Source organism: Zavarzinia compransoris, assembly GCF_003173055.1.
GTDB lineage: Bacteria > Pseudomonadota > Alphaproteobacteria > Zavarziniales > Zavarziniaceae > Zavarzinia > Zavarzinia compransoris.
In genome coordinates this window covers 388,261-442,504 of record NZ_QGLF01000003.1, presented here as the reverse complement: position 1 = coordinate 442,504, position 54,244 = coordinate 388,261, and the positions used below count along the sequence as shown (strand labels likewise).

Genomic DNA, 54,244 nt, shown 5'->3' with positions numbered 1-54,244 from the left:
GGCCGCGTCAGCCCGGCGCGGGCAGATGCCGGTCGCCCAGCCGGGACAGGAGGTCGTCGAAGGCGAAGGGCTTGGCCAGCACCGCGACCCCGGGCCCGAGCAGGTCGGAGGCGGCCCGGCAGAGATAGGGATGCCCGCTCATCATGACGAGGTCGGCCTCCGGCGCCAGGGCCTGGACCACCTGGGCGAGGCGCAGGCCGTCCAGCACCGGCATCTCGATATCGAGCAGGACGACGTCGGGGCTGCCCTCGGTCGCCTGGCGGGCGCCGTCCTCGCCGTCGCCGGCCCCGATCACGTCGAAGCCGTGGGCGGCCAGGCCGGCCGACAATTCGTCGCGCAGCAGGCCGTCGTCCTCGACCACCAGCACCCGGCAATTGGATCGCGCCATCACCCCACCCTTCGCGATCCCGCGACGAAGCCCGTTTCCTTCTTCTGTCGTAGCATACTATCCTATGCAGCCAGAAGCGGTTTGCGAGGCGGAACATGAAGTCATTGGCGGGCATCGGGGCGCCCTTGTTCGCGCTTTGCTGGTTTGGTGTCGCCTGGGCGATCGCCTGGGCCCGGCGCCGCCATCACGCCCGGCGCGAGGCCCCGGGCCGGGCCTGACCCGGTGCCGGCTGACAGCCCCGCCCTGCCCGACCGCGGCCACCTGCTGGCCGGGGCGGCCGGCGATCATCTGGTTGCATGCGGCCTGATCGGGCCCGACCAGCGCGAGGCGGCGATCGCGCTCGCCCGGCACCACGGCCTGGACCCGATGGAAACCCTGGCGGCGCAGGGGCCGCCCGCCGCCGACCGCGAGGCCCTGGCGGCCGCGCTGGCGGCCTGTCTCGGCCTCGTCCACGCCGACCCGGAAGCCGAGCCGCCGGACCCCGCCCTGCCGCAGGCGGCCCGGCTCGGCGACTACAGCCGGCATCTGCTGCTGCCCTGGCGCCGGCAGGGCGCGGTCACCCGGTTTCTCTGCGTCAGCCCGGACCTTGCCAATCTCGTCCGGGCCGAGGCCTGGGCCGGCGGCCCGGTCGAACTGGCGGTGACCAGCCGCCCGGCCCTGATGGCGGCGCTGGCGCGCCATTTCGCCGCCGAACTCGGCGATCTGGCCATCAACCGCCTGCGCCGGCGGGCGCCGGAACATTCGGCGGGCACGCCGGCGCCGCGCTGGCAGAAACGGGGCCTCGGCCTCCTGCTGCTCGGCACCGGGGCGGGGCTGGCGCTGGCGCCGGTCGCGACGCTGGCGGCGGCCAGCGCCGTCACTGCCCTGTTCTATTTCGCCCATCTGCTGTTCCGCCTCGCGGTGGTTGTCGCCGGCCAGCGCCGGGGTGCCGCGGCGGCCGCCCCGCCCCTGCCCGATCCGGCGCTGCCGCCCTATACGATCCTGGCGCCCCTGCTGCGCGAGCCCGAGGTTCTGCCCCTGCTGGCGGATGCCCTGGACCGGCTGGACTATCCCCGCGCCCTTCTCGACATCAAGCTGGTGCTCGAGGCCGACGATGCACCGACCATCGCCGAGGCCCGCCGCCTCGGCCTCGACCGGCGCTACGATCTGGTGCTGGTGCCGCCGTCCGAGCCGCGGACCAAGCCCAAGGCGTGCAATTTCGCCCTGCCGCTCGCCCGCGGCGACTGCCTCGTCATCTTCGATGCCGAGGACCGGCCGGAATCCGACCAGTTGCGCAAGGCCGCCGGCGCCCTCGTCCAGGGGCCGGCCGGGCTCGGCTGCGTGCAGGCCCGGCTCAATTTCGACAATGCCCGGGAAAACTGGCTGACCCGCATGTTCGCCCTCGATTACGCCCTGTGGTTCGACTACCTGCTGCCCGGCCTCGACCGCCTGGGCATTCCCATTCCGCTCGGCGGCACCTCGAACCATTTCCGCCTGGCGGCGCTGCAGGCGGTCGAGGGCTGGGATCCCTTCAACGTCACCGAGGATGCGGACCTGGGCCTGCGCTTGCACGCCCGGGGCTTTCGGGTCGGCGTCATCGATTCGACCACCTTCGAGGAGGCGACCAGCACCCTCGGCAACTGGCTGCGCCAGCGCAGCCGCTGGATGAAGGGCTATATGCAGACCATGGCGGTGCAGGCCCGCCACCCCCTCGCCCTGTGGCGCCGGGCCGGGCCTGTCGGCGCCCTCGGCGTCTTCGCCTTCGTCGGCGGGACGGTGGCGGCGAGCCTGGCCAATCCCCTCGTCTGGGGCCTGTGCCTCGCCTGGCTGGCGACCCACGGCAGCGGCTGGCTCGATCCCCTGTTCCCGCCGCCGGTGACGGCGATCGGCCTGATGTCCTGGGGCCTCGGCAATTTCACCCTGCTCTATCTCGCCATGATCGCGCCCTTCCGGCGCGGCTGGTTCGGGCTGACGCCCTGGGCGCTGACCACCAGCTTCTATTGGATCCTGGTCTCGGTCGCCGCGTGGCGGGCGCTGTGGCAATGGCTGCACCGGCCCTTCCATTGGGAAAAGACCCAGCATGGCGCCAGCCGCCATATCCGCGCCATCCTCGCCCAGCGCGAGCGGGGCGGGCCCAGGGGCGAACCATGAGCGGCCCGGGCCGGGCAGCGCTCCTCGCCGCCGGCGGCCTCGTCCTGCTCGTCGCCGCGCGGGCGCTGCCGGACGGCGCCGAAGCCGCCGCCCCTTTCCTTTCCGGGGCCGGCCCCGCCGCCTTTCCGCCCGTCACCCAGCAGCTCTCGGCCGTGCTGGACCGCTTGGGGGCACCGCCGTCGGCGCTGGCGCTGGCGGCGGGCCTCGTTCTCTTCCGGCTTGTGCATCCCGTCGCCGGGGCCGCCGCCCTGCCGGGCGTTGCCCTGGCGGTGGCCGCCGGGCCGGCGCTAGCCCTGCTCTGCCTTCTCTATATCCTGGCGGTCCGGGGCCTCGTGCGGGAGACGGCGGCAACGCCGGCCGTCCTGCTGATGAGCATCGGCGGCGCCTTGGGCCTGATGCCCATGGTCCATGCCGGCGGCGCGGCCCTCGCCCTGGCCTTGCTGCCGGCCCTGGCGCTGGGCCTGCCCGCGCCCCTGATCGCCGGCCACAGCGCGCTCGGCACCGCCATGGTGCTGGGCTTTCCGGGGCTGGCGGCCGGGCTTGCCTATGGTCTTCTCGCCTTCGTCTTCGGGCTGTCGCCGCTCATCCCCTATGCGACCGTGCTCGGCTTCGGGCCGGGGGCGGGCGCACCGGGGCCGGCGCTGGTCGCCGGGCTCCTGCTGGCCGGGCCCGCCCTTCTGTGGCTGGCCGCCGCCTGGGGCCGGCGGCGCGGAAGCAGCAGCGACGGCGCGCGGCGGACGGCCCGGGTCGCGGGCCTTGCCGGTCTCGCCCCCCTGGTCGCGACGCTGATCCATGGGCTTGGCGGCGGCGGGTGGCACCCGGCGCTGCTCGCCGCCCCGACCCTGCTGGCGGCGGCGCTGCGCCCCGATCCCGGGGCCGGCGAGGCGGAACGGCTGTGGCTGGCGCTGGCCCTGGCCGGGCCCCTGGTCCTGGCCGGCCTTGCCGCCGGCCTGCTGCCCGCCTGCCTGAGCGTAGACGGTCCGTCATGCTGGTCGCCGTGATCGACCGCGATGCCGGGCGTCACGGCGCCTGGCGCGAACGGCTGGCCGCCCTCGGCTGGGCGGCAGAGGCCGGCACCGATGCCGACGCCCTGTCCGGCCGCGCGGCGGAGATCGTGCTATTGGTCGAACCGCCGGCAGCCGGCATCGCCCGGGCCCTGGCCGGCCTTGCCGTCCACGGCGATTTCGCCGCGGCCACGGTCCTCGTCGTTGCCGGCGCCGACGCCGCGCTGCTCCGCCATGCCTGCCGGATCGCCGGCGCGGTCCTGCTCGAGGCGGCGGGCCTCGACCTGTCGCTGGACGGCCATCTCCGGCTGGCCGCCCGCCTTGCCGGGGAAACGGCACGGCGCCGCGCCCTGGAAGACCAGCGCCGCCGCCTTGAGGACGAGCGCCTCGCCCTGCGCAGCCTGTCACCCTTCGCCGGCGGCGGCCGCCTGCTGTCGGAAAGTGCGGGCCGCTATCGCGCCCAGCGCCTGCTGGCCGCGGGGCCGGCCATCGTCATCCACCTCGCCCTCGACGACTTGGGCCATTGGCGCGCCGGCTATGGCCGGGATGCGCTGCGCGCGACCCTGGACCGGGTGGAGGCGCGGCTGGCCGCGGTACCCGGCTCGCTTGGCGACATGATCCATGTCCGGGGCGAGGACGGCGGCTGGGGCCTGTGGCTGGCGGGAAACGACCGGGCGATGGCAAGCGCGAGCGCCCGCCAGATGCTGGACGCGGTGGTCCGGGCCGGCCTGCACCATGCGCCCGCGCGGCCGGAGTCCCTGGTCACCCTGTCGGCCGGGGTCGCCACCGCGCCGCGGGAAGGCTCTGCCCGCCAGGCGGAGGCGGCGGCGGATTCATCGCTCCGCCTCGCCGCCAGCCTGGGCGGCAACCGCATCCGCTGGGCCGATTGAAGCAGCTTCGGGCGCGGTGGAAACCGGTTCGCCCGAAGCTACCCGCGTTTCAGACTTCGTAGACCGCCTTGTATTTCTCGACCGTGGCGCGGTTGTCGTGCTGCCAGGGGTGGAAGCCCGGCTTGAAATAGGCGAGATAATGGCCGAGCGTCCGGCGCAACGTGCCCGGTTTCACGAACATGAAGTGCAGCGCCGACGCCAGGCTGCGCCAGCCGCGCGCCTCGCCCCGGGCCTTCAGCAGGGCGCCCGCATTGTAGTTGGTCTGGCCGAGGAAGACCCGCGTCGCCAGGGCCATGGCCCGGACCCGCATGCGGTACCCCTTGAAGCCCTCGGGCTTCACCTTGTTCCAGACGTCGAAGGCGACGGACTTGTGTTCCGCCTCCTCGATCGCATGCCAGTGCCAGATGCGCGAGAATTCGGGATCGGCGCCGGCCATGAAATCCGGGTGCGAGAGCAGGTCGTCGGCCAGGATCGCGGTGAAATGCTCGAAGGCGCAGGTCACCGCGAGCTTGAACAGCGGGTTGTCGTCCCAGGTCGCGATCTCGTCGCGGAGCCGCTGCTCGAGCGCGTCGACATCGCCGCCGAAGGCCTTGATGGCATTGTTGTAACGCCGGTGTTCCCGGGAATGGATGCCTTCCTGCTGCTGGAAGGCGGTGACTTCGGCCAGCAGCTGCGGGTCCTCGATCCGGTCGCGGAAATGGACCACGGCATTGATGAAGTAGGTCTCGCCGACCGGGAACAGGATCGAGGAGCCGTCCATGATCGCGGTCGCCACGGGGTTGCCGGCGAACCAGTTGCGCTTGTCCTCCCCCGAAAGGGAGAATTTCAGGTTCCGCGCCTTGATATCCAGCTTGCCCATGGCGATGCTCTCCTCGTTTCGCTGTTGTCGATCAGGCTTCGTAGGCCGACTTGTACTTTTCGATCAGGTGGCTCGAGTCCTTGTTCCAGGGATGGAAGCCCGGCACGAAGTACGCGAGATATTCGAACAGGGTCTTGCGCAGCACGCCCGGGCGGATCATCGAGAAGCGCAGGACGCCCCACACGGTGTAACGCGCCCGATCATAGCCGCGGGCCCGCAGGAAGGCCTTGGCGTTGTAGCGGCTCTGGCCGACGAAGACGCTGGTCGCCTTGAACATGGCGCGGACGCGCATGACGTAGCCCTTCAGGCCCTTGGGCTTCACCAGGTTCCAGACGTCATAGGCGACGGACTTGTGCTCCGCCTCCTCGATCGCATGCCACCGCCAGACGCGGGCGAATTCCGGCTCGGCGCCCTCGAGGAAATCGGGGTGTTCCAGCACGTGCTCGGCCAGCATGGCGGTGAAATGCTCGAAGGCGCAGGTCAGGGCCAGGCGGTATTCCGGCGAGGCGTTCTTCGCGTCGAGGAGGTCGATCTCGCGCTGCAGCCGGGCTTCGAGTTCGGCGATATTGCCGCCGAAGGCTTCGATCGCCTTGTTGTAACGGCGGTGTTCACGCGAATGGACGCCTTCCTGCTGCTGGAAGCCGCGGATGTCGGACAGCAGCTTCGGATCGGTCACGCGGTCGCGGAAATGGACCACGGATTCGATGAAGAAGGTCTCGCCGATCGGAAACAGCACCGAGGCGCCGTCCATCATGGCGGTCGCCACCGGATCGCCGTTGAACCAGTTGCGCTTGTCCTCGCCGGCGAGGTTGAACTTGATGTTGCGCGGCTTGATTTCGGCCATGCTCATGATCTTGCTCCTCAAGGGCCTGCCGCCGGTTACGACCGGGCGGCGGCGGTGTTGGCGTTGTTCTTGTTCTTCGCGCCCCGGGCAAGACCCCCGAAGGCCTTGCGCACGAGGGTCGCATAAGCGACAGGCAACAGGCGGGCGAGACCCGAAATCACATGGGCATCGGCGCCGATCAGAATGCGGGGGGCCCGTTTCTCGATGCCCCGGATGATGGTCGCCGCCGCCTGTTCGGGCGTGGTGCGGACGACCTCCTCGAAGCGGCGGGCGACGGCCTCGGCCGAGTCCGCACCTGCCGGCAGTTCGATGACGCGGGCGGCATTGGCGATATTGGTCTTGATGCCGCCCGGGTGGACGCAGGCGATATGAACGCCCGTGCCGTGCATTTCCTGGCGCAGCGTCTCGGTGAAGCCGCGCACGGCGAATTTCGCCGCGCAATAGGCCCCCTGGCCGGGCACCCCGATCAGGCCGAAGACGCTGGAGACATTGACGATGGACCCGGCCCGCTTCGCCGCCAGCTGCGGCAGGAAAGCCTTGGTGCCATGGACCACGCCCCAGAAATTGATGCCCATCAGCCATTCGATCTGTTCGACCGGCAGGCTGGCGATGGAGCCGACGAGGGCGACGCCCGCGTTGTTGATCACGATATCGGCACCGCCCCATTCGGCGGCCACCTTGTCGGCATAGGCAAAGAGGGCATCGCGGTCGGCAACGTCCAGGCGATCGGCCATGACGGTGGCGCCGGCCTGGCGCAATTCGGCGGCCAGGGCATTCAGGCGGTCGAGGTTGACGTCGGAAATCGCCAGCTTCGCGCCGCGCCGGGCGAAATCGCGGGCAAGCGCCTGGCCGATGCCGGATGCAGCACCGGTGACGACCGCGACCTTACCCGTGAAAGCGTCCTGAGCCATGGTTTTCTCCCTTGCAGTGCTGTTTTCTCACTCGACCTAACTTTTGTCAATCGACAAATAAAACCAGATCGGGCTGGCCGGCCTTGCGTGTCCGGCCCGGCTTGGCGCATTGTGCGCCTTGGAACTATGATCTCGTGGGGTGGTGGTGTCGCGTCCCGTTTTCGATGACCTTCAGGCGCGATTGCGCTCGCTGGCACGGGGCGACCTGCCGGCCGCCGTCGCCCTGCCCAGCAGCCGGGCGGAACGATCCGCCGCGCTGCGGGCGCGGATCATCGATGCCGCCAAGCCGGAATTCGCCGCCAAGGGCTATGACGGGGCCTCGGTCCGCGCCATCGCCGCGGCCGCGGGGATCGAGCAGGGCCATCTCGGCTATCACTTCAAGACCAAGCGCGCCCTGTGGGAGGCGACGGTGGACGTCGTCTTCGCCGATTTTCCGGAAACCATCGGCAAGGTCCTGCCCCGCACCTACGAGGATGCGCGGACGGTGATCCGGGCCATGCTGCAATCCTATGCCGGCTATTGCATCGCCTGCCCGGAACACGCCCGCATCGTCTTCAACGAAGCCTCGGCCGGCGGCGAGCGGCTGGAATGGCTGGTCGACCGCCATATCCGCAAGCGGATCGCGGTGCTGGAACCGATCTTCAAGGCGGCGCGCGACCGGGGCGCCGTCGCCGCCACCTCGTTCGAGGCGTTCTTCGTCTCGTTCCTCGCCACCTTCGGCCTGACCTACGGCGTGCGCAGCTTCCACGCCGCCATCTTCGGCCCGCCCGGCGCCGACCCTGAACAGGTGGCCCCGATCGCGATCGAGGACCTGATCGCCCTGTTCGTGAAATAGGCGGGCTTATCGTTCATTGATAGCCAGCCTCCTTCTGGTGGCGAACAGCCAGCAACACCACCGTCTCGCCGTCGAGGCGATAGAGGACGACATAGCCGCTATTGCCAAAGTCGATCAATTTTTCCCGATATTCGGGGGCCATATCTTTCGCAGGCCGCCCGGCCTGCGGCGCCTGCGCCAGAAGTTTAACCCCGTCTCGGATCGCCGCGACCGCGCGGCGCGCCGCGTCGGCATCCTTTGGCTTCAGCCAGCGATGAAGCCGGCCGACATCGTCCAGGGCGTTCGCCGTCCAGATCAGAGGACAAGCCATCGTCCAGGGCGTTAACTAGCGGTCTGAGGGCCGGGGGCCAACCGCAATCTCGGGCCGCTCCGCGTCGTCACCCGCTTCCAGCTTCGCCAGCCAGGCGTCCGCTTCCTCGATCGTCAGATGCAAGCCTGTGCGCTGATAGTCTTCCCACGCCTGTATCGCGTCCTGCTTGAACGCCTCGCGCTTTTCCTCGCGTTCGACATACTGCGCGATGGCTTCGCGCATGATCCAATGCGAACTGCGCTGCCGCACGGCGGCCAAATGCTGCACACGGTCTTTCAGGGCGTCATCCAGCTTGATAGATGTTGCCGATGCCATCTTGCAACCTCGGTAGCGAAAGCTATTACCCTCCGCCAAAGCTACACCATCGGCGCCCGGCCATCCATCCCTCAGGGCAACCTGTCCCTTGCCCGGCGGCCGGGCGGACCATGCCTTCCACGTCCTCGATGGACGGGGCGCCGGCTTCCTTTGCCGTCAGGCGGCGAGCGCAATCCGACTATCGAAAACTACGCCTCGCCCTGGCGGGCCTTCATCAGGCGTTCCTCGATCTCGATGACCGCGCGGGGGTCCTGGGCGGCGGTGCCCTTTTCCCGCTCCAGTTCCTGCGCCACCTCGCCGGCCAGGCCGTCGATCAGGTCGCGGGTGCGGAGGGTCAGGCCGGCATCGGCGCGCAGCGCCGCCAGCGCCCGTTCGGCGCTGTCCTGGGCGCGGCGTGCGGCGGCCAGCGTCGCCGGCCGGTCCGACTGGCCGGCCAGGGCCAGAGCCGCGCTCAGTTTCTCGACCGAAGGGGAGACCAGCCGGGGCAGGCGGCCGTTGTCGCCCGACAGCAGGCCCGGGGTGGTTCCCGGCGGCAGGCTGCCCGAAATCGTCCGGCCCAGGGCGCGCCGGCGCAGGTCCGCCAGTTCGCGCACCAGGGCCGGCACGCCGGCGGCCAGTTGCCGCGCATGGTCGCGGTCGCCGGCGCCCGCCATGTGGCGAAGTGCTGCGTAAAGGCCGGCCAATTGGTCGAGCTTCGCTTCCAGCAGGCGCCGCTCGTCCTTGTCGAAGGCGAGGCGGTCGGCATCGGCGACCACGCCGGCGATGGTCGGCAGATGGGGTTCGAAGGCATCGCGCGCCGGCGCATGGCGGGGGCCGAGCACGGCCAGCCCCGCCCGCCGCGACAGCAGGTTGCGCGCAAGGTAAAGCCCGCCCGAGACCGCCGCCGCCGGCAGCAGGCCGGCGATCAACCCCGCCGCCCCGAACAGGGCGCCGAACAGGCTGTGCGAGGTCACGGTCATGCCGAAGCCCAGCGCATAGAGCCCCCACACCCCCCAGACGGAGGCGGTGGTCAGCCAGCGGCTGCGCTTTTCGCGGCGGTCACGGGCATTGATCAGGCCGCGCCAGCGGTCTAGTCCCTCGGCCAGGGCGAGGTCGGTGGTGGTCATGGGGGCGGGGCAGCCTCAGGCGATGAAACGCCTCTTAGCTTGCCCCGCCGGCCCCGGATTTCAAGACCCGCTTATTCCGCCGCCACCGGTGCCGCCGCCCGGTCGCGATTGGCCGTGACCGAGGCGGCCGAGGTGGCGACATAATCCGCCGGGTTCAGGCGGGCGGTGGCATGGCGGAAGCGGAAGGTGAAGTCCGGCCACAGGGTGACGTTCCGGCCCTGCTCGTCCCGGTACCAGGACAGGCAGCCGCCATTGTTCCACACCGTGCCGTCCAGCTTGCCGGTCAGCTTGCGGTTGAACGCCGCCTGCACCTCGGGCTTCACGTCGAGATGGTTGTAGCCCTTGGCCTGCATCAGCTTCAGGGCTTCCATCACATAATGGATCTGGCTTTCGATCATATAGACCATGCTCGAATGGCCGAGGCCGGTGTTCGGGCCCATCAGGAAATAGAGGTTGGGGAAGCCGGTGGTGGTCGTGCCGAGATAAGCCTGGGCGCCGTCGCGCTTCCAGCGGGCGTTCAAGTCCTCGCCGCCGATGCCGGTGATCGAGAAGCCGGACAGCATGTCCGTCGCCTTGAAGCCGGTGCCGTAGATGATGGCGTCGACCTCATGCTCGACACCGTCGTCGGTAACCACGCCCCTGGCCGTGATCTCGCGGATGCCGGTGATGACGACCTCGACATTGTCCTGGGTCAGGGAGCGGTAATAATCGTTCGACAGCAGCACGCGCTTGCAGCCGATCGTATAATCCGGCGTCACCTTGGCGCGCAGCGCCGGGTCCTTGACCTGCTTGCGGATATAGCGCCGGGCCAGGCCTTCCATCTTCTTCATCAGGTCGGGCCGGACGGCGAAGCCGAAGACCCGGGCTTCGAGGTACCAGTAGATCAATTCCCGGAATGTCCGCTGGAAGCCGGGGACATAACGGTTGGCGGCGCGCTCCAGGGTGCCGATCTCGCGGTCGGGCTTCGGCATCACCCAGGGGGCGGTGCGCTGGAACAGTTTCAATTCACCGACCGCCGGCTGGATCGCGGGCACGAACTGGATGGCGCTGGCGCCGGTGCCGATCACGGCCACCCGCTTGCCCTTCAGGTCATAGCCATGGTCCCAGTTCTGCGAATGGAAGCTGGCGCCCTTGAAACTGTCGCGGCCCTTGATGGTCGGATAGCTGGGGATCGACAGCGCGCCCATGCCGGACACCACCGCGCGGGCGGTGATGGTCTCGCCCGTCGCCGTGGTCAGGCGCCAGAGGCCGAGGTCTTCCTCGAAATGGGCGCCGGTCAGGGTCACGCCGTAGCGGATATGGGGCGTCACTCCGTATTTTTCCGCCGTGCGCTCGATATAGGCGCGGATCTCGGGCTGGGGCGAATACATCCGCGACCAATCGGGGTTGCGCTCGAAGGAATAGGAATAGAGGTGGCTCTGCACGTCGCAGGCGCAGCCCGGATAATGGTTGTCGCGCCAGGTGCCGCCGACCTTGTCCGCCTTCTCCAGCACGACGAAGTCGTTCATCCCCGCCTTTTTCAGCTGGATCGCCATGCCGATGCCGGAAAAGCCGGTACCGATGACGATCACGTCGTGGTCGGGCCGGGTCACCAGGGGATGGCGCAGGGCGCTGGTCATTGTGGTCTCCTCCGCTTGCCGCATTATCTGACAACGCGTGTTGTCAATATCGACATTGCATCTGACAACGTTTGATGTCAACATCTGAATCATGACGACGCAGACGAAAATCTCCCCCGGCCGCACCTACAAGGGCGCCAGCAACGAGGCGCGCCGGGCCGAGCGGCGGCAGAAGCTGATCGAGGCGGCGGTGAAGGTCTACGGCGCGGTCGGCTATCACGGCGCCACGGTGCGGGCGATCTGCGCCGAGGCCGGCCTGACCGAGCGCTATTTCTACGAGAGTTTCGAGAAGGGCGAGGCCCTGCTCGCCGCTGCCTATCTCGCGGTGATGGAGCGCCTGTCGGGCGAGGTGATGACGGCGATCGCCGCCCTGCCCGCCCCGATCGAGATGGGCACCCTGGTGCGCACGGCGCTGCATACCTATTACACGCTGCTACGCGAGAACCCGAACGAGGCCCGGGTCTTCCTGGTCGAGATCCTGGGCGTCAGCCCGGCGGTCGACACGATCTATTGGGATACGATCCGCAATGTCTCCCTGGCCATCCTGCGCTTCGCCCCCGGGGCGGTGACGCGGCTGTCGGACCAGGGCCTGGATCTCGACCTTTTCGCCGACGGGCTGATCGGCGCCGTGGTGCAGATCGCGCTGGGCTGGGTCCGCTCCGGCTATGCCCAGCCGGTCGAAACCGTGGTCGAGACCGCCATGGCCATCCTCGGCGCGGTCAGCGGGCGGTTCCTGAACTGCTGACGGTCAGCAAACCGCAAGCGCGGCATTCACCTGCCGGAGGTCGTCGCAGAAGGTGCGCACCACCATGTTCGGCTTGCCGACGCCCGGTGTCGCCAGCGCCACTTCCGAGGTCAGCTCGAAGCGCTCCGGGGCGATCGCCTGCATGCGCCCGGCTTCGGCGAAGCCGCGGGCATAATGTTCGGGCAGGAAGCCGATGAAGCTGCCGGACAGGATCAGATGGGCCTGGGCTTCCATATTCTCGACGCTGGCCTTGTGCAGCACCCGGCCGATGGCATTGAAATCCCGTTCGAGATTATAGGCCCGGCCGACGAAGCGGGCCCGGCTGATGGCCAGCGCATCGATGCCCGCGCCCGGCTTGCCGAAGAACTCGTGCCCCGCCCCGCAATAGAGCAGGCTGCGCTCAGTATAAAGGGTTTCATATTCGACGCCGGCGACATGGCGGGGAAAGATCCCGACCGCGAGATTGAGCCGCCCGTCCAGCAGCGCATGGTTCAGCCCCGCCGGCCGATCGACGATCAGGCGCAGGTGCACGTCGTTGTCCCGCCCCTCGAAGCGGCGGATCGCGGCGGCGATGGGCGAACGCTGGTCGGTGACGGTCGAATCGACCAGGCCGATGGTGAGTTCGCCCACCAGCTTGCCGCGCAGCGACGCGGTTTCGGCGCGAAAGCCTTCCAGCGCCGTGAACAGGCGCTTGGTGGCGAGATGCACCCGCTCGCCCTTGTCGGTCAGGCGGAAGCCGCCGCGCCCGCGCTCGCACAGAACCATGCCGAGCCGCTGTTCGAGGTTCGACAAGTGAATGGACAGGGTCGAGGGCGTGAGGCCGAGTTCGGCCTGGGCGCCGGCGAAACCGCCATGTTCCGCCAGCGCGTGAAACACGCGCAGCAGGCGGAGATCGATATTGTCGACATTCATGGCGAAAGGTTAACGGATCAGCGGCGGCGGTGATAGAGCATGCGGCCGATGACATTCATCAGCAATTGCGCGGCCAGGATCGCCGTCGTCCCCGTGTGGTCGTAGTCGGGCGCCACTTCCACCAGGTCCATGCCGATCACCATGCCCCGCCGGGTCAGCCCTTCGAGCAGTTCCAGCACTTCGTAATAGGTGAAGCCGCCATGCGAGGGCGTGCCCGTGCCCGGCGCGATCGAGGGGTCGAAACCATCGATGTCGATGGTGAAATAATAGCGCTTGCCGGCCGGGATGCGGGCGATCACCTGATCGACGCCGAGCTTGCGGAACTGCCGCACGGAAACAATGTCCGAGCCCATGCGCCGCGCATCCTCATAGCCTTCGCGATTGGTCGAGGAGACGTTGCGGATGCCGATCTGGGTCAGCCCGCTGACATAGGATTTCTCCGCCGCCCGGCGCAAGGGATTGCCGTGGCCGTTGCGCACGCCCTTCCGCTCGTCGACGAAATCGAGATGGGCGTCGATATGGACGACATGGAAGGGTTCCTGGTCGTCGAAGGCGTTGATGCAGCCGATATTCACCGAATGATCGCCACCGAGGACGACCGGAATGGCCCCCGCCTTCAGGATCTTGCGGACGCCGAATTCGATATTGGCGAGGCTGCGCTCCTGGTCGGTATGGATGATGTCGGCATCGCCGATATCGACGATGCGGCCCTGGTCCGGGGTCAGATAGGTGACGTCGTCCTCATGGTCGTAGGCGCCGTCATGGCCGAAGGAAAACAGGGTGGAGGCATCGCGGATCGAGCGCGGCCCGAAGCGCGCCCCCGCCCGCCACTGGGTGCCCATGTCGAGGGGCGCGCCAAGCACGGCGACATCGGCCTCGATCCGGTCCCAATCCATGCAGATGGCGGATTTGGCGAAGGTGCAGAAACCGGTGAAGGGCAGGTCCAGCCGTCCCTGGTCATAGCCATGGGCCATGCTCAATCTCCGAAGCCGGCCGCGATGACGCAGAGCAATTCGAACATCAGGGTGGCACCGAGCAGCGAGGTCATGTTCGAGACGTCGAAGGGCGGCGACACCTCGACCACATCGGCGCCGATGATGTTCAGCCCCGCCAGGCCGCGCACCATGCGCATGGCCTCGAAGCTGGAAAAGCCGCCGATCTCGGGCGTACCCGTGCCCGGCGCCTGGGCGGGGTCGATGGCATCGACGTCGAAGGAGACATAGGTGCGCCCGGTGCCGACGATGGCCCGTGCCTCGGCGATGATGTCCTCGGCCGTGCGCGTGATGAACTCCTCGATGAAGATGACGCGGAAACCGTTGGCCCTGGCGAAATCGAGGTCGGACGGATCATAGATCGAGCCCCGGATGCCGATCTGCACCACCCGCTTCGGGTCCAGCAGGCCCTCCTCCACCGCGCGGCGGAAGGGCGTGCCGTGGGTATAGAGATTGTCGCCGAAATAGCGGTCGTTGGTGTCGGAATGGGCATCGAAATGCACCATGCCCACCGGCCCGTCCGCCGCCAGGGCGCGCAGGATGGGCAGGGAAATCAGATGGTCGCCGCCGGCCGAAACCGGGATGCAGCCATGCGCCTTCAGGTCCGCGAAAAAGCCGGTGATCAGGCGCAGCGACTCCATCAGGTCGATCGGGTTGACCGGGGCATCGCCGAGATCGGCCACCACCGCCCGGTCGTAGGGGGCGACACCGGTCACATGGTGGATCTTGCGCATGAAGGCGGAAGCATTGCGGATCTCGCGCGGGCCGTGGCGCGCACCCGCCCGGTTGGTGGTGCCGCCGTCGAAGGGCACGCCGACCAGCGCGATATCCACCCCCTCGGGCGAGGCCTGCATGGGCAGGCGCATGAAGGTGGGCAGCCCGGCGAAGCGCGGGATCAGCGCGGCGTCCTGGGGCTGGGGATGGGGTTTCTTGGTCATGCGGCGGCAACCTTGATCGGGCGGCGGGCCTCGACCTTGGCTGGCGAGACCCGGACCCTCATGGTTGCTGCTGCGCTGCGGCAGGAAAATGCCGTTTCTTCAAAGCATGTTTCGATGCTTTGCGATGTGGCTCAACGCTCGCCGTCGATCAGCGTGCCGGTCGATTCGGGGCCGAACATGATCGAGCGGATGGCGCGGGCGAAATTATCGACCAGGACATCGTCCGGCAGGCCCGGCAGGGGCTGGACGGTGACGCCGTTGACATTGTCGCGCAGCACCTCGAGATCGCCGCGCGCCGCGATCAGCCCGGTCTTCGGCCCTTGCAGCAGGGCGCGGCCGTCCAGCCGCCCGCCCAGTTCAAGCGCCGAACTGCCGCTGCCCTTGCCCTTGGTATAGGCGGTAAGGGTGACGTCCAGGTTCAGGCCATAGCTGCCGCTGGGGTCGCTGGCGAATTCCTGTTCGAGGCGGGTCTTCAGCGCCCGGGCCAGCGCCGGCGGCACATTGCCCTCGGTCGAGACCGTGACCGCGGCCACCCGGACCGCCGGCGCCAGCAGGGCCTGATAGGGGGTGGGTTCCGGCTGGCAGGCGGCGAGGCCAAGACCGGCAAAGCCAAGGCAAAGGGCGAAGAACGGGCGCAGCATATCGGTGATTCCCCCAGGCGGTCAGCCCGCCGATATTGCCTGCGGCCACCGGGGGCCGGCAAGTCAGTCGCCACCCCCGTCACCGCCACCACCGTCACCGGCGCCATCACCGCAACTGCCGCCGTCGTCCTGGCCCGAATCGCCGCAATCCGCCGCATCGGGTCCGTCCCCGTCGGCCAGCAGGCTGGCGACCACCGCGCCCGCCGCGGCGCCGGCGATGAAGCCGCCGGCAGGATCGCGCCGCGACCGGCCGCGGCCGGCGGCCTGGCGGCGGGTGGGATCGGCCAGGACACGGCCGCCCCGGCGTACCAGGTAGCGGAGAAACAGGAGAACCCCGGCCAGAACGAGAAGGGTGATCAGCAGGCCGTCGCTCATCGCTCCCCTCTCCCCGGGCGGTGCGTCAGGCGGCGACGCGTTCGAGGCGCTTGGTGCGCTTGGTCCACAGCCACCAGGCGCCGCGCTGGGTGACCGCGGCGATGACGCCGTGCGGGGCGAGCCCGATCGCCTTCAGGATCATGGAAATCGCCCGCGCCAGATGGCCGTAGCGATAGTTGCGGAAAGCCCGGCGGCTATAGGCGTTCAGGCATTTGGCGCGATCATAGGCGACCCCGGGGCCATAGTTCGCGCAGTGGAAGGCGAAGGACAATTCGTCGTCGTCGGCCTCGTTCACGCGGCCGATGGCGATGCGCAGCTTGGCGATCAGGCCGAGCGAATCCTGCGGGTCGAATTTCTTCAGCGTGTCGTAGAACAGTTTGAAATGGCGGAACTCGTCGCCGGCGATGAAGTGGCAGAGTTGCTTCAGCACCGGCTCGTCCGTCGCGTCGCGGATCGCGGAATAATAGGACGAGGTCCCGCATTCGACGACGCAGCGCGCCAGCAATTCCCCCGCCCGCGAGCCGCGGACGGATTCGGTCGCCTCCAGCGGCAGGCGATAGCCGGCCCGGAACCGGGCGAGCGCATCCGCAAAGTCGAAGCGCTCGTCCGCCTGCTCGGCCCAGGCGGCCAGGGCCTGGCCGTGCAGCCGCTCCTCCGCCCCCCAGTTGCGGATGGCATCGTGGAGCCAGTCTTCCTCGTGGAAGACGTTGAGGAGATAGGTGACGTAATCCTCGGAGTTGGCCTCCACCAGGCTGGCGGTCTTCACCGCCATCAGCAGGTCCGGATCGACCTTGGTCGCGTCGAATTTGTCCCACGCGATGTCGTCAAGTCCCCAGTGACGGCCCATGCCTGCCTTCTCCTACCGTGGCCCGCGTTGCGCATTGCGGCGCAAACGTGATCCTAACACAGGTTCGCGGTCAAGCTCCGGTATAGGCAAGGATTTTGTGACACGCAAGCGACAGCGCACCGTCCTGTGACCCCGATCAACAAATGAAAACAACGGCCCCTCGGGCCCCGCGGGGTTGGCATCGGCCCTTGCCCACCCCGCTCAACAAATGAAAACGGCGGCCTTTGGGGCCGCCGTGATCGGAAGTGGCGATGCGGTGCCGTCGCTCAGGCGGCTTCGAGGACCTGCCGGATCGCGGCGACCTGGGCTTCGGCGCGGATGCGCTGATTGTCGTCGGCGGAGGCGGCGAGATCCGCCTCGGCGCCCTTCAGCTTGTCCTGGAGGTCGGCCTTGGAAACGGTGGCGAGATCCACCGCTTCTTCGGCGAGAACGGTCAGGCCCTCCGGCGTCACCTGGGCGAAGCCGCCCCGGACGAAGAGGCGGGCCGTGACCTTGCCGCCGGCCTGGACTTCCACCACGCCGGGGCGCAGCAGCGCCACCAGCGGGGCATGGTCGACCAGGATGCCGAGGTCACCCTCGGCGCCCGGCACGGTCACCGTCTCGACATCGGCCGAGAACAGCAGCCGCTCGGGGCTTACCAGCTCGAAATGCAGCTTGTCGGCCATTGTCTCTATCCTCAGGCGGCCGCGGCGGCCAGCTTCTTGGCCTTCTCGACCGCGTCCTCGATAGTGCCGACCATGTAGAAGGCGGCTTCGGGGAGATGGTCGTAGTCGCCGGCGGCAATGGCCTTGAAGCCCTTGATGGTGTCTTCGATCGAGACCAGCACGCCGGGCGAGCCGGTGAAGATTTCCGCGACGTGGAACGGCTGCGACAGGAAGCGCTGGATCTTCCGGGCGCGGGCCACCGTCAGCTTGTCCTCTTCCGACAGTTCGTCCATGCCCAGGATGGCGATGATGTCCTGGAGCGACTTGTACTGCTGCAGGATCGACTGGACCTTGCGCGCGGTCTGATAGTGCTCCTCGCCGACCACGCGCGGATCGAGAATGCGCGAGGTCGAGTCGAGCGGATCCACCGCCGGGTAGATGCCCAGTTCGGCGATCTGGCGCGACAGCACGGTGGTGGCGTCCAGGTGGGCGAAGGAAGTCGCGGGCGCCGGGTCGGTCAAGTCGTCGGCCGGCACGTAGATCGCCTGCACCGAGGTGATCGAGCCCTTCGAGGTCGTGGTGATGCGTTCCTGCAGGTTACCCATCTCGGTCGCCAGCGTCGGCTGATAGCCCACCGCCGACGGGATACGGCCGAGCAGCGCCGACACTTCCGACCCCGCCTGGGTGAAGCGGAAGATGTTGTCGACGAAGAACAGCACGTCCTGGCCCTGTTCGTCGCGGAAATATTCCGCCATGGTCAGGCCGGTCAGGGCGACGCGGGCGCGGGCGCCCGGCGGCTCGTTCATCTGGCCGTAGACCAGCGCCACCTTGGAATTCGGGCCTTCCAGGTCGATGACCTTGGCATCCACGAATTCATGATAGAGGTCGTTGCCTTCGCGGGTGCGTTCGCCGACGCCGGCGAAGACCGAGAAGCCGCCGTGCGCCTTCGCGATATTGTTGATCAGTTCCTGGATCAGCACGGTCTTGCCGACGCCGGCGCCGCCGAACAGGCCGATCTTGCCGCCGCGGGCATAGGGGGCGAGCAGGTCGACGACCTTGATGCCGGTGACGAGCACCTGGGCTTCGGTCGACTGTTCGGTGAAGGCCGGCGACGGCGCATGGATCGGGGCCGACTTGGTGGCGCCCACCGGGCCGCGCTCGTCGATCGGCTCGCCGATCACGTTCATGATGCGGCCGAGCACTTCGTTGCCCACCGGCACGGTGATCGGCGCACCGATATCGGTCACGCCCTGGCCGCGGACGAGGCCGTCGGTGGTGTCCATGGCGATCGCGCGGACCGAGGACTGGCCGAGATGCTGGGCGACTTCCAGCACCAGGCGGTTGCCCTGGTTGGTGGTTTCCAGCGCGTTCAGAATGGCGGGCAGGTGACCGTCGAATTCAACGTCCACCACCGCGCCGATGACCTGGGTAATGCGACCCGTCTGCGTTGCCATTGCCGTGTCTTCCTATCCTGGTCCTCAGAGCGCCTCGGCGCCCGAGATAATTTCGATCAGTTCCTTGGTGATCGCAGCCTGACGGGTCCGGTTGTAGGTCAGCGTCAGACGGTTGATCATGTCGCCCGCGTTGCGGGTCGCATTGTCCATGGCGCTCATGCGGGAGCCTTCTTCGGAGGCCGCATTCTCGAGCAGGGCCCGGTAGATCTGCACCGCCACATTGCGCGGCAGCAGGGCTTCGAGGATTTCCTCCTCGCCCGGCTCGAAGGTGAAGATCGCGCCCTTCAGGTCCGGACCATTGCCCTCGCCTTCCGGCAGGGCCGCCGGAATGATCTGCTGGGCGGTCGGGATCTGGGCGATCACGCTCTTGAACTGGGCGTAGAAGACGGTGGCGACGTCGAATTCGCCGGCGTCATAGAGCGCGAACAGCTTGTCCGCGATCGCGGCGGCGATCGGGAAGCCCTGCTTGCGGATCCCGCCCGCGACTTCCACCGTCTCGATGATCAGCTTGGCATAGTCGCGGCGCAGGGCGTCGCGGCCCTTGCGGCCGACGCACAGCACCTTCACCGTCTTGCCCTCGGCCTGCAGCGCCTGGATGCGCTGGCGGGCGAGACGCACGATCGACGAATTGAAGCCGCCGCAAAGGCCCCGTTCCGCCGTGGCGACGACCAGGAGGTGAACCTGGTCCTTGCCCGTGCCGGTGAGGAGCTTCGGCATGTCCTCGGTGATGGTCACGCCGGCAGCCAGGGAGGCCAGCACCTGTTCCATGCGCGCGGCATAGGGACGGGCAGCCTCCGCGGCCTCCTGGGCGCGGCGCAGTTTGGACGCCGCGACCATCTTCATGGCCTTGGTGATCTTCTGGGTCGACTTGACGCTGTTAATGCGCAGCTTCAAGTCTTTCAAGCTCGGCATCGCCGCTGTCCCTTATGCTGCCGGGCTCAGGCGAAGCGCTTGACGATGGCTTCGGCCACGGCGTGCAGCTTGGCCTCAGTGTCCTTCGACAGCGCCTTTTCGGTGCGGATCGTGGCCAGGATGTCGGCGTTCTTGGTCCGCAGCTCGTCGAGCAGGGCCTTCTCGAAGGCGCCGACCTTGGCCACCGGCAGCTTGTCCAGGTAACCCTTCACGCCCGAGAAGATCGAGGCGACCTGCTCTTCGACCGGGAGGGGGTTGAACTGCGGCTGCTTCAGCAGTTCGGTCAGGCGGGCGCCGCGGTTCAGCAGGCGCTGGGTCGAGGCGTCGAGGTCGGAACCGAACTGGGCGAAGGCCGCCATCTCGCGGTACTGCGCCAGTTCCAGCTTGATCGAGCCCGCGACCTGCTTCATCGCCTTGATCTGCGCGGCGGAGCCGACGCGCGACACCGACAGGCCGACGTTGATGGCCGGACGGATGCCCTGGTAGAACAGGTTGGTCTCGAGGAAGATCTGGCCGTCGGTGATCGAGATCACGTTGGTCGGAATATAGGCCGAGACGTCGCCCGCCTGGGTCTCGATCACCGGCAGCGCGGTCAGCGAGCCGGCGCCCTTGACGTCCGACATCTTGGCGGCGCGTTCCAGCAGGCGGCTGTGGAGATAGAACACGTCGCCGGGATAGGCTTCGCGGCCCGGCGGGCGGCGCAGCAGCAGCGACATCTGGCGATAGGCGACGGCCTGCTTGGAGAGATCGTCATAGACGATCAGGGCATGCATGCCGTTGTCGCGGAAGAATTCGCCCATGGCGCAGCCGGTATAGGGCGCCAGGAACTGCAGCGGCGCCGGCTCGGAAGCGGTGGCGGCGACGACGATCGAATATTCCAGCGCGCCGTTGTCTTCCAGCATCTTCACGATCTGGGCGACGGTCGAACGCTTCTGGCCGACGGCGACGTAGATGCAATAGAGCTTCTTCGACTCGTCAGTGCCGGCGTTGACCGGCTTCTGGTTGATGAACGTGTCGATGGCGACGGCGGTCTTGCCGGTCTGGCGGTCGCCGATGATCAGCTCGCGCTGGCCGCGGCCGACGGGCACCAGGCTGTCGATCGCCTTCAGGCCGGTCTGCATCGGCTCATGCACGCCCTGGCGCGGGATGATGCCCGGGGCCTTCACCTCGACGCGGGCGCGGGTGACGTCCACGAGGGGACCCTTGCCGTCGATCGGGTTGCCGAGACCGTCGACCACGCGGCCGAGCAGGCCGCGGCCCACGGGCACGTCCACGATGGTGCCGGTCCGCTTGACGACGTCGCCTTCCTTGATGGCGCGGTCGTTGCCGAAGATCACGATGCCGACATTGTCGGTCTCGAGGTTCAGGGCCATGCCCTTCACGCCGCCGGGGAATTCGACCATTTCGCCGGCCTGGACGCCGTCGAGGCCGTAGACGCGGGCGACGCCGTCACCGACGGACAGGACCTGGCCGACCTCGGTGGTTTCGGCTTCGGCGCCGAAATTGGCGATTTCGTCCTTGAGGACTGCGGAAATCTCAGCGGCCCGGAGTGCCATTATGCATTCCCCTTCAATGCGACCGACAGGCGGTCCAGCTTGGTCTTGAGGCTGCCGTCAATCTGGCGCGAACCAACGCGCACGATGAGGCCGCCGAGGAGGCTTTGATCGACCTTGGCATCGATCAGGACAGTCTTGCCGACGAGGCGAGACAATTCGGATTTGAGCTGTTCTTCCTGGGCGAAGCTCAGCGGCTCGGCCGAGGTGACGGCCGCCGTCACCTCGCCGCGGGCCTTGGCCAGCAGCTCCTTGAAGGCGCTGAGCGCGGCGGGCAGGGCGAACAGGCGCCCGTTCTTCGCCAGCAGCAGGACGAAATGAGTGGCGAAGGGACCGACGCCGGCCTGGCCCAGCAGGGTCCTGAAGACCTTGCCCTGCTCTTCGCGCTTGCGCAGCGGGCTGCGGATGAAGGCGACCAGTTCGGGCGATTCCGCGAGCAGCGCGCCGATCGTTTCCAGATCGGCCGCGACCGCGTCGAGCACGCCGCGCCCGGACGACAGGTCGAACAGGGCGCCGGCATAGCGGCCGCCGATTTGCGCGAGCGTCGAAGATGAGGTTGCCAAGACCCTTGCCCCCGGGCAGCCGCCCCTAAGGGGCCACCTCTAAGCCGTTGAAATCTCAAAGCGAAGTTGGGCGCAAAGAATGCGCGCACAGACCCCGCCCGCTGAAGCAGGCGTCTCGTACCACAGGCCTTGATGCGCCGCAACCGTATGGGCCGCGTCAAAATGGTCTAAGGCGCAATTTGCGGCATAAAAATGACCGCAGATTCGACCATGGTCTTAGCGACGCAAGACCCCCACCCGACACGCGCGGAACTCAAGGCGCCATCCCCGGACGCCGAGGGCATTGCAGGGGAGGACGCGGCATTTTTCAAGCGGGAATGCCGCTCTCATCCGAATCTCCAATGCCCGGAAGATCGAGCCGGTAGCGGACATAGCCGTCCGCCGGCCGGAATCGGTCGTAGAGCCGGCGCGCGGCCCGATTGTCGCCTTCCGTGTGCCAGTAGAGCTGGCCGGCGCCCCGGCGCCGGGCCTCCGCCTTCAGGCCCTCGATCAGGGCGAAGCCGACCCCGCCGCCCCGGACCGTTTCATCGACATAGAGATCTTCGAGATAGACGATCGGCTCGATCGACCAGGTGCGGGCATGAACGACGCAGACCGCGAAACCGGCGACCCCGCCCCCGTGTTCCGCCACCAGGCAGAAGACCGGCGCCAGGGGATCGAGAATCCGGCCCCAGGTGGTCGCGGTCACCGCGTCCGGCACCGCACTGCGGTAGAAGGCGCAATAAGCGGCCCAAAGCCGGCGCCAATGCGCCTCGTCCCCGGGCCGGGCTGCGCGAATCAGGGTCATGGTCCTTCCTTCCAGCGCCTACATGAAGTGATAGGGGTCGACGTCCACCTGCATCCTGACCCGGCCGGGCACCGGCGCCGCGTCGAGCCAGGGGCGCAGCACCGCCTGCACGTTCAGGCGCCGGGGGGCGCGGACCAGCAGGCGCACCCGGTGGCGGCCGCGCAGCAGGCTCAAGGGTGCCGGCGCCGGGCCCAGGACGTCGAAACCCTCGATATCGCGGGGCGCGGTGCGGGCGAGGTGCCGGCCGATGGTCATCACCTCGCCCTGGTCGGGCCCCGACAGGATGATCGCCACCAGCCGGCCGTAGGGCGGCAGGCCGTGGCGCTTGCGCGCCGCCTGTTCGGCGGCGACGAAACCGTCGCGGTCGTTGCGGGCGATCGCCCGGATCACGCCGGCCTCGGGATCGAAGCTCTGGATCAGGGCCCGGCCCGGCCGCTCGCCCCGGCCGGCGCGGCCGACCACCTGGGTGGTCAATTGGAAGATACGCTCGCCCGCGCGGAGGTCGCCGCCGTCGAGGCCGAGATCGGCATCGACCACGCCGACCAGGGTGAGAAAGGGAAAATGATGCCCCTTGGCGACGATCTGGGTGCCGATCACCACATCGACCTCGCGGGCCGCGATCGCATCGAAGGCGGCCGCCAGCGCCAAGGGCCCGCCCAGCGTGTCGGAGGCGAGAATCAGGCGCCGGGCCTGGGGCAGAATATTCGCCACTTCCTCGTCGATCCGCTCCACCCCCGGGCCGCAGGCGACGAGACTGTCCTCCTCACCGCATTCGGGGCAGGCGTGGGGCTTCGGCACGATATGGCCGCAGTGATGGCATTCCAATTGCCGGCGGTTGCGGTGCTCGACCAGCCAGGCGGTGCAGTTCGGGCATTCGATGCGATGCCCGCAATGCCGGCACAGTGTCAGGGGGGCATAGCCCCGGCGGTTCAGGAACAGCAGGCTCTGCTCGCCCCGGGCCAGGCATTCCGCCATCGCCCGGGTCAGGACGGGGGAGAGGAAATTGCCCCGCTCCGGCGCATTGGCCCGCATGTCGACGATCTGCACCTCGGGCAGCATGGCGCCGCCGTGCCGTTCCGGCAGCACCAGGCGGCGATAGCGCCCGGCCTCGACATTGGCCAGGGTCTCCAGGCTGGGGGTGGCGCTGGCCAGGACGATCGGGCAATCCTCGATGGTGGCGCGCACCACAGCCATGTCGCGGCCGTGATAGGCGACGCCGTCGTCCTGCTTGAAGCCCTGGTCGTGTTCCTCGTCGACGATGATGACGCCGAGATCGGCGAAGGGCAGGAACAGGGCGGAGCGCGCCCCGATCACCAGCCCGACCGCGCCCGCCGCCACGCCGCGCCAGACCCGGCGCCGCGCGGCCGGCGTCAGGTCCGAATGCCAGACCGCGGGGGCGACGCCGAAACGCGCGGCGAACCGCTCCAACAGGCCCGCCGTCAGCGCGATTTCCGGCAGCAGCACCAGGGCCTGCCGCCCGGAACGGAGTGCCGTGGCGATGGCTTCGAGATAGACCTCGGTCTTGCCCGAGCCGGTGACGCCGTCGAGCAGGAAGGCGCGATAGCCCCCGGCGCCGACCGCCGCCGTCAATTCCCCGGCGACCGCGGCCTGCCCCTCGGACAGGGCCGGCAGGGCGAAATCCGGATCGGGCCGCGGCGCCGGCGGCGCGGCCAGCGCGACGGGCCGCAGCGCGCCGCCGTCGACGAGGCCGCGCAGCACCCCCGAAGTCACCCCGGTCGCGGCCAGGATGGCGGCCGGGGCCAGGGCGCCCTCGGCGGCAAGAAGCTCGAGCACGGCCTTCCGCGCCGGCGTCACCCGGTCGGGCTGGCGCCCGGTCGGGGCATAGCCGGTGACCGGGGCCGCCGCATCATTGTTGGCGGCATTGGCGAAATGGCGCAGCACCATGCCCGGCGGCGCCATCGTATATCCCGCCATCCAGTCGAGAAAGCGGCGCGCCTTCGCCGTCATCGCCGGCCAGTCGTGGACCAGGGCGATGGGGCGCAGCTTCGCGGCGGCGACGATCCCTTCGCCCGCGCCGTCCCAGACCACCCCGGTCACCCGCCGGGGACCGAGCGGCACGTCGACGAAAGTACCCGGCGGCGGCACGGCGCCGCCGGGCGGGGCATAGTCCAGCGGCCCCGGAAACGGCAGGGTGACGAGAACGGGAATGCGCTGCGGCAAGCTCATGGTCTATAGTCGCCGGAAAGGGCCAGGGGGTGCGGACCGCAGCGTGCGATTCGGGCCATGTCCGCCTTTTCCCATACGACCATCCCAGCGGAAACCCGATAAATGAAGTTCTTCATCGACACCGCCGACGTGCGTGAAATCAAGGATCTTGCCTCGACCGGCATGGTCGATGGGGTGACCACCAACCCCAGCCTGATCGCCAAGTCGGGCCGCAACATCCTCGACGTCATCGCCGAGATCTGCGAGGTGGTGCCGGGCCCCGTCTCGGCCGAGGTGACCGCGACCGATTTCGACACCATGCTGACCGAGGGCCGCAAGCTGGCCAAGCTCGCGACCAATGTCGCGGTGAAGGTGCCGCTGACCTGGGCCGGGCTCAAGACCTGCAAGGCCCTGTCGGACGACGGCGTCATGGTCAATGTCACCCTGTGCTTCTCGTCCGCCCAGGCCCTGCTGGCGGCCAAGGCCGGTGCCGCCTTCATCTCGCCCTTCGTCGGCCGGCTCGACGACATCGCCACCGACGGCATGGACCTGATCGCCGAGATCCGCCAGATCTACGACAATTACGAGGCGCTGACGACCGAGATCCTGGTCGCCTCGGTCCGCCACCCGCGCCATGTCATCGATTCGGCCAAGCTCGGGGCCGATGTCGCCACCCTGCCGCCGTCCGTGCTGCGGGCGCTGGCCAATCATCCGCTCACCGACCGCGGCCTCGACGCCTTCCTGGCCGATTGGGCCAAGACCGGCCAGTCGATCCTTTAAGGACCTCCGCCTTGTCGAAGACCACGGAACAGCCGGAAGACGCCACCCCCGAGACCGCCACCCCCGAGGCGGCGACCCCCGAGACGGCGGCGAAGGCGGAACCGGCGCCCGCCCCGGCCAGGCGCCGGCTCACCTCGACCGAGGTGCGCGGCTACCTGATGGCGCATCCGGGCTTTCTCGCCCGCAATGCCGATCTCCTGGAGCATCAGGCCCTGCCGCCGCGCAGCGACGCCGACGGCGACAAGGTGGTCGATTTCCAGCGCGCCCTGGTCGAGCGGCTGCGCACCGACAATGCCCGCCTCCGCCACTTCCAGTCCGAGGTGATCACGGCCGCCCGGGCCAATGTCTCGGCCCAGGGCCTGGTGCAGGAGGCGATCCTCCTCCTCCTCGAAGCCGCCAGCTTCGAGGAGGCGATCCACGCGATCACCCAGGACCTGGCGCCGGTGCTGGGCATCGATGTCGTCACCCTCTGCCTCGAGGGCGAGGGCATGGAGGACGCGCCGGACCTGCCGAACCTGCAGCTGGTCGTGCCCGGCACGGTCGATGCCCTGCTGGGCGAGGGGCAGGCGATCCGCCTCGCCAGCGGCGCCTTCGACGACGGCACCCTGTTCGGCCCCGCCGCCCCCCTGGTCCAGAGCCAGGCCTTCGCCCGCCTCGACCTCGGCGACGGGCCGGTCGGCCTGCTGGCCCTGGGCAGCCGCGACCCCGACAAATACGACGAGGGCCAGGGCGGCGAGTTGCTGCATTTCCTGGCCCTGGTGGTCGAACGGGTGATCCAGCTTTGGCTGCGCCTGGCCCAGGCCTGACCCCGGCCCCGCCGCCGCCTGCCCTGCTGGCGGCGGCGCCGGACCTTGCCCGGGCCGTCGCCGACTGGCTGCGCCACCTGCGGGCGGAGCGCCGCGCCGCCGAGCACACGATCGACGGCTATGCCCGGGACCTGCGCCAATTCCTCGCCTTCATCGCCGAGCATCGGGGCGAGGTGCCCGATATCGCCGCCCTGCTGGCGCTCGGGCCGCGCGACTTCCGCGCCTTCCAGGCCCGCCGCCGGGGCGAGGGTATCGGCCCGGCCTCCGCCGCCCGCGGCCTTTCGGCGCTGCGCCATTTCTTTCGCCATCTCGACCGCCAGGGCCACGGCCAGAATGCCGCCGCCCTGGCCGTCAAGGCGCCCAAGCGGCCCCATGGCGTGCCCCGGCCGCTGACCGCCGCCGCCGCCCTGGCCACGGTGGACGAGGCGGGCAGCCTCGCGGCCGAGCCCTGGATCGCGGCGCGGGACGAGGCGGTGCTCGCCCTCCTCTACGGCTGCGGGCTGCGCATTTCGGAAGCGCTGGGCCTGAAGCGCCGCGACGTGCCGTTCCGCGACATGCTGCGCATCACCGGCAAGGGCAACAAGGAGCGGCTGGTGCCGGTGCTGCCGGCGCTTGGCGCCTCGGTCGAGCGCTACCTCGCCCTCTGCCCCTACCCGCTGCCGGCGGCGGGGCCCCTGTTCGTCGGCGCCAAGGGCGGGCCGCTGTCGCCCCGCATCGTGCAGCGCTGCATGGAAACCTTGCGCGGCGCCCTCGGCCTCTCCGCCGATGCGACGCCCCATGCGCTCCGCCATTCCTTCGCCACCCATCTGCTGGGCGCGGGCGGCGACCTGCGCACGATCCAGGAATTGCTCGGCCACGCCAGCCTGTCCACCACCCAGCGCTATACCGAGGTCGATACCGCCCGCCTGCTCGCCGCCTATGCCGACGCCCACCCGAGGGCCAGGGGATGAGGCTGCGGCTGCCGTCATTGCCGGAAGGATATGGCGGGCGCCTGCTGTTCGTGATCGTCCTCGGGCTGCTGTTCTACGGCGATCCGATCTTCCGGCCGCCCAGCTATTACTATTGCTGGTCGCAGACGGGAGACACCCTGTTCATCACCGACCTGATCACCGTCACTTACGAGAATACCGGGCCCGAGGCCCGGCGCATCCTTGCCGCGCCCCTGGCCGAGGCGGGCTATGCCGAGCCGGTCTGCTCCCACGGCGGCCCCCGCGACTACGAAGTCGACAAGGGCCGGCGGACGCATCTGCGTTCCCCCAACGCCCGGCCACTCGCCTGGAACGGCGTCGGCCCCCCGCCGTCACCCGCCGAGGTCGTGGCGTCGCCACAGCCGGGACAGGCCGGCGAAAGCCAGGGTCAAGAGGATCGCCGGCACGAGGACGAGTAATTCCGTGACGATGAAAGACAGCGGCACCATCAGCAGCATCAGGTGGAGGTCGCCCAGCACCTCCTGAAACCGCGGCTGGCCCCAGGCTTCCGCCAATCTGCCGGCATAGAAGGCGAGGAAGAACAGGACATGCCCCACCAGCGTGGCCAGCAAGCCGATCTTCACCGCCTCGCCCCAGTCGACCGGGCCGGACGGCTTCGCCTGTCCCCGCCACAGGGCGAAGGCGGCGACGAAGGCGCAGGCCGCCCCCCGCAGCAGCCGGCCCGGATCGGCCTCGGCACCCGGCCGCCACGGCCTGTCCGCCCGCTCGAACACGACCCAGAGGAGAGCGGCGACAAGGCCGGCCATCAATCCGGCATAGAGCGCGGCTTCCAGCCCGTGACGCCGCCCCCGCCGCACGGGCATCAGCCGGGGGAACGCCACAACCGGCAGGCGGCGCCATAGGCGACCGCGAACAGCGCCCCGAGGGGCAGGGTCACGATCCCGGTCAGCAGCAGGCCGAACATGGCGAAGCCCGCCACCCCGCCCACCATGGCGGTCAGCGGCACGCCCGCATCCCACGCGACCAGCACGCCCGCGACCAGGGCCCCGAGGCCATAGGCGGCCAATACCGTCAGGACCCCGGCCAGGACGGCCATGCCGAGATGCACCCGGCCCCGCGCCGAATGGACCATCAGCCAGATGGGCAAGCCGGCACTGCCGGTCACCAGCGCCAGCCACCAGTGGAGGCCGCTTTCCAGATCGCCGTTATTGGCGGCGAAACCCGCCGCCACCGCTGCGGCGAGCAGGGCGAAGCCCAGGGCTTCCAGGATGAAGGCGAAGCGAGTCATGGCGCCAGACTGTCACAAGCGAGCACGGGCGGCGATGAGGAACGTCACAGCCGCCGGCGCCAGAGCCGGCTGGCCAGGGCAAAGGCCAGGGCCGCAGCGATCGCCGGCGGCAGGGTCTGATGCGCGGTCAGCACCAGGGCCAGCAGGGCGAAGAGCAGCAGCCCGGTGCCCAGGCCGACGAATTCCGGCCCCCGGTCGATCGCCCCGGCCAGGGTGATGACCACGGTCCCGAGGACATGGGCCGCCACCACGGACAAGACCCCGGCCAGGGCGGCGACGGACAGGCGAACCCGCCCCTCCCGCCGGACCAGCGCCGACCAGACGGCGGCGGCGGCAACCCCGGCATAGACGGACAGCCAGGACGGCATCTCCACCGCCGCCTGGCCGCGGAGCGAATAGACGACCCAGGCGACCAGCGCCGCCACCAGGCCGAAGCCCAACACCTCGAAAAGAAAAGCCATGCGCGTCATGATCCGATCCTGCCAGCCCGCACCCCACCGGGCGATGAAGAAAATCACCGCCCCCGAAGGCCGAAACCGCCATAACCGCCAAGGCCCCGCCGGGGCGGCAACGGGCCGGACGAAGCCTTGCCCCTTGATGGTAAAANACCCCCCCCCCCCCCCCCCCCGGAGGCCGAAACCGTCCCGCGCCGTCCGTCACAACCACCAGGGGGCCTCGTCACCAGAGCCAGCACGGCCGCCAAAAGGCCCCGGCCAGAGCGCCGCGCCCAGGAAACGGCAAGACCCCGCCAGGACGGCGATGGGCGGGCCAAGCCGCCCTTCCCGCTCGCCCGGGCGCATGGCGCCTTGATGGCAAAAGGTCCTGCGCGCCAAGGTCCGGTCTTGCCAGCGGTTACCCTTTTGTCTGGCGATGGAGACAATCACCGGCGCCGGCGGCCGCAGACGGCGAACAGGGGCGCCGGTTGCCGCCAGCGCCGGCAGGAGGAAGACCGCCACTGGCGAAACCATCGCCCCCCAGAGTCCGAAACCGTCCTGTGCTGCCCGCGTAACCACCAGGGGCCTCGTCACCAGGGCCAGTACGGCCGCCGGGGCGGCAATGGACGCGCGAAGCCTCCCTTCCCGTCCGTGCTGGCGCGCGGCGCCTTGATGGCAGAAAGCCAGGAGCGTCAAGACCCGGTCCTGCCAGCGGTTACCCTGTCGTCGGGCGATGGACAGAATCACCGGCACCGGCGGCCGCAGGCGGCGAACAGGGCGCCGGTTGCCGCCAGCACCGGCAGGGCTGCCGGCAGGATGAAGATCGCTGCCAGTGAGACCAGCAGCACCCAGAGGCCGAAACCGTCCTGCGCTGCCGGCGGGTCGGCGGCCAGAACCGCCAGGGGCCCCGTCACCAGGGCGAGCACCGCCGCCAGGGCGCCGGCCAGGGCGCCGCGCCGGAGGCCCGGCCGAGACCCGGCCGCCGCGGCCCAGGCGAAAGCCGCCGTCGGCAGGGTGGCGGCGGCAAGGGGGCGGTGGATTTCGGCCGTCGCGGCGGCGAAATCGGGCAGCAGGCCGCGTGCCAGCAGCAGCCAGCCGAGGGCGGCCGCGCCGAAGCCCAGCGCCGCCGCGAGCCGGCGCATTTCACCCGCGCCCGGCCGGGCGCCATTCATTTCACCCGCGCCCGGCCGGGCGCCATTGCAGGGCGAGGCGGCGGACGACGAACCCCGCCGCGATCCCGACCGGCCAGGCGACGACCATGGCATAGGCGATGCCGCCGACGAACATCTCGAACACGGTCAGGGCGCCGCCGCCCGCGCCGATGCTCTTCACCAGGGCATAGGCCAGCCAGCCGGCCAAGGCCGAGGCCAGCGCCGCGACGAAGACGGTGCCATTGTCGATCGGCCCGCGCCGGGGCGCGATGGTGAACCAGGAAAACGCCGCGATCCCGAAGCCGAGCAGCAGGAAGGGCAGCGCCCGCACCGGTTCCTCGACCAGCAGGGCGACAAGGGCGAACAGAGCGCCGAAGGTCGCCGCCTCGCCCAGGCGGAGCCGGCCGGCGATGCGGCTGCGCGGCCCGATCACCGGGCCGCGGCCGGCGGTGCCCGACCGTGGCGCCGGCGGTTGCGGCCGGGGGCGGAAGGGAATGATGTCCGCCCCCTGGCCATGGTCTTCCGGCCGGTCGGCGCCCGGCTTGTCTTCCGAATCCGGGCGCCCCTCGGCCATGGTCACATCTGCCGCGTGCCGCCGTTGACGCCGAGCGCCGCCTCGCGGATCGCTTCCATCTCGGTCGGATGAGCGTGGCTGGTGCGGGCCAGGTCCTCGGCCGCCGCGCCGAACTCGATGGCGGTGACGATTTCCGCGATCATGTTGCCGGCGTCCGCCCCGATGATATGGGCGCCCAGGATCCGGTCGGTGGCCGCATCGGCGATCACCTTCACGAAGCCTTCGGTCTGGGCATTGGCCTTGGCGCGGGAATTGGCGGTGAAGGGGAATTTGCCGGTCTTGTAGGCGACGCCCAGCTTCTTCAGCTCTTCTTCCGTGCGGCCGACATTGGCGACTTCCGGCATGGTATAGATGACGCCGGGGATCGCGTCGTAATTCACGTGGCCGTGCTGGCCGGCCATGATCTCGACCGCGGCGACGCCCTCTTCCTCGGCCTTATGGGCCAGCATCAGGCCGCCGATGACGTCGCCCACCGCATAGATATGGCCGATATTGGTGGCGTAATGGTCGTTCACCGGGATGAAGCCGCGCTCCGTCACCTCGACCCCGGCGTCGGCCAGGTTCAGGCCGTCGGTATAGGGCCGGCGGCCGACCGCGACCAGGACGATGTCGGCATCCAGCACTTTTTCCTCGCCGCCGGCGACCGGCACCACGGTGACCGTGGCGCCGTTCTTCACCGGCTTCACGCCGGTCACCTTGTGCGAGAGCAGGAAGTCGAAGCCCTGCTTGCCCAGGATGCGCTGGAAATTCTTGGAAACCTCGCCGTCCATCGCCGGGGTGATGCGGTCGAGGAATTCGATCACCGTGACCTCGGCGCCCAGCCGGCGCCAGACCGAGCCGAGTTCGAGGCCGATGACGCCGCCGCCGATCACGATCAGCTTCTTCGGCACATTGTCCAGCGCCAGCGCCCCGGTCGAGGAGACCACGGTCTTCTCGTCGATGGTGATGCCCGGCAGGGACGAGACGTCGGAACCGGTGGCGATCAGGGTGCGCGCCGCCTTGATGGTGCGGGTGCCGCCGGCGTTCAGCGTGACCTCGATCGTATCGGCCGAGACGAATTTCCCGGCACCGGCGATATAGGCCACCTTGTTCTTCTTCATGAGGAACTCGATGCCCTTGGTCAGCTCGCCGACCACCTTGGTCTTATGCGCCATCAGGGCGTCGAGGTCGACCGAGACGCCTTCCGCCTTGATGCCGTATTTGGCAAAGCCGTGCTGCGCCTCGTCGTAGAGTTCGGTTGCATGCAGCAGCGCCTTCGAGGGGATGCAGCCGACGTTGAGGCAGGTGCCGCCGAGGGTGCCGCGCTTCTCGACGATCGCGGTCTTGAAGCCGAGCTGGCCGGCGCGGATCGCCGCCGTATAGCCGGCCGGGCCGCCGCCGATGATGACGAGATCGAAGGCATCTTCGCCCGAAACCGCAACGGCCGCAGGGCCGGCGGACACGGGGGCGGCCGCAGGTACCGGCGCAGCAGCGGGGGCCGGGGCCGGAGCAGCGGCCGGCGCCGGGGCGGCGACGGGGACGCCGGCGGCCTTGCCGGTCTCGTCGATGGCGCCGATGACCTGGCCGATCACCACGGTGTCGCCTTCCTTGGCGGCAATCGCGGCGAGCACGCCGTCGCTGGGCGAGGACACTTCGACCGCCACCTTGTCGGTCTCAAGCGACACCAGGACCTCGTCCTTCTTCACGGCTTCGCCGATCCGCTTGGACCAGGCGCCGACGGTCGCTTCCGTGATCGATTCGCCGAGGGTCGGCACTTTCAGTTCGATGGTCATCGTCACTACCTCGAATGCAAACCCCCACCCGCGAACAAGCTCGGGGTGGGGGCCGGGAATTGCCGGTCCGTCCCGAGCCTGTCAGGGACGGAGGCTGGACCTCTGGGATCAGACGCCGAACAGCAGGCGCGACGGATCCTCGATCGCTTCCTTGATGCGGACGAGGAAGGTCACCGCCTCGCGGCCGTCGATCAGGCGGTGGTCGTAGGACACCGCGAGATACATCATCGGGCGGACCACGACCTGCTTGTTCACCACCATCGGCCGGTCCTGGATCTTGTGCATGCCAAGGATCGCGGACTGCGGCGGGTTGATGATCGGGGTCGACATCAGCGAGCCGAAGACGCCGCCGTTCGAGATGGTGAAGGTGCCGCCCTGCATGTCTTCGATGGCGAGCTTGCCGTCGCGCGCCTTGGTGCCGAGGCGGGCGATTTCCTTCTCGATCTCATGGAAGCCGAGCTTGTCGGCATCGCGCACCACCGGCACGACGAGGCCGCTGGGCGAGGAGACCGCGACCGAGATGTCGTAGTAATTCTTGTAGACGATCTCGTCGCCATAGATCTCGGCATTGACCGCCGGGACTTCCTTGAGCGCCTGCACCGCCGCCTTCACGAAGAAGGACATGAAGCCCATCTTCACGCCGTGCTTCTTCTCGAAGAGGTCCTTGTACTGGTTGCGCGCTTCCATCAGCGCGGTCATGTCCACCTCGTTGAAGGTGGTCAGCATGGCCGCGGTGTTCTGCGCGTCCTTCAGGCGTTCGGCGATCCGCTTGCGCAGGCGGGTCATCTTCACGCGCTCTTCGCGCGGGTCCTCGGCACGCGGCGGCAGGGCCTTGGGCGCGGCGGCCGGCGGATTGGCGACGGCGGCGATCACATCCGCCTTGGTCACCCGGCCGCCCGGGCCGGTGGCGGGGATCGCGGCGGCGCTGAGGCCCGATTCCGCGATCAGCTTGCGGGCCGCCGGGCCCGGGGTGGCGCCGGCGGGCGCCGCAACCGGGGCGGGGGCCGCGACAGGCACGGGAGCAACCGGGGCCGGGGCCGGGGCGGGCGCCGCGGCCGGGGCGGCGGCGGCCTTGGCCGTCTCGTCGATGGCGCCCAGGATCTGGCCGATGGTCACCGTGTCGCCGGGCTTCGCATCGATGCGGACGAGGACGCCCGATTCGGGCGCATTGACCTCGACCGCGACCTTGTCGGTCTCAAGCTCGACCAGCGGCTCGTCCTTCTTCACCGCCTCGCCCGCATTGCGGAACCACTTGCCGATGGTCGCCTCGGTGACGCTTTCGCCAAGCGTGGGGACCTTGAGTTCGATCGTCATTCTATCAGCCTCTTCGGCGTTTTCGTATCAGTTCGGTCAGATGGACAGGGCGTCGGAGACGAGCTTCGCCTGTTCTTCGACATGCTTGCGCAGCGAGCCCGTGGCGGGCGAGGCGGCGGCGGAACGGCCGGCATAGGCGGCGCGCCCCGGCTTGCCCTTGGCCTTGCCGATGACCCATTCGATCCAGGGCTCGACGAAGAACCAGGCGCCCATATTCTTCGGCTCTTCCTGGCACCAGACCACATCCGCCTTAGGGAAGCGCTGGATGAGGTTGACCAGGGTCTTGGCCGGGAAGGGATAGAGCTGCTCGACGCGGGCGATATAGACCTCGTCCAGCCCGCGCTTCTCGCGCTCGGCCAGAAGGTCGTAATAGACCTTGCCGGTGCAGAGCACGACGCGCTTGACGCCGGTGTCCTTGGCCAGGCGGAAGTCGCCCGCGATCTTGGGGAATTCGCCCTTGGTGTCGAAATCATCCTCGAGCACGCGGTGGAACGAGGTGCCGGGGCCCATTTCCGCCAGGCTGGAGACCGCCTTCGGGTGGCGCAGCAGCGATTTCGGCGTCATCAGGATCAGGGGCTTCCTGAACTTGCGATGGATCTGCCGGCGCAGGATATGGAAGTAATTGGCCGGCGTCGTACAGTTGGCGACCTGCATATTGTCTTCGGCGCAGAGCTGGAGATAGCGCTCCAGGCGGGCCGAGGAATGCTCCGGCCCCTGGCCCTCGTAGCCGTGGGGCAGCAGGACGACGAGGCCCGACATGCGCAGCCACTTCGATTCGCCCGAGGCGATGAACTGGTCGAACACCACCTGGGCGCCGTTGGCGAAATCGCCGAACTGGGCTTCCCACAGCACCAGGGCGTTCGGCTCCGCCATCGAGTAGCCGTATTCGAAGCCGAGCACGGCGGCTTCGGAGAGCATGGAGTCATGCACTTCGAAGCTCGACGCCTCGGGCCCGAGGTTCTGCAGCGGCAGGTAGCGGCCTTCCGAGCCCTGGTCGATCCAGACCGAATGGCGCTGCGAGAAGGTGCCGCGGCCTGAATCCTGGCCGGACAGGCGGACATGCACGCCTTCGAGCAGCAGCGAGCCGAAGGCCAGCGCCTCGCCGGTCGCCCAGTCGAAGCCCTCGCCGGTCTCGAACATCTTCTTCTTCGCTTCGAGCACGCGGCGCAGCGTGCGGTGCGGGCTGAAGTCGTCCGGGATCGTGGTCAGGACCTTGCCGATGTCCTTCAGGGTCTTCATCGACTCGTCGGTCTCGCCGCGGCGGACGTCGCCGCGCGCGACCGTCATGCCGGCCCAGCGGCCCTCCAGCCAGTCCGCCTTGTTCGACTTGAAGCTCTTCGAGGCTTCGAGATCGTGGTCGAGCTTGGCATAGAAATCGGCCACCGCCTGATCGGCCTCTGCCTGGGTCAGCACCGCTTCCTCGACCAGGCGCCGGGCATAAAGCTCGCGCACGCCCGGATGGCCCGAGATCTTCGAATACATCAGGGGCTGGGTGAACATCGGCTCGTCGGTCTCGTTGTGACCGAAGCGGCGATAGCAGAAGAGGTCGATCACCACGTCCTTGTGGAACTTCTGGCGATATTCGGTCGCGACCTTGGCGACATAGCAGACGGCTTCCGGATCGTCGCCGTTCACGTGGAAGATCGGCGCCGCCACCATCTTCGCCATATCCGACGGATAGGGCGACGAGCGCGAGAAATGCGGCGCCGTGGTGAAGCCGATCTGGTTGTTGATGATGATGTGGATCGTGCCGCCGGTCTTGTAGCCGCGCAGGCCCGACAGGCCGAAGCATTCGGCGACCACGCCCTGGCCGGCGAAGGCGGCGTCACCGTGCAGCAGCACGGGCATCACCTGGGTGCGCTCGGTATCGTTCTTCTGCCACTGCTTGGCGCGGGCCTTGCCGATGACGACAGGATCGACGATTTCGAGGTGCGAGGGATTGGCCGCCAGCGACAGGTGCACGCGGTTGCCGTCGAACTCGCGGTCGGACGAGGTGCCGAGGTGATACTTCACGTCGCCCGAGCCCTGGACGTCGTCCGGATTGGCCGAGCCGCCCTGGAATTCGGCGAAAATCACCATATGCGGCTTGCCCATGACGCTGGCGAGCACGTTCAGGCGGCCGCGGTGGGCCATGCCCATGACGATCTCGCTGCAACCGAGATTGCCGGCGCGCTTGATGATGCCTTCCATCGCCGGGATCAGCGCTTCGCCGCCGTCGAGGCCGAAACGCTTGGTGCCGGTGAAGCGCTTGTTCAGGAACTGCTCGAAGCCCTCGGCCTCGACCAGCTTGTTGAAGATCGCCTTCTTGCCCTCGAGGGTGAAGGAGATTTCCTTCTCGGCGCCTTCGATGCGCGCCTGGATCCAGGATTTTTCCGCCGGATCCGAGATATGCATGAACTCGACGCCGACATTGCCGCAATAGGTGCGGCGCAGGATCTCGATGATCTGGCGCACCGTCGCGATTTCGAGGCCGAGCACGTAATCGATGAAGATCGGCCGGTCGAGGTCGGCTTCCGAGAAGCCGTAGGTCGCGGGCTCGAGTTCCGGGTGGTGCTTCGGCGGCTCGAGGCCCAGGGGGTCGAGATTGGCGATCAGATGGCCGCGGATGCGGTAGGCGCGGATCATCATCAGCGCCCGCACCGAATCGAGGGTGGCGGCGCGGATGTCCGCGGCGCTGGGGCCGGCGGCGGGGGCCGGGGCCGCCTCGGGCTTCGGCTTCGCCTTGTCCTTGGCCGGGGCCGCGGCCGGCTTTTCCTCGTCCTCGAGGCCGTTCTTCACGATCGGCCAGTCGGGACGCTGCCAACTGGGCCCGGTCGGGCCGCTCAGGCTGTCGCCGATCGCGGCGAAATAGCGCGCCCACGACGGATCGACCGAAGCGGGATCCTTCTGGAAGCGGGCAAGGAGATCCTCGATAAAGGCGCTGTTGGCGCCGTTGAGGAACGAAAGTTCGTCGAGGTGGGTCGTCATGATGTCAAGCTGCGACCGTTTCTGGCCGCTCTCTCTGCTTGGCCGCGAAGCCGTTGCCTGAACCGCCGATGACGCCCTTCCGCCACCGGGTACTACGCTGCCCCGCCGGGTCGCCCGCAGCGGGCCGGACCATTCGGGGCCGGACCATTCGGAGGCGGGAGAACCTTCCTGGTGCGGCCCCCGGCACATTGCATGCCGAAGTGACGCCGCGCGCCCCTAAAATTGGCCGTTCACTTGCTTTAATCAACCCGCTAATGGCGGTTTTCGACCAATGGCGGGCAACTTTCCGGCGCTGAGTTTAGCCGGCACTAAGTTTAGACGGCGCTGAGTTTAGACGGACGAGGGCGGCACGCAACAAGCGCGCCGCCCTCTAGCCCTGCACGGCCGGCATATCTGCCGGCCGGGATGAAGATGAAGCCGCGGCCGGCGGGCGCCGGCCGGGGAGAGGGGGCATCAGCCGCGGAGCAGGTCCACGAGCGTGGTGCCCAGCGCCGCCGGCGAATCGGCGACGCGGATGCCGGCGGACTTCAGGGCTTCCACCTTGAAGTCGGCGGTGTCGTTGCCGCCCGAGATGACGGCGCCGGCATGGCCCATGCGGCGGCCCGGAGGCGCCGTGCGGCCGGCGATGAAGCCGACGGTCGGCTTCTTCACCGCGTTGGCCTTCAGGAACTCGGCGCCCATGACCTCGGCGTCGCCGCCGATCTCACCGATCATGATGATCGATTCGGTTTCCGGGTCGGCCAGGAAAAGCTCCAGGGCGTCGACGAAGTTGGTGCCGTTCACCGGGTCGCCGCCGATGCCGATGCAGGTCGACTGGCCGAGGCCGGCCGCCGTGGTCTGCGCCACCGCCTCATAGGTCAGGGTGCCCGAACGGGACACGATGCCGACCTTGCCGCGCTGGTGGATATGGCCCGGCATGATGCCGATCTTGCATTCGCCGGGGGTGATGACGCCGGGGCAGTTCGGCCCGATCAGGCGGCTCTTCGAACCCTGGAGGGCGCGCTTCACCTTCACCATGTCGAGGACCGGGATGCCTTCCGTGATGCAGACGATCAGCGGGATTTCCGCGTTGACCGCCTCGAGGATGGCATCGGCCGCGAACGGCGGCGGGACATAGATCACGCTGGCATTGGCGCCGGTGCCCTCGACCGCGTCATAGACGGTGTCGAACACGGGCAGGCCGAGGTGGGTGGTGCCGCCCTTGCCCGGGGTGACGCCGCCGACCATCTTGGTGCCATAGGCAACCGCCTGTTCGGAGTGGAAGGTCCCCTGCGCGCCGGTGAAGCCCTGGCAGATGACCTTGGTGTCTTTGTTGACGAGGACGGACATCAGGCAGCTTCCTTCACGGCCTTGACGACCTTGGCGGCCGCATCGGCCAGATCGTCGCCAGAGGTGATGGGGAGACCGGACTCGGCGAGCAGCTTCTTGCCGAGTTCGACATTGGTGCCGGCCAGGCGGACCACCAGCGGCACCGAGAGCGAAACCTCCCGCGCGGCCGCGATCACGCCTTCGGCGATGACGTCGCAGCGCATGATGCCGCCGAAGATGTTGACCAGGATGCCTTCGACGTTCGGATCCGACAGGATGATCTTGAAGGCTTCGGTCACGCGCTCGCGGGTGGCGCCGCCGCCGACGTCGAGGAAGTTGGCCGGTTCGCCGCCATAGAGCTTGATGATGTCCATGGTCGCCATGGCCAGGCCGGCGCCGTTCACCATGCAGCCGATGTTGCCGTCGAGCTTCACATAGGACAGTTCGTGCTTGGCGGCTTCGCGTTCCATCGGATCTTCTTCGTCCGGATCGCGCAGTTCCTGGATGTCCTTGTGACGGAACAGGGCGTTGTCGTCGAAGTTCACCTTGGCGTCGAGGGCGATCAGGTCGCCGGCTTCGGTGACGACCAGCGGGTTGATCTCGAGCAGCGAGGCGTCGGTATCGATGATCGCCTTGTAGAGCGCGGTCACCAGCTTCACGCAGGCACCGACCTGCTTGTCCTGGAGCTTCAGGGCATAGGCGATGCGGCGGCCGTGATAGGCCTGGATGCCGGCGGCCGGGTCGATCGGCAGGCCCAGGATCTTCTCCGGGGTCTCATGGGCGACGGCTTCGATGTCCATGCCGCCCTCGGTCGAGGCGATGAAGGCGACGCGGCCGGTCTTGCGGTCGAGAAGGGCGGCGAGATAAAGCTCGCGGGCGATCTTCGAGCCGTCTTCGATGTAGACGCGCTTCACTTCCTTGCCGGCGGGGCCGGTCTGGTGCGTGACGAGCGTCATGCCGAGCATTTTGGCGGCGGCGGCCTTCACGTCGTCGATCGATTTCACGACCTTGACGCCGCCGGCCTTGCCGCGGCCGCCGGCATGGATCTGCGCCTTCACGACCCACACGGGGCCGGGCAGTTCCCTGGCGACCTTCTCGGCCTCGTCGGGGGTATAGGCAACGCCGCCCTTGGGCACGGCGACACCGTATTTGGCCAGGAGAGCCTTGGCCTGATATTCATGGATGTTCATGGGGCATCCTGGGTTGGCTTCCGGGGAGGGCCGCTGTCAAGCGGTGATGGATGCGCGGCATGGCCCTTATAGGCGCTGGTGCCGTACCGTGCAACCGACATGGCCTGACAACCTACTTCGTCTTCTTCGCGGTCGCCTTCACCTTCTTCGCCGGACCCGCCGGGGCCGGGCCGCCCAGGGCGGGCTCCAGCCGGAACGTGTCGTCGGCAAGGACGCGGACGGCGTCGACGGACTTCGCAAAGGCCGCCTTCTCGCTCGCGTTCAAGGTGATTTCGACCACTTTCTCGACGCCGTCCGCACCGATCACCACCGGCACGCCGACATAGAGACCTTTCACCCCGTACTGGCCATCGAGATAGGCCGCGCAGGGCAGAATCCGCTTCTTGTCCTTCAGGTAGGCTTCCGCCATCTCGATCGCCGCCGCGGCGGGCGCGTAGAAGGCGGAACCGGTCTTCAGCAGGTCGACGATCTCGGCGCCGCCGTTGCGCACCCGGGCGACGATCTCGTCGAGGCGCTTCCGCGTCGTCCAGCCCATCTTCACCAGATCCGGCAGGGGAATGCCGCCGACCGTCGAATAGCGCACCAGCGGCACCATGGTATCGCCATGGCCGCCGAGCACGAAGGCGCCGACGTCCTCGACCGAGACCTTGAATTCATCGGCCAGGAAATGGCGGAAGCGGGCGCTGTCCAGCACCCCCGCCATGCCCACCACCCGGTTCGCCGGCAGGCCCGACGCCTTCTGCAGGGCGAAGACCATGGCATCGAGCGGGTTGGTGATGACGATGACGAAGGCATGGGGCGCATAGCGCTTGATGGCGTGGCCGGCGGCGACCATGACCTTGGCGTTGACCGCCAGCAGGTCGTCCCGGCTCATGCCCGGCTTCCGCGGCACCCCGGCGGTGACGATGACGACATCGGCGCCGCGGATGACGTCGTAGCTCTTGGCGCCGCTCAGATCCGCATCGAAGCCGAGGACCGGGGCGGCCTCGGCGATATCCAGCGCCTTGCCCTGGGGAATGCCGTCGAGAATATCGAAGATGGCGATGTCGCCCAGCTCCCGAAGGCCGGCCAGCAGGGCAAGGGTGCCCCCGATCTGTCCACCGCCGATGAGGGCGATCCTGTTACGCGCCATACCCCCCGTTTCCCCCACAGGTCCTTACGTGGGGCCGTTACCTAGCGCGATTTGCCGCACTCCACAAGGTTCGCGAAGGTCGAAACCCGCTCGGGGGCGATCACTTTCGTGTCCGCCCGATCGGAAAACTCAATCGATGCCGTGACCGAGCGCCAGATATTCGTCCGACTGCATCTCGTTCAGGCGGCTGACGGTGCGTTCGAATTCGAAGGCGCCGTCGCCTTCGGGGTAGAGCGTTTCCGGCGGCGCCGCGGCGGAGCAGACGAGCTTGGCGCGGGCTTCGTAGAGGGCGTCGATCAGGGTGACGAAGCGTTTGGCCTCGTTGCGCTTTTCCGGTGTCAGGCGGGGGATGCCGTCGAGCACCAGGGTGTGGAAGGCGCGGGCGATTGCCAGGTAGTCGGCGGGGCCGAGCGCCGCCGCGCAGAGATCGTCGAATCCGGCCCGGGCGACACCGTAGGCGGCCTTCGGAATCACGAGCTTCCGCCCCTGGATGTCGAGGTCGACCGGGGCGGCATCGGCGCCCCGGGTCAGGTCGGCGAAGGCCTCGTCCAGTGCCCGGGCCGCCTCGGGGCCGAGGGGCGAGAAATAGACCTTATGGCCGGCAAGGCGGGCCATGCGCCAGTCGCGGGCACCGTCGAGGTGGAGGACATCCAGGGTCTTTTCCAACTCCTCGATGAAGGGCAGGAAGAGCGGGCGGTTGAGGCCGCCGAGGTAAAGCTCGCGCGGGGCCCGGTTGGAGGTCGCGACCACCACCACTTGTTCCGCCCAGAGGTGATGGAACAGCCGCCCGAGGATCATGGCGTCGGCGACATAGGTCACCTGGAATTCGTCGAAGCAGAGCAGCCGGGCTTCCGCCGCGATATCGCGGGCGACGGCGGGGATCGGATCGTCGCCGCCGCGCTTCGCCCGTTCGGCGTCGCCGAGCCGGCGATGGGCGTTGATGCGGGCGTGGATCTCCTGCATGAAGGCGTGGAAATGCACCCGGCGCTTCCGCTCGATCGGGGCGCCGCGGAAGAACAGGTCCATCAGCATGGACTTGCCGCGCCCGACCCCGCCGTAAAGGTAAAGTCCTTCCGGCATTTCCTCGTGGGACCGGCGCGCGCCGGTCAGCCAGCCGAACAGGCCGCGCGCGGCGCGGGCCTCCGGCGGCGTCCACAGCGCCAGGCGCTGGTGCAGAATCTCCAGCTTCTCGATGGCGAGGCGCTGGGCCGGATCGGATTCGACCGCGCCCGCGGCGACCAGGGCCTGATAGGCATCCAACGGGCCGCTCATCGGCCCCCCCTTGCAGCAACCATCGACGCCTCCACCATGCCCGGTCGGAATAGCCGGGCAAGGCGAAGGAGACAAGAGGCGGATGCGTCAGGCGCCGGTGCCCCGGCCTTCTTTCAGGTCTTCGTCGTCGAAGAGGATGCGGGCGGCATCGCCCTCGATATCCTCGAACTGGCCGTTGCGCATGGCCCAGAAGAAGGCGCAGAGCCCGCCGAGCCCGAGCAGGAGGGCGATCGGCAAAAGATAGATCATCACGCTCACGGCACGATCTCCTTGCCCGCCTTGCCGAGGCGCAGCGCGTTCAGGATGACGGTCAGCGACGAGACCGACATGGCGACCGCCGCCAGCAGCGGCGTCACCAGGCCGAGGACCGCCAGCGGCACCAGGGTGATGTTGTAGAGCAGGGACAGGCCCAGATTCTCCCGCACCAGGACCTGGGACCGCTTGGCCACCGCCAGGGTGGCCGGCACCGCCGCCAGGCCGGCGCCCTGGAACACCACGTCCGCCGCGGTGCGGGCGATGTCGGCAGCCGCACTCGGCGCCATGGAGGCATCGGCGGCGGCCAGCGACGGCGCGTCGTTGATGCCGTCGCCGACCATCAGCACTTTCGCCCCCGCCGCCTTCAGGGCCTCGATCCGGGCGACCTTGTCGGCCGGGCGGCAGGCCGCCTGCCAGTCCTCGATGCCCAGCCGTCCGGCAAGGTCGGCGACCGCGGGCGCCCGGTCGCCCGAGAGCAGCAGCACCCGGTGATCGCGGCGCAGGTCGCGGATCACCGCCGCCGCATCCGGCCGCGGCCGGTCGCGGAAGGCGAAGCGGACTGGCTCCACCCCTTCGCCCGCCAGCCAGATCTCGGCGCAGCCGTCGTCGACCTCGGCCCGCCCGGGGGCGGCGAAATCGCGCCGGCCGAGGCGGAGCAGGCGGCCCTCGACCGCAACTTCGAGCCCGTCGCCCGGCACTTCGCGGACATTGCCGACGACCGGGGCCTCGGGCGCCGCCCGGCGCAGGGCCTGGGCCAGGGGATGGCGGCTGCCGGCGGCGATGCCGCTTGCCAGCGTCAGCAAGGCGGGCGGCACCGCCCGCTCGCCGATCAGTTCGGGCCGCCCTTCGGTCAGGGTCCCGGTCTTGTCGAAGACGATGGTATCGATCGTGGCCAGCCGTTCGAGGGCGGTAGCACTCTTCATCAGGATGCCGCGGCGGAACAGCCGGCCGGAAGCGGCGACCTGCACCGCCGGCACGGCAATCGCCAGCGCGCAGGGGCAGGTGATGATCAGCACGGCGACGGCATTGAGCAGGGCGACCGTCCAGGGGGCGCCGACCGGCCACAGCCACCAGCCGAGGAAGGTGACGGCGGCCAGCGTATGCACCACCGGGGCATAGAGCCGGGCCAGCCGGTCAGCCAGCACGACATAGCGCGCCCGCCCCTGTTCCGCCGCTTCCATGCAGCGGACGATCTCGGCCAGCACCGTATCCGGCCCGACGGCGCGGGCGCCGACGGTCAGGGCGGCGTCGAGGTTCAGGGTCCCGGCGAAGACTTCGTCGCCGATGCCGACCGCCGCCGGCACGCTTTCCCCGGTCAGCGACGACGTGTCGAGGGCGGAGCGCCCGGCCAGGACCACGCCGTCGACCGGGATGCGCCCGCCGGCGGCAACCAGCAGGCTGTCGCCGGCCGCCACCCGTTCGAGCGGCACCACCTCCACCCGGTTGTCCGGGGTCAGGCGCGAGACTTCGGCGACATGCAGCGACAGGAGATGGGCGGCGGCGGCCCGGGCCCGGCCGCGCGCCCGCTGGTCCAGGAAGCGCCCGACCAGAAGCAGGAAGACGAGGGAGATGGCGGCATCGAAATAGGCTTCGTCGGCGCCGATCACCGTCTGCACCACGGACATGACCGCGGCGAGAATGACGCCGATCGAAATCGGCACGTCCATGTTGACATGTCCCGACCGCAGCGCCTTCCAGGCCGAGGCATAGAAGGTCATGCCGGCATAGGCGATCGCCGGCAGGGCGATCAGCGCCTGCACCCAGTGCAGCAGGCCCCGCGTTGCCGGGCCCATGTCCTCGAACACGCCGGCCCAGACCGAGATCGCCAGCCACATGACATTGCCGGCGGCAAAGCCCGAGACGCCCATGGCGCGCATGAGCTTGCGGTCCTGCGCCGTATCGGCCGCCGACAGCGCGCCGGCATCGAAGGGCCGGGCGGTAAAGCCCATCTCGTCCAGGCGTTCGATGAAATCGCCGGCCCGCGCCGCCGGCCCGCGCCACGACAGGGCCAGCCGCCTCGTCGTGAAATTCACCCGGGCCGCCGTCACGTCCGGTTCCGCCCGCAGGGCGCGCTCGATGCGCTGGACGCAGGCGGCGCAATGAATGCCGTCGACCGCCAGTTGCAGGCTGTGGCTGTCGCCGGTGGCGGCGGCGGTGTTCGGGAGGTGGTCGGCGGCAAGGGTCATGGCAGTACCAGATCGTCGAGCCGGTCGAAGCGGTCGTCCCCGCGGCGGAGGCTGATCGCCACCTGCCAGAGGCCGGCCTCGACCTCGGCGAGGTTGACCGTATAGCGCCCCGGCCCTGCGGCGACGGGCACCAGCGGCCGGTCCTTTCCGGCATCGCTTGGCCGCAGCAGGCGGAGCGCGAGGTCATCAGGCGCCATCGGCCCGGCCGCGTCCTTGATCGAGATCATCAACTGCCCGTCCACCCGCTCGTAGGCGACGGACCAGCCGAGCGCATCCTGCCGCGCCTTGGCCGCCAGCACCGCGTTATAGGCGAGGCCGCGCTCGTAGGCATGATCGGTGACCAGCCCCGGCTGGCTTTGCAGCGCCGAGGTGATCATGAAGACGTCGACCGCGGTGATGGTCAGGAAGAAGCCGGCGACGATCAGGGCCACCTTGCGGCCGGTCAGGCCGGAACGGGACATATCCTGGGCCAGGGTCATTTCTGCGGTCCTTCGAAACGGGCGGGCGCGGTCAGGGTCAGGCCGCGGGCGGCATCGTGGATGGTGAAGCCGTAGTCGAGCGGCGCGCCGCCCCAGGCCGCCGCCGGCAGGCGGACGAAGACGCGGACGGCGGCGACCGTGTCGGGGGCGAGGTCGATCAGCGGGCTCGCCTCGTTCTCATGGGAGAGGATGGACAATTCGCCGCCGGCCAGCCCGTCGAGGGTGATCGCCACCTGCTGCGGCTCGTTGCTCTTGTTCAGGAGCTTCAGGGTATAGCCGTTGCGGAAATCGCCGTTGGACAGCCTGACGAACAGGGGATTGCGATCCGCCAGCACCGAGGCTTCGAGCGGCGCGCGGGCGATCAGGGCATAGAGCACGCCCGCGAAGGCCAGGGTGAACACCAGGCCGTAGCCGATGGTGCGCAGGCGCAGGAAGCGCCACACCCGGGGCTTGCCCGCCGCCGCCAGTTCCAGGTTGCGTTCGGTATCATAGGCGATGAGGCCGTGGGGCAGGCTCAGCCGGTCCATGATGGTGTTGCAGGCATCGACACAGAGACCGCAGGAGATACAGCTCATCTGCAGGCCGTCGCGGATGTCGATCCCGGTCGGGCAGACCTCGACGCATTGCCGGCAGTCGATGCAATGGCCGCGGCCATCCCAGCTTTCGCCGGCCTTGTGCTTGCCCCGCTTCTCGCCCCGCGCCGGATGATAGCTGACGACCAGCGTATCCTTGTCGAACATGGCCGACTGGAAGCGGGCATAGGGACACATGAAGGTGCAGACATTCTCCCGCGCCACCCCCGCCATGAGATAGGTGGAGGCGGTGAGGAAGGCGACGGTGGCATAGACCGCGAAACCGGCGCTGCCGGTGAAAAGGGCCGGCACCACCGTCGGCGCATCGTTGAAATAGAGGATCCAGGCGCCGCCGGTCATGGCCCCGATCAGGGCCCAGGACAGGTATTTCGCCGCCCGCTTGCCCAGCTTCGAGACGGAGAAGGGTGCGCGGTCCAGCTTCATCCGCTGGGCGCGGTCGCCCTCGATCCAGCGTTCGACCAGCATGAACAGGTCGGTCCACACCGTCTGCGGGCAGGCGTAACCGCACCAGACCCGGCCCAGCATGGCGGTGGCGAAGAACAGGCCGATGGCGGCGACGATCAGCAGCCCGGCCAGGATATAGATCTCCTGCGGCCAGATCTCGAACCACAGAAAATAGGCCTTGCGCCCAGGCAGGTCGATCAGCACCGCCTGGTCGGGGGCGAAGGGGCCGCGGTCGAAGCGCAGCCACGGCACCCCCCAGTAGATGCCGAGCAGCACGGCCATGACCAGCCACTTCAGGTTCCGGATCGGGCCCTTCACCTTCTTCGGCATGACTTTGGGCCGGTGCGACCAGACGGGGATATCCGCTTCGTCGATGGTGGCCGGGGTACGGCTGGTCATGGTCGTGCTCATGGTGTTACTCGCCCCCGCCGAGGCTGTGGACGTAATAGACGAGCTTCTTGATCGCGAGCGGATCGAGGCGCCCGGCCCAGGCCGGCATCACGCCGTGGCGCGGGTTCCAGATCTGCGCGGCGACCGATTTTACATCGCCGTGATAGAGCCAGATCGCATCGTCGAGGCGCGGTCCGCCGGTATCGCGGAGACCGACGCCCTTGTCGCCGTGGCACGAGGCACAATTGTCGGCGAAGACCTGGGTCCCGCGTTCCGCCGCCGCCGCATCCGCCGCCCCGCCCGAGAGCGAGAGGACATAGGCGGCGACATCGTCGACCTGGGCCCGGGTCAGCATGCCGTCCTTGCCGAAGGCCGGCATCAGCGACTGGCGGGTATCGGCGTCGGTGGTGGCGCGGATGCCGTGCTCCAGCGTCGCCTGCAGGGTGGCGAAATCGCCGCCCCACAGCCAGTCGTCGTCGAGCAGGTTCGGATAGCCGACATTGCCGGCAGCACCTGAGCCGTGGCACTGCGCGCAATTCTCGCCGAACAGCGCCTTGCCGCCGGCGAGCGCGAAGGCCGACAGTTCGGGATCGGCCGCGATCGCCGTGTAGTCGGCCTTGGCCAGGCGGTCGTTCAGGGGCGCCTGGGCGGCCTTGGCCGCGGCGATCTGTTCCGCCACGTCGGCGCGGGTGGAGAAGCCGAGCAGCCCCTTGGTATAGCCCGAGATCGTCGGCCAGGCCGGATAGGCCACCCACCAACCGAGGGCGAAGACGATGCAGACGAGATAGACCAGCACCCACCAGCGCGGGGGCGGCGTCTCCAGTTCGCCGATGCCGTCCCAGGAATGGGGGTGGATCGGGCTGCCCGTAACCGGGTCGATTTCATATTTCCGGTGTTCGGTCATGATCAGTTCTCCCGTCCGTCGTCAGACGAGGCCTTGAAGGGAAGCTCGGCCGCCTCCTGGTAGTAGCGCCGGCTGCCGGGCCGGTAGCTCCAGCCGACGAAGCCGAGAAAGAGGCCGAAGAAGATGAGAAGGCCGGCGATCCGGCTCCACACCAGGGCACTTTCGTAATCCATGATGTTGCCCTCCGGTCAGCGGTTGAAGTCGGCGTCGGGCACGATCTTCGGGAAGTCGACCAGCGTGCCCAGCATTTGCAGGTAGGCGACGAGGGCGTCCATCTCGGTGACCTGTTCCGGGTTGCCGTCGAAATCGCGCGACGCGGCTTTCGGCCAGCGGGCGTCGAAGGCGGCATCCGCCCCGTCCGGGCTGGCCTGGGCGGTGAAATCCGCCGCGGCGCTGGCGATCTGCTCGTCCGTATAGGGGACGCCGGTGACGCGGAGCGCGCGGAGGTGATCCGCGATCTCGGCGCCGCTGACCGGCGTCGTCGCCAGGAAGGCATAGGACGGCATCACCGATTCCGGCACCACGCTCTGCGGGTTCGCGAGGTGGCGGACCTGCCATTCGTCGGAATATTTGTTGCCGACGCGGGCAAGGTCCGGCCCCGTGCGCTTCGAGCCCCACTGGAACGGGTGGTCGTACATGGATTCGGCAGCGAGGCTGTAGTGCCCGTAGCGTTCCACCTCGTCCCGGAAGGGCCGGATCTGCTGGCTGTGGCAGAGATAGCAGCCCTCGCGGATATAGATGTTGCGCCCGGCCAGTTCGAGCGGGGTATAGGGCCGCATGCCCTCGACCTTCTCGATCGTGTTCTCGATCAGGAACAGGGGCGCGATCTCGACGATGCCGCCGACCGAGACCGCCGCCAGGATGCCGGCGAGCAGCTTGATCGAGTGTTTCTGCAGGACGTCGTGGATTGTATAGACGTTGGCCATGATCTCCCTCCCCTTATTCGGCGGGGGCCAGGGCGGGCTTGGCCGCCTGGGTTTCGAGCGGTTCGCCGGCCTTCACGGTCATCCACAGGTTCCACGCCATAACGACGGTACCGGCCAGGAAGCACAGCCCCCCGAGGGTCCTGATGGCGTAATAGGGATGCATCGCGGCGACCGTCTCGACGAAGCTGTATTGCAGGAAGCCGAGGCTGTCGTAGGCGCGCCACATCAGGCCCTGCATGATGCCGCTGGTCCACATCGAGGTGATGTAGAGCACGATGCCGATGGTCCCGAGCCAGAAGTGCAGGCGGATGGCGTTCTCGCTGTAGATCGCCTTGCGGCCCCACAGCTTGGGGAACAGGTAGTAGAGCGCGCCGAAGGAAATGAAGGCGTTCCAGCCGAGCGCGCCCGAATGGACGTGGCCGACCGTCCAGTCGGTGTAATGCGACAGGCCGTTCACCGCCCGGATCGACATCAGCGGCCCCTCGAAGGTCGACATGCCGTAGAAGGCGGCGGCGACCACCATGAAGCGCAGGATCGGATCGGTGCGCAGCCGGTCCCAGCGGCCCGAGACGGTCATGATGCCGTTCACCATCGAGGCCCAGCTCGGCATCCACAGCATGATCGAGAAGGTCATGCCCAGGGTCTGCACCCAGTCGGGCAGCGCGGTGTAATGCAGGTGGTGCGGGCCGGCCCAGATGTAGATGAAGATCAGCGACCAGAACGACACGATGGACAGGCGATAGGACCAGATCGGCCGTTCCGCCTGCTTCGGGATGAAGTAATACATCATGCCGAGGAAGCCGGCGGTCAGGAAGAAGCCGACCGCGTTATGGCCGTACCACCATTGCGTCATCGCATCCTGCACGCCGGAGAAGAGCGCATAGCTCTTCGAGCCGAGCAGGGACACCGGCACCGCCAGGTTGTTGACGATATGCAGCACCGCGATGGTGACGATGAAGGCCAGGAAGTACCACAGCGAGACATAGATATGCTGCTCGCGGCGCTTCATGATCGTGCCGAGGAAGACCACCAGGTAGGTCACCCAGACGACGGCCAGCCAGATGTCGAGATACCACTCGGGTTCCGCATATTCCTTGGACTGCGAGCCGCCGAGGACGTAGGACAGCGCCGCCATCACGATGAAGAACTGATAGCCCCAGAAGACGAATTCCGGGGCGAAGCCGCCGAACAGCCGCGCCCGGCAGGTGCGCTGCACGATGTGGAACGAGGTCCCGATCAGCATCGAGCCGCCGAAGGCGAAGATCACGCCCGAGGTGTGGACCGGCCGCAGGCGGCCGAAGCTGGTCCAGGGCAGCCCCAGGTTCAGCGCCGGCCAGGTCAGCTGGGCGGCGATCACCACCCCGACCAGCATGCCGACGATGGCCCAGAACACCGCCGCGATCATGAACCAGCGCACCACATCGTCGCGGTAGGCGACGGGTGCGTCGCCGGCCCGCCCCGGGGATACGGCCCCGGCCGTCATCGTTGTTGCCATTGTCATCGTCTTCGCCCCTCGCTGGCGATCATGAAAACTTTGCGGCACTGTCGGCCGGCCGGGGGTCCGCCGCCTTGATCCAGATCAGAAGCCGCGGGGGCCCGTTGCGGCATATCGCCCCGAAGGGGTGAGCCGGTTCACAGCGGTCCGGCAGGGCGGACGCCAGGATCAACGGCAACGGATGGGGGAGTGGTCGATGCGGCTTTGGCTTCTGATGGTCTTCGCGACGGCGCTGGCGGGACCGCTGGCGGGAAGGGGGGCGCTGGCCGATCCGTCCTGCGACCTCGGCAGCGGGCACCGCCCGGACCGGCCCGATGCCGCCGCGCCCGCGCCCTGCCTGGCGGGCGACGGCATGGCCGTGCCGCTGGGCGCCGGCCGCTTCGGCGTCTGCCGCAACGAGGACGGCAATTTCATCGAATATCTGGCCGACGATGCCGGCACCACGCTCCGCCCCGAGCCCGGCTTTTCCATGGGCAGCCCGGCGGATGTCCTCGCCTATCGGGCCGATGTCGACGGCGACGGCGCGGCCGAGATCGTCACCGCCCGGCTGAACGGCATCTCCAACGGCCTGGGCGTTTCCTATTGGACCGTCACCATCGCCGGGACCGGGGCCGGCTTCGCGACGGCGGCGAGTTCCTTCACCGTCAATGAATTCGGCCCCGAGATCTTCGCCCCCCGCATCGACGGCAAGCCCGGCTGCCGGGTCCTGGCCACCGAGTGGCAGGGCGACGGCGACGGGCTGGACGGCACCTGGTTCTTCGGCCGCTGGTACGATGTCGTTGCCGGCGGCCTCGATCTGGCGCCGGCGGGCGAGGCCCGGCGCCGGCGCCTGCTGAACAGTTTCGACGCCTTATGGCGGCGGACCGCCGATGCCCTGCACCGGGAACACGGCCTGTCCGGCCTGGGCACGCCCCTCGCCTGGCTGAGCGGCAAGGCGGCGACGGCTTTCGATCCCCGGCTGCCCGGCCCGCCCGGCACCGCCGAGGTCCTGACCGTCACCGGCATCGAATACCGCCCGGACCCGCAGAACGAAGTCTGGCCGACCGCGACCCTGGTGCTGCGGGATGCGGCGGGCGCCGAACGCAGCTTCCCGCTTTCCGACGTGCGGGTCGGCAGCATCGCCGAGCGGCGCCTGTGGCCCCAGGGATACCGGCCGGCCGACCTTGCCGCCTGGGCCGGCCGCAGCGCCCTTTACGAGGCGGAGCGGGCGGACGGGCCGAAGCCGGTGCTGTGGCTGAAATAGCTCAGGGCGCCGCCGCGCCGGTGCCGCCGGCGGCGATGCCGGCGCTGGTATAGCGCTCGATGTTCTGGCGCATCAGGCGCAGGGCATCGTCATAGCTCGCCTTGTCCTCGGCCCTGATGTCCATGGGCACCGGGCGCGGGGCGCGGACGCCGGCCTGGCGGGCGGGGAAGAAGCGGCGCTCCTCGGTCGTGCCCGCGCTCGCCGTCGCGACGGGAGCGGCGGCGGCGGCCTCGGCCGGCTGGGCGTCGACGGCGCGGATCAGGGCATCGAAGGCGGCCGGGCTCATCTGCGGCATGCCGGCGCTGGCGGCGACGGTGGTGGCGGGCACGGCCGGCGCCGCGGCGGGGGCCGGCGGGCTGGTGGTCGCCTCGGCGATCAGGCCGCTCGGCGCCGCGGCGACGGCGACCGGCGCTTCCCCGTCGCCACCAAGGCCGAGGGCGGCCATGACCTGGGCTTCCGGGGTCTTGCCGGTCACCTGTTCGGCGACGGCGCCGACGATGGCGACCCCGGCGCCGATCGGCCCGCCGTAGAGGGCACCGCCGACGATGCGCGCGGCCGGGCTGATCGTATCCCCGGTCAGTTCCCGGTACAGGGTCGAGACCAGCGGGATATGCTGCAAGGGATTGATGACGTCCAGGAATTCGGCGAAGCCCGAGCCGGCGTTGTCCCCGGCCGGCGTCGGCGCGAAGAACTCGGCCTCCGCCTTGCCGAGTTCGCTGCGGCGGCCGGGCAGCAGCACGGGCAGGCGGCGGGGATTGGTCTCGGCAGCAGCAGTGGCGGTCATGGGCGTTCCCTTTCGGTCCGCTTTTCCCGCTGCAAGCGCCGGGCCAGAAATCAGCCCATATGAATCAAGGGCTTGGCCGGCGGCGGCACCGGCACCGGCAGAAACTGCCGGGCCGTTTGTTCACAGCAGGTGGCCGCTCTTCGCCCGCTTGGTGGCGAGATAGAATTCATTGTGGTTGTTGGCCGGGAAGGCATGGGGCACCCGTTCCACCACATTGATCCCGCTCGCCGTCAGCCCCGCGACCTTTTCCGGGTTGTTGGTCAGCAGGCGGACCGCATCGAAGCCGAGCAGGCGCAGCATTTCGGCCGCCGGCTGGAACACGCGCTCGTCCGGGTCGAAGCCCAGGCGTTCGTTGGCCTCGACGGTGTCGAAGCCCTGGTCCTGAAGGCGATAGGCCTTCAGCTTGTTCATCAGGCCGATGCCCCGGCCCTCCTGGGCGAGATAGAGCAGGACCCCGCCCCCGGCCTCGGCGATGGCGCGGATGGCGCCGCGCAATTGCTCGCCGCAATCGCATTTCAGGGAACCGAGCAGGTCGCCGGTGAAACATTCCGAATGCAGGCGACCCAGGACCGGCAGGTGGCGCGGCGGATCGCCGATCAGGATCGCCAGATGCTCGATCCCGCCGTCCGGCGGCCGGAAGCCGATGATGCGGGACTGTTCGGCATCCGCCAGCGGCACCCGGGCATCGGAAACGATGCGCAGGCCCCGCGCCGCCGCCAGGTCGTAGGCCGTGATCTCGGCCGCCGGCACCGCCAGCAGGCCGTCGTCCGCCGCCGCCGCGTCCACCGCCAGGGCGGCGGGCAGCAGGCGGGCCAGCTTCATCAGCTTCACCGCGGCGAATTCCGCCGCCTGGGGGGCGCGGCGCAGCACCGAGAAGGGCCCGCGCAGCGGCAGGTCGAGGTCGGCGGTCGGATCGGCCAGGGAGGCGATGGTGGCGGCATCCAGCGGGCCCGCCAGGGGCAGGGCCACCGGATCGCCCACCAGGGGCCGCAGCTTCAGGGTGCCGGCGCGGCGGTTGGTCAGCAGCAGCCGGGCCCCGGGCGCGGCGAAGCCGGCCATGCGGTCGGGCGTCGCATATTCGGCGGCGGCGACGCGCAGGACATGGCCGTCGTCGTCGCGGACGACGACATCGAGGCCGCGCCGCAATTCGGAAACGGCGCGATCGACGGTGACAAGGCCCGAAACCGGGGCGGAACCGAAAGGCGAAGACATGGGGCGCAGTCTAAGCACATCTCGGCGGCGGATGCAGCCCGTGATCGGCAATGCCGCGTCATGGCTCCCTTGCGATGGCCGGGGGATGCCCGCAGAATCGGCGCGCATGACGAATCGCCCCCTGACGCCGGACACCGCCCGCCTGCTCGTCGCCGTCGACGACGGCGTGCTGGCGCATGCCCTGGCCGATCCCCTGCGCGAGGCGGGCTTCGCCGTCACCGTCGCCCCCGGGCTTGCGGACAGCGCCGCCTGGGCCGCGGCCGATCTCGTCATCGTCGACCGGGCCGCCGAGGGCGGGGGCGCCGATGCCGCCCTGGTCGCGGCCGGGTGCAGCCTGCCGGTGGTGGCGCTGGCCGGGGCCGACGATGCCCGCCCGCCCGCCGGGCCCGGCGGCCAGGTCACCCTGCTGCGGAAACCCCTGCGGGTGGAAGCCCTGGTCAAGGGGGTGCGCGCCGGCCTTGCCAATGGCGCCGGCGCCCTGGCCATCGGGCCGTGCCGGCTGTTCGCCTCGTCCCGCACCCTGGTCGGCGCGGCGGGGGAGGCGGTGCGCCTGACCGACAAGGAGACCCAGATCCTGGCCCGCCTCGCCGCTGCCATCGGCCGGGTGGTGCCGCGCGAAATCCTGCTGGCCGAGGTCTGGGGCTATGGCGCCGCCATCGCCACCCACACGATCGAGACCCATGTCTATCGCCTGCGCCGCAAGCTGGGCCGGGCGGTCGCCGGCGGCGCCGGCCTGATCCTGGCCGAGGACGGCGGCTACCGCCTGGCGGTCGCGTAAAATTTTGCCGCCGCGGGCCGCCATCGGTTAGCGTGCGCGTCGGGCAGGCTGTGGAGAGGGCAAGGTGGCGCGCCGCGAATCGATTGGGAATGCCTCCGGGGCCGTGGCGTTCGGCCTCGCTCTCTGTCTCGGGCTGCGCTTGCTGTCGCCGGTGCTCGTGCCTTACGCGGACGACGGGTTCTTCAGCCAATGGGCGGTCGAATACGCCCGCAGCGGCCAGTTGCGCAGCCCCTTCCTCGATACGCTGTTCCCGGATTTCAAGGACCTGCTGCTGGTCTATCCGCCGCTTCATGTCGTGCTGGCCGGCCTGTGGCTGCGTCTCGACGGGATCTCGCGGGCGGGTTTCGACAATTACCTCTATCTGTCCATGGCGCTGGCCACCATCGGCTTCGCCCTGGTCCTGACCCGCGTCTTCGCCAGCCGGGCGGCGGCCTATATGGCCTTTCCGATCGTCGCCGCCGTCTATCTCCTCTACCCCTTCCGGCCCGAGGTGACGGGCTTCACCCTGCTCGCCCTCGGGCTCGGCATCGGCTGGGGCCTGGGCGGGGGGCGGCGGCTGGCCGCCCTCGGCCTGATCATGCTGGCGCCCCTGACCGCGCCTTCGGTCTTCGGCGTCGCCCTCGTCCTCGTCCTCGCGCAGGAACTGGCGCTGGCCCGCGAGGCACGCTGGCGCGGCCTGCCGGCCCAGGCCCTGGGGCTGGGGCTGGCGGCCGTCTTCGCCCTGTTCGTCTTCCTGCTCTCGATCCAGTTCCAGCTCGGCGAATTCATCCGCCAGTTCCTGCTTCATGCCGGCCTCGGGCAGCAGAGCTTCAACCTGCAATCCCTGCTCAGCGGTCTCGGCGTCGCCGCCCTCGGCCTGTGGCTGTGGCGGCTGCGGACCGGGCGGCGCGACGCCCTG

Annotated in this window: 56 protein-coding genes (1 of these 56 cut by a window edge); 13 read left to right on the top strand and 43 right to left on the bottom strand. The window is 69.0% G+C overall.

What is annotated here, in order from left to right:
• Positions 1-7 precede the first annotated feature (7 nt).
• Positions 8-388: a response regulator gene (locus tag DKG75_RS12805; RefSeq protein ID WP_109921509.1), complete on the bottom strand. Its 381-nt coding sequence runs from the start codon at positions 386-388 to the stop codon at positions 8-10.
• 95 nt (positions 389-483) lie between these two features.
• Between DKG75_RS12805 and DKG75_RS23780 the strand changes: the two genes are divergently transcribed.
• The 4 genes from DKG75_RS23780 to DKG75_RS12790 are packed head-to-tail and all read left to right on the top strand — an operon-like array spanning position 484 to position 4,412.
• Positions 484-606 carry a hypothetical protein gene (locus DKG75_RS23780; RefSeq protein WP_279573945.1) on the top strand — a complete coding sequence of 41 codons (123 nt, stop codon included), beginning with the start codon at positions 484-486 and terminating at the stop codon, positions 604-606.
• A 4-nt stretch (positions 607-610) separates the two neighbouring features.
• Positions 611-2,518 carry a glycosyltransferase family 2 protein gene (locus DKG75_RS12800; RefSeq protein WP_109921508.1) on the top strand — a complete coding sequence of 636 codons (1,908 nt, stop codon included), beginning with the start codon at positions 611-613 and terminating at the stop codon, positions 2,516-2,518.
• Complete coding sequence (locus tag DKG75_RS12795; RefSeq protein ID WP_109921507.1) at positions 2,515-3,519, top strand: hypothetical protein; 1,005 nt, start codon at positions 2,515-2,517, stop codon at positions 3,517-3,519. The genes DKG75_RS12800 and DKG75_RS12795 overlap by 4 nt, the downstream gene beginning before the upstream one ends.
• Positions 3,504-4,412, top strand: coding sequence for a PleD family two-component system response regulator (locus DKG75_RS12790; protein ID WP_109921506.1), 909 nt, complete (start codon positions 3,504-3,506; stop codon positions 4,410-4,412). The genes DKG75_RS12795 and DKG75_RS12790 overlap by 16 nt, the downstream gene beginning before the upstream one ends.
• Before the next feature lie 49 nt (positions 4,413-4,461).
• On the opposite strand, the gene DKG75_RS12785 is transcribed toward DKG75_RS12790, so the two are convergent.
• The 3 genes from DKG75_RS12785 to DKG75_RS12775 are packed head-to-tail and all read right to left on the bottom strand — an operon-like array spanning position 4,462 to position 7,026.
• Positions 4,462-5,271, bottom strand: a complete 810-nt coding sequence (locus tag DKG75_RS12785) for a metal-dependent hydrolase (RefSeq protein WP_109921505.1) — start codon at positions 5,269-5,271, stop codon at positions 4,462-4,464.
• 31 nt (positions 5,272-5,302) lie between these two features.
• On the bottom strand, positions 5,303-6,121 hold the full coding sequence (locus DKG75_RS12780; RefSeq protein WP_109921504.1) for a metal-dependent hydrolase: 819 nt from the start codon (positions 6,119-6,121) through the stop codon (positions 5,303-5,305).
• Between the two features lie 29 nt (positions 6,122-6,150).
• Positions 6,151-7,026, bottom strand: a complete 876-nt coding sequence (locus tag DKG75_RS12775) for an SDR family NAD(P)-dependent oxidoreductase (RefSeq protein ID WP_109921503.1) — start codon at positions 7,024-7,026, stop codon at positions 6,151-6,153.
• Positions 7,027-7,171: 145 nt separating this feature from the next.
• Between DKG75_RS12775 and DKG75_RS12770 the strand changes: the two genes are divergently transcribed.
• A complete protein-coding gene (locus DKG75_RS12770; RefSeq protein ID WP_166646516.1) occupies positions 7,172-7,861 on the top strand; it encodes a TetR/AcrR family transcriptional regulator in 690 nt (229 codons plus the stop codon).
• 13 nt (positions 7,862-7,874) lie between these two features.
• On the opposite strand, the gene DKG75_RS12765 is transcribed toward DKG75_RS12770, so the two are convergent.
• From DKG75_RS12765 to DKG75_RS12750, 4 genes are all read right to left on the bottom strand, one after another.
• Positions 7,875-8,171 (bottom strand): type II toxin-antitoxin system RelE/ParE family toxin, encoded by a 297-nt coding sequence (locus DKG75_RS12765; protein ID WP_109921501.1) that lies wholly within the window; start codon positions 8,169-8,171, stop codon positions 7,875-7,877.
• Between the two features lie 15 nt (positions 8,172-8,186).
• Positions 8,187-8,486, bottom strand: a complete 300-nt coding sequence (locus tag DKG75_RS12760; RefSeq protein WP_109921500.1) for a CopG family ribbon-helix-helix protein — start codon at positions 8,484-8,486, stop codon at positions 8,187-8,189.
• Between the two features lie 188 nt (positions 8,487-8,674).
• Complete coding sequence (locus tag DKG75_RS12755) at positions 8,675-9,592, bottom strand: hypothetical protein (protein WP_109921499.1); 918 nt, start codon at positions 9,590-9,592, stop codon at positions 8,675-8,677.
• A gap of 71 nt (positions 9,593-9,663) precedes the next feature.
• Positions 9,664-11,211 carry a flavin-containing monooxygenase gene (locus DKG75_RS12750; protein ID WP_166646517.1) on the bottom strand — a complete coding sequence of 516 codons (1,548 nt, stop codon included), beginning with the start codon at positions 11,209-11,211 and terminating at the stop codon, positions 9,664-9,666.
• 91 nt (positions 11,212-11,302) lie between these two features.
• Here DKG75_RS12750 and DKG75_RS12745 point away from each other — a divergent pair, with 91 nt between their 5' ends.
• Positions 11,303-11,956, top strand: coding sequence for a TetR/AcrR family transcriptional regulator (locus tag DKG75_RS12745; protein ID WP_109921497.1), 654 nt, complete (start codon positions 11,303-11,305; stop codon positions 11,954-11,956).
• Positions 11,957-11,959: 3 nt separating this feature from the next.
• Here the strand turns inward: DKG75_RS12745 and DKG75_RS12740 are convergent, their stop codons facing one another.
• The 13 genes from DKG75_RS12740 to DKG75_RS12680 all read right to left on the bottom strand — a co-directional run bounded on the left by DKG75_RS12740 (position 11,960) and on the right by DKG75_RS12680 (position 24,761).
• The gene (locus tag DKG75_RS12740; protein WP_109921496.1) at positions 11,960-12,868 is read right to left on the bottom strand and encodes a LysR family transcriptional regulator; all 909 of its coding nucleotides are present in this window, start codon (positions 12,866-12,868) and stop codon (positions 11,960-11,962) included.
• Between the two features lie 17 nt (positions 12,869-12,885).
• On the bottom strand, positions 12,886-13,842 hold the full coding sequence (gene speB, locus DKG75_RS12735) for an agmatinase (RefSeq protein WP_109921495.1): 957 nt from the start codon (positions 13,840-13,842) through the stop codon (positions 12,886-12,888).
• A 2-nt stretch (positions 13,843-13,844) separates the two neighbouring features.
• Entirely contained in the window at positions 13,845-14,798 is a 954-nt protein-coding gene (speB, locus tag DKG75_RS12730) for an agmatinase (RefSeq protein WP_109921494.1), read from the bottom strand.
• 131 nt (positions 14,799-14,929) lie between these two features.
• Complete coding sequence (locus DKG75_RS12725; protein WP_109921493.1) at positions 14,930-15,439, bottom strand: hypothetical protein; 510 nt, start codon at positions 15,437-15,439, stop codon at positions 14,930-14,932.
• A 63-nt stretch (positions 15,440-15,502) separates the two neighbouring features.
• Positions 15,503-15,814 carry a hypothetical protein gene (locus DKG75_RS12720; protein WP_109921492.1) on the bottom strand — a complete coding sequence of 104 codons (312 nt, stop codon included), beginning with the start codon at positions 15,812-15,814 and terminating at the stop codon, positions 15,503-15,505.
• Between the two features lie 25 nt (positions 15,815-15,839).
• Positions 15,840-16,661, bottom strand: coding sequence for a ferritin-like domain-containing protein (locus DKG75_RS12715; protein ID WP_109921491.1), 822 nt, complete (start codon positions 16,659-16,661; stop codon positions 15,840-15,842).
• Between the two features lie 266 nt (positions 16,662-16,927).
• Positions 16,928-17,326, bottom strand: a complete 399-nt coding sequence (locus DKG75_RS12710; RefSeq protein WP_109921490.1) for a F0F1 ATP synthase subunit epsilon — start codon at positions 17,324-17,326, stop codon at positions 16,928-16,930.
• Between the two features lie 11 nt (positions 17,327-17,337).
• Positions 17,338-18,759 carry a F0F1 ATP synthase subunit beta gene (gene atpD, locus DKG75_RS12705; protein ID WP_109921489.1) on the bottom strand — a complete coding sequence of 474 codons (1,422 nt, stop codon included), beginning with the start codon at positions 18,757-18,759 and terminating at the stop codon, positions 17,338-17,340.
• A gap of 24 nt (positions 18,760-18,783) precedes the next feature.
• On the bottom strand, positions 18,784-19,671 hold the full coding sequence (locus tag DKG75_RS12700) for a F0F1 ATP synthase subunit gamma (RefSeq protein ID WP_109921488.1): 888 nt from the start codon (positions 19,669-19,671) through the stop codon (positions 18,784-18,786).
• Between the two features lie 26 nt (positions 19,672-19,697).
• A complete protein-coding gene (gene atpA / locus DKG75_RS12695) occupies positions 19,698-21,227 on the bottom strand; it encodes a F0F1 ATP synthase subunit alpha (RefSeq protein ID WP_109921487.1) in 1,530 nt (509 codons plus the stop codon).
• Positions 21,227-21,787 (bottom strand): F0F1 ATP synthase subunit delta, encoded by a 561-nt coding sequence (locus tag DKG75_RS12690; protein WP_109921486.1) that lies wholly within the window; start codon positions 21,785-21,787, stop codon positions 21,227-21,229. The genes atpA and DKG75_RS12690 overlap by 1 nt, the downstream gene beginning before the upstream one ends.
• Positions 21,788-22,094: 307 nt before the next feature.
• Positions 22,095-22,574 carry a GNAT family N-acetyltransferase gene (locus DKG75_RS12685; RefSeq protein ID WP_109921485.1) on the bottom strand — a complete coding sequence of 160 codons (480 nt, stop codon included), beginning with the start codon at positions 22,572-22,574 and terminating at the stop codon, positions 22,095-22,097.
• A gap of 18 nt (positions 22,575-22,592) precedes the next feature.
• Positions 22,593-24,761, bottom strand: coding sequence for a primosomal protein N' (locus tag DKG75_RS12680; protein ID WP_109921484.1), 2,169 nt, complete (start codon positions 24,759-24,761; stop codon positions 22,593-22,595).
• A 102-nt stretch (positions 24,762-24,863) separates the two neighbouring features.
• On the opposite strand from DKG75_RS12680, the gene fsa reads away from it, so the two are divergent.
• Genes fsa through DKG75_RS12660 form a run of 4 tightly spaced genes read left to right on the top strand, consistent with a single transcriptional unit; the run spans position 24,864 to position 27,713 of the window.
• Complete coding sequence (gene fsa, locus DKG75_RS12675; RefSeq protein ID WP_109921483.1) at positions 24,864-25,520, top strand: fructose-6-phosphate aldolase; 657 nt, start codon at positions 24,864-24,866, stop codon at positions 25,518-25,520.
• 11 nt (positions 25,521-25,531) lie between these two features.
• Positions 25,532-26,326 carry a DUF484 family protein gene (locus DKG75_RS23545; RefSeq protein WP_109921482.1) on the top strand — a complete coding sequence of 265 codons (795 nt, stop codon included), beginning with the start codon at positions 25,532-25,534 and terminating at the stop codon, positions 26,324-26,326.
• A complete protein-coding gene (locus tag DKG75_RS23540) occupies positions 26,302-27,276 on the top strand; it encodes a tyrosine recombinase XerC (protein WP_243746561.1) in 975 nt (324 codons plus the stop codon). The genes DKG75_RS23545 and DKG75_RS23540 overlap by 25 nt, the downstream gene beginning before the upstream one ends.
• Complete coding sequence (locus DKG75_RS12660) at positions 27,273-27,713, top strand: hypothetical protein (RefSeq protein ID WP_133636997.1); 441 nt, start codon at positions 27,273-27,275, stop codon at positions 27,711-27,713. Before DKG75_RS23540 ends, DKG75_RS12660 begins: the two co-directional genes overlap by 4 nt.
• On the opposite strand, the gene DKG75_RS12655 is transcribed toward DKG75_RS12660, so the two are convergent.
• From DKG75_RS12655 to ccoN, 20 genes are all read right to left on the bottom strand, one after another.
• Complete coding sequence (locus DKG75_RS12655; protein WP_133636998.1) at positions 27,627-28,118, bottom strand: hypothetical protein; 492 nt, start codon at positions 28,116-28,118, stop codon at positions 27,627-27,629. The genes DKG75_RS12660 and DKG75_RS12655 overlap by 87 nt on opposite strands.
• Positions 28,118-28,543, bottom strand: coding sequence for a hypothetical protein (locus DKG75_RS12650; protein WP_109921479.1), 426 nt, complete (start codon positions 28,541-28,543; stop codon positions 28,118-28,120). Before DKG75_RS12650 ends, DKG75_RS12655 begins: the two co-directional genes overlap by 1 nt.
• Positions 28,544-28,587: 44 nt before the next feature.
• On the bottom strand, positions 28,588-29,013 hold the full coding sequence (locus tag DKG75_RS12645; RefSeq protein WP_109921478.1) for a hypothetical protein: 426 nt from the start codon (positions 29,011-29,013) through the stop codon (positions 28,588-28,590).
• 707 nt (positions 29,014-29,720) lie between these two features.
• Positions 29,721-30,119, bottom strand: coding sequence for a hypothetical protein (locus DKG75_RS12635; protein ID WP_133636999.1), 399 nt, complete (start codon positions 30,117-30,119; stop codon positions 29,721-29,723).
• A 31-nt stretch (positions 30,120-30,150) separates the two neighbouring features.
• Positions 30,151-30,702 carry a hypothetical protein gene (locus DKG75_RS12630; protein WP_109921475.1) on the bottom strand — a complete coding sequence of 184 codons (552 nt, stop codon included), beginning with the start codon at positions 30,700-30,702 and terminating at the stop codon, positions 30,151-30,153.
• Between the two features lie 2 nt (positions 30,703-30,704).
• The gene (gene lpdA, locus DKG75_RS12625) at positions 30,705-32,474 is read right to left on the bottom strand and encodes a dihydrolipoyl dehydrogenase (RefSeq protein WP_109921474.1); all 1,770 of its coding nucleotides are present in this window, start codon (positions 32,472-32,474) and stop codon (positions 30,705-30,707) included.
• Between the two features lie 108 nt (positions 32,475-32,582).
• Entirely contained in the window at positions 32,583-33,788 is a 1,206-nt protein-coding gene (gene odhB / locus DKG75_RS12620) for a 2-oxoglutarate dehydrogenase complex dihydrolipoyllysine-residue succinyltransferase (protein ID WP_109921473.1), read from the bottom strand.
• A gap of 36 nt (positions 33,789-33,824) precedes the next feature.
• Positions 33,825-36,755, bottom strand: a complete 2,931-nt coding sequence (locus DKG75_RS12615; protein WP_208112105.1) for a 2-oxoglutarate dehydrogenase E1 component — start codon at positions 36,753-36,755, stop codon at positions 33,825-33,827.
• Positions 36,756-37,208: 453 nt separating this feature from the next.
• Positions 37,209-38,084, bottom strand: a complete 876-nt coding sequence (sucD, locus tag DKG75_RS12610) for a succinate--CoA ligase subunit alpha (protein WP_109921471.1) — start codon at positions 38,082-38,084, stop codon at positions 37,209-37,211.
• Entirely contained in the window at positions 38,084-39,253 is a 1,170-nt protein-coding gene (gene sucC / locus DKG75_RS12605; RefSeq protein ID WP_109921470.1) for an ADP-forming succinate--CoA ligase subunit beta, read from the bottom strand. Before sucC ends, sucD begins: the two co-directional genes overlap by 1 nt.
• 112 nt (positions 39,254-39,365) lie before the next feature.
• A complete protein-coding gene (gene mdh, locus DKG75_RS12600) occupies positions 39,366-40,385 on the bottom strand; it encodes a malate dehydrogenase (protein WP_109921469.1) in 1,020 nt (339 codons plus the stop codon).
• Positions 40,386-40,514: 129 nt separating this feature from the next.
• The gene (gene zapE / locus DKG75_RS12595) at positions 40,515-41,657 is read right to left on the bottom strand and encodes a cell division protein ZapE (RefSeq protein WP_109921468.1); all 1,143 of its coding nucleotides are present in this window, start codon (positions 41,655-41,657) and stop codon (positions 40,515-40,517) included.
• 87 nt (positions 41,658-41,744) lie between these two features.
• Complete coding sequence (gene ccoS / locus DKG75_RS12590) at positions 41,745-41,906, bottom strand: cbb3-type cytochrome oxidase assembly protein CcoS (RefSeq protein WP_109921467.1); 162 nt, start codon at positions 41,904-41,906, stop codon at positions 41,745-41,747.
• Positions 41,907-41,911: 5 nt separating this feature from the next.
• Positions 41,912-44,098, bottom strand: coding sequence for a heavy metal translocating P-type ATPase (locus DKG75_RS12585; RefSeq protein ID WP_109921466.1), 2,187 nt, complete (start codon positions 44,096-44,098; stop codon positions 41,912-41,914).
• Positions 44,095-44,577, bottom strand: coding sequence for a FixH family protein (locus DKG75_RS12580; RefSeq protein ID WP_109921465.1), 483 nt, complete (start codon positions 44,575-44,577; stop codon positions 44,095-44,097). Before DKG75_RS12580 ends, DKG75_RS12585 begins: the two co-directional genes overlap by 4 nt.
• Positions 44,574-46,013: a cytochrome c oxidase accessory protein CcoG gene (ccoG, locus tag DKG75_RS12575; RefSeq protein WP_170131904.1), complete on the bottom strand. Its 1,440-nt coding sequence runs from the start codon at positions 46,011-46,013 to the stop codon at positions 44,574-44,576. Before ccoG ends, DKG75_RS12580 begins: the two co-directional genes overlap by 4 nt.
• A 16-nt stretch (positions 46,014-46,029) precedes the next feature.
• Complete coding sequence (gene ccoP / locus DKG75_RS12570; RefSeq protein ID WP_109921463.1) at positions 46,030-46,908, bottom strand: cytochrome-c oxidase, cbb3-type subunit III; 879 nt, start codon at positions 46,906-46,908, stop codon at positions 46,030-46,032.
• 2 nt (positions 46,909-46,910) lie between these two features.
• The gene (locus DKG75_RS12565; protein ID WP_109921462.1) at positions 46,911-47,081 is read right to left on the bottom strand and encodes a cbb3-type cytochrome oxidase subunit 3; all 171 of its coding nucleotides are present in this window, start codon (positions 47,079-47,081) and stop codon (positions 46,911-46,913) included.
• 15 nt (positions 47,082-47,096) lie between these two features.
• On the bottom strand, positions 47,097-47,834 hold the full coding sequence (gene ccoO, locus DKG75_RS12560; protein WP_109921461.1) for a cytochrome-c oxidase, cbb3-type subunit II: 738 nt from the start codon (positions 47,832-47,834) through the stop codon (positions 47,097-47,099).
• 13 nt (positions 47,835-47,847) lie between these two features.
• Positions 47,848-49,329, bottom strand: a complete 1,482-nt coding sequence (gene ccoN, locus DKG75_RS12555; protein ID WP_425086490.1) for a cytochrome-c oxidase, cbb3-type subunit I — start codon at positions 49,327-49,329, stop codon at positions 47,848-47,850.
• Between the two features lie 196 nt (positions 49,330-49,525).
• Between ccoN and DKG75_RS12550 the strand changes: the two genes are divergently transcribed.
• Positions 49,526-50,572, top strand: a complete 1,047-nt coding sequence (locus DKG75_RS12550; protein ID WP_109921459.1) for a hypothetical protein — start codon at positions 49,526-49,528, stop codon at positions 50,570-50,572.
• 1 nt (position 50,573) lies between these two features.
• Here DKG75_RS12550 and DKG75_RS12545 read toward each other — a convergent pair whose 3' ends face one another.
• Both DKG75_RS12545 and ribA read right to left on the bottom strand, forming a co-directional pair.
• Positions 50,574-51,356, bottom strand: a complete 783-nt coding sequence (locus DKG75_RS12545) for a hypothetical protein (RefSeq protein WP_109921458.1) — start codon at positions 51,354-51,356, stop codon at positions 50,574-50,576.
• Between the two features lie 120 nt (positions 51,357-51,476).
• Positions 51,477-52,568, bottom strand: a complete 1,092-nt coding sequence (gene ribA, locus DKG75_RS12540; RefSeq protein ID WP_109921457.1) for a GTP cyclohydrolase II — start codon at positions 52,566-52,568, stop codon at positions 51,477-51,479.
• A 106-nt stretch (positions 52,569-52,674) separates the two neighbouring features.
• Between ribA and DKG75_RS12535 the strand changes: the two genes are divergently transcribed.
• On the top strand, positions 52,675-53,346 hold the full coding sequence (locus tag DKG75_RS12535; protein ID WP_109921456.1) for a winged helix-turn-helix domain-containing protein: 672 nt from the start codon (positions 52,675-52,677) through the stop codon (positions 53,344-53,346).
• 64 nt (positions 53,347-53,410) lie between these two features.
• A protein-coding gene (locus DKG75_RS12530) for a hypothetical protein (protein WP_109921455.1) crosses the window boundary here: on the top strand, positions 53,411-54,244 show its 5' portion. Its footprint extends 618 nt past the window's final position; 834 of the gene's 1,452 nt are visible here — the first part of the coding sequence; its start codon is at positions 53,411-53,413; its stop codon lies off the right edge, out of view.

What these genes read in the sequence shown, in the direction of transcription:
- DKG75_RS12805 (WP_109921509.1), bottom strand. Translation starts at nt 388, where the DNA reads ATGGCGCGATCCAATTGCCGGGTGCTGGTGGTCGAGGACGACGGCCTG.
- DKG75_RS23780 (WP_279573945.1), top strand. Translation starts at nt 484, where the DNA reads ATGAAGTCATTGGCGGGCATCGGGGCGCCCTTGTTCGCGCTTTGCTGG.
- DKG75_RS12795 (WP_109921507.1), top strand. Translation starts at nt 2,515, where the DNA reads ATGAGCGGCCCGGGCCGGGCAGCGCTCCTCGCCGCCGGCGGCCTCGTC.
- DKG75_RS12790 (WP_109921506.1), top strand. Translation starts at nt 3,504, where the DNA reads ATGCTGGTCGCCGTGATCGACCGCGATGCCGGGCGTCACGGCGCCTGG.
- DKG75_RS12785 (WP_109921505.1), bottom strand. Translation starts at nt 5,271, where the DNA reads ATGGGCAAGCTGGATATCAAGGCGCGGAACCTGAAATTCTCCCTTTCG.
- DKG75_RS12780 (WP_109921504.1), bottom strand. Translation starts at nt 6,121, where the DNA reads ATGAGCATGGCCGAAATCAAGCCGCGCAACATCAAGTTCAACCTCGCC.
- DKG75_RS12775 (WP_109921503.1), bottom strand. Translation starts at nt 7,026, where the DNA reads ATGGCTCAGGACGCTTTCACGGGTAAGGTCGCGGTCGTCACCGGTGCT.
- DKG75_RS12765 (WP_109921501.1), bottom strand. Translation starts at nt 8,171, where the DNA reads ATGGCTTGTCCTCTGATCTGGACGGCGAACGCCCTGGACGATGTCGGC.
- DKG75_RS12760 (WP_109921500.1), bottom strand. Translation starts at nt 8,486, where the DNA reads ATGGCATCGGCAACATCTATCAAGCTGGATGACGCCCTGAAAGACCGT.
- DKG75_RS12755 (WP_109921499.1), bottom strand. Translation starts at nt 9,592, where the DNA reads ATGACCACCACCGACCTCGCCCTGGCCGAGGGACTAGACCGCTGGCGC.
- DKG75_RS12750 (WP_166646517.1), bottom strand. Translation starts at nt 11,211, where the DNA reads ATGACCAGCGCCCTGCGCCATCCCCTGGTGACCCGGCCCGACCACGAC.
- DKG75_RS12745 (WP_109921497.1), top strand. Translation starts at nt 11,303, where the DNA reads ATGACGACGCAGACGAAAATCTCCCCCGGCCGCACCTACAAGGGCGCC.
- DKG75_RS12740 (WP_109921496.1), bottom strand. Translation starts at nt 12,868, where the DNA reads ATGAATGTCGACAATATCGATCTCCGCCTGCTGCGCGTGTTTCACGCG.
- speB (WP_109921495.1), bottom strand. Translation starts at nt 13,842, where the DNA reads ATGGCCCATGGCTATGACCAGGGACGGCTGGACCTGCCCTTCACCGGT.
- speB (WP_109921494.1), bottom strand. Translation starts at nt 14,798, where the DNA reads ATGACCAAGAAACCCCATCCCCAGCCCCAGGACGCCGCGCTGATCCCG.
- DKG75_RS12725 (WP_109921493.1), bottom strand. Translation starts at nt 15,439, where the DNA reads ATGCTGCGCCCGTTCTTCGCCCTTTGCCTTGGCTTTGCCGGTCTTGGC.
- DKG75_RS12720 (WP_109921492.1), bottom strand. Translation starts at nt 15,814, where the DNA reads ATGAGCGACGGCCTGCTGATCACCCTTCTCGTTCTGGCCGGGGTTCTC.
- DKG75_RS12715 (WP_109921491.1), bottom strand. Translation starts at nt 16,661, where the DNA reads ATGGGCCGTCACTGGGGACTTGACGACATCGCGTGGGACAAATTCGAC.
- DKG75_RS12710 (WP_109921490.1), bottom strand. Translation starts at nt 17,326, where the DNA reads ATGGCCGACAAGCTGCATTTCGAGCTGGTAAGCCCCGAGCGGCTGCTG.
- atpD (WP_109921489.1), bottom strand. Translation starts at nt 18,759, where the DNA reads ATGGCAACGCAGACGGGTCGCATTACCCAGGTCATCGGCGCGGTGGTG.
- DKG75_RS12700 (WP_109921488.1), bottom strand. Translation starts at nt 19,671, where the DNA reads ATGCCGAGCTTGAAAGACTTGAAGCTGCGCATTAACAGCGTCAAGTCG.
- atpA (WP_109921487.1), bottom strand. Translation starts at nt 21,227, where the DNA reads ATGGCACTCCGGGCCGCTGAGATTTCCGCAGTCCTCAAGGACGAAATC.
- DKG75_RS12685 (WP_109921485.1), bottom strand. Translation starts at nt 22,574, where the DNA reads ATGACCCTGATTCGCGCAGCCCGGCCCGGGGACGAGGCGCATTGGCGC.
- DKG75_RS12680 (WP_109921484.1), bottom strand. Translation starts at nt 24,761, where the DNA reads ATGAGCTTGCCGCAGCGCATTCCCGTTCTCGTCACCCTGCCGTTTCCG.
- fsa (WP_109921483.1), top strand. Translation starts at nt 24,864, where the DNA reads ATGAAGTTCTTCATCGACACCGCCGACGTGCGTGAAATCAAGGATCTT.
- DKG75_RS12660 (WP_133636997.1), top strand. Translation starts at nt 27,273, where the DNA reads ATGAGGCTGCGGCTGCCGTCATTGCCGGAAGGATATGGCGGGCGCCTG.
- DKG75_RS12655 (WP_133636998.1), bottom strand. Translation starts at nt 28,118, where the DNA reads ATGCCCGTGCGGCGGGGGCGGCGTCACGGGCTGGAAGCCGCGCTCTAT.
- DKG75_RS12650 (WP_109921479.1), bottom strand. Translation starts at nt 28,543, where the DNA reads ATGACTCGCTTCGCCTTCATCCTGGAAGCCCTGGGCTTCGCCCTGCTC.
- DKG75_RS12645 (WP_109921478.1), bottom strand. Translation starts at nt 29,013, where the DNA reads ATGACGCGCATGGCTTTTCTTTTCGAGGTGTTGGGCTTCGGCCTGGTG.
- DKG75_RS12635 (WP_133636999.1), bottom strand. Translation starts at nt 30,119, where the DNA reads ATGCGCCGGCTCGCGGCGGCGCTGGGCTTCGGCGCGGCCGCCCTCGGC.
- DKG75_RS12630 (WP_109921475.1), bottom strand. Translation starts at nt 30,702, where the DNA reads ATGGCCGAGGGGCGCCCGGATTCGGAAGACAAGCCGGGCGCCGACCGG.
- lpdA (WP_109921474.1), bottom strand. Translation starts at nt 32,474, where the DNA reads ATGACCATCGAACTGAAAGTGCCGACCCTCGGCGAATCGATCACGGAA.
- odhB (WP_109921473.1), bottom strand. Translation starts at nt 33,788, where the DNA reads ATGACGATCGAACTCAAGGTCCCCACGCTTGGCGAAAGCGTCACCGAG.
- DKG75_RS12615 (WP_208112105.1), bottom strand. Translation starts at nt 36,755, where the DNA reads ATGACGACCCACCTCGACGAACTTTCGTTCCTCAACGGCGCCAACAGC.
- sucD (WP_109921471.1), bottom strand. Translation starts at nt 38,084, where the DNA reads ATGTCCGTCCTCGTCAACAAAGACACCAAGGTCATCTGCCAGGGCTTC.
- sucC (WP_109921470.1), bottom strand. Translation starts at nt 39,253, where the DNA reads ATGAACATCCATGAATATCAGGCCAAGGCTCTCCTGGCCAAATACGGT.
- mdh (WP_109921469.1), bottom strand. Translation starts at nt 40,385, where the DNA reads ATGGCGCGTAACAGGATCGCCCTCATCGGCGGTGGACAGATCGGGGGC.
- zapE (WP_109921468.1), bottom strand. Translation starts at nt 41,657, where the DNA reads ATGAGCGGCCCGTTGGATGCCTATCAGGCCCTGGTCGCCGCGGGCGCG.
- ccoS (WP_109921467.1), bottom strand. Translation starts at nt 41,906, where the DNA reads ATGATCTATCTTTTGCCGATCGCCCTCCTGCTCGGGCTCGGCGGGCTC.
- DKG75_RS12585 (WP_109921466.1), bottom strand. Translation starts at nt 44,098, where the DNA reads ATGACCCTTGCCGCCGACCACCTCCCGAACACCGCCGCCGCCACCGGC.
- DKG75_RS12580 (WP_109921465.1), bottom strand. Translation starts at nt 44,577, where the DNA reads ATGACCCTGGCCCAGGATATGTCCCGTTCCGGCCTGACCGGCCGCAAG.
- ccoG (WP_170131904.1), bottom strand. Translation starts at nt 46,013, where the DNA reads ATGACCAGCCGTACCCCGGCCACCATCGACGAAGCGGATATCCCCGTC.
- ccoP (WP_109921463.1), bottom strand. Translation starts at nt 46,908, where the DNA reads ATGACCGAACACCGGAAATATGAAATCGACCCGGTTACGGGCAGCCCG.
- DKG75_RS12565 (WP_109921462.1), bottom strand. Translation starts at nt 47,081, where the DNA reads ATGGATTACGAAAGTGCCCTGGTGTGGAGCCGGATCGCCGGCCTTCTC.
- ccoO (WP_109921461.1), bottom strand. Translation starts at nt 47,834, where the DNA reads ATGGCCAACGTCTATACAATCCACGACGTCCTGCAGAAACACTCGATC.
- ccoN (WP_425086490.1), bottom strand. Translation starts at nt 49,329, where the DNA reads ATGGCAACAACGATGACGGCCGGGGCCGTATCCCCGGGGCGGGCCGGC.
- DKG75_RS12550 (WP_109921459.1), top strand. Translation starts at nt 49,526, where the DNA reads ATGCGGCTTTGGCTTCTGATGGTCTTCGCGACGGCGCTGGCGGGACCG.
- DKG75_RS12545 (WP_109921458.1), bottom strand. Translation starts at nt 51,356, where the DNA reads ATGACCGCCACTGCTGCTGCCGAGACCAATCCCCGCCGCCTGCCCGTG.
- ribA (WP_109921457.1), bottom strand. Translation starts at nt 52,568, where the DNA reads ATGTCTTCGCCTTTCGGTTCCGCCCCGGTTTCGGGCCTTGTCACCGTC.
- DKG75_RS12535 (WP_109921456.1), top strand. Translation starts at nt 52,675, where the DNA reads ATGACGAATCGCCCCCTGACGCCGGACACCGCCCGCCTGCTCGTCGCC.